Source organism: Spongiactinospora rosea, assembly GCF_003315795.1.
Taxonomy (GTDB): domain Bacteria; phylum Actinomycetota; class Actinomycetes; order Streptosporangiales; family Streptosporangiaceae; genus Spongiactinospora; species Spongiactinospora rosea.
Genome location: NZ_QMEY01000002.1, coordinates 1 through 57,671, shown reverse-complemented (window position 1 = coordinate 57,671; position 57,671 = coordinate 1). Strand labels below are relative to the sequence as shown.

At 66.2% G+C, this 57,671-nt stretch carries 46 protein-coding genes and 2 pseudogenes; 26 read left to right on the top strand and 22 right to left on the bottom strand.

Features of this window, described 5'->3' with window-relative positions; genetic code table 11:
• The first annotated feature begins 176 nt into the window (after positions 1-176).
• Positions 177-1,211 (top strand): SAVED domain-containing protein, encoded by a 1,035-nt coding sequence (locus tag DP939_RS05790; protein WP_199564976.1) that lies wholly within the window; start codon positions 177-179, stop codon positions 1,209-1,211.
• 18 nt (positions 1,212-1,229) lie between these two features.
• Here DP939_RS05790 and DP939_RS05785 read toward each other — a convergent pair whose 3' ends face one another.
• From DP939_RS05785 to DP939_RS05760, 6 genes and pseudogenes are all read right to left on the bottom strand, one after another.
• Positions 1,230-3,032 carry a ThiF family adenylyltransferase gene (locus DP939_RS05785; RefSeq protein ID WP_113979560.1) on the bottom strand — a complete coding sequence of 601 codons (1,803 nt, stop codon included), beginning with the start codon at positions 3,030-3,032 and terminating at the stop codon, positions 1,230-1,232.
• On the bottom strand, positions 3,029-4,039 hold the full coding sequence (locus DP939_RS05780; RefSeq protein ID WP_113979559.1) for an SMODS domain-containing nucleotidyltransferase: 1,011 nt from the start codon (positions 4,037-4,039) through the stop codon (positions 3,029-3,031). The genes DP939_RS05785 and DP939_RS05780 overlap by 4 nt, the downstream gene beginning before the upstream one ends.
• Before the next feature lie 42 nt (positions 4,040-4,081).
• Positions 4,082-5,428: a CBASS cGAMP-activated phospholipase gene (locus tag DP939_RS05775; protein WP_199564975.1), complete on the bottom strand. Its 1,347-nt coding sequence runs from the start codon at positions 5,426-5,428 to the stop codon at positions 4,082-4,084.
• A 107-nt stretch (positions 5,429-5,535) separates the two neighbouring features.
• Positions 5,536-5,982 (bottom strand): annotated as a pseudogene (locus DP939_RS49230) (serine/threonine-protein kinase); the annotation flags it as partial.
• 18 nt (positions 5,983-6,000) lie between these two features.
• Positions 6,001-6,654, bottom strand: a complete 654-nt coding sequence (locus DP939_RS05765; RefSeq protein WP_147267887.1) for a protein kinase family protein — start codon at positions 6,652-6,654, stop codon at positions 6,001-6,003.
• 76 nt (positions 6,655-6,730) lie between these two features.
• The gene (locus tag DP939_RS05760; protein ID WP_113979555.1) at positions 6,731-9,289 is read right to left on the bottom strand and encodes a HelD family protein; all 2,559 of its coding nucleotides are present in this window, start codon (positions 9,287-9,289) and stop codon (positions 6,731-6,733) included.
• Between the two features lie 337 nt (positions 9,290-9,626).
• On the opposite strand from DP939_RS05760, the gene DP939_RS05755 reads away from it, so the two are divergent.
• The 6 genes from DP939_RS05755 (at position 9,627) to DP939_RS05730 (ending at position 20,437) form a co-directional block, all read left to right on the top strand.
• Positions 9,627-12,071 (top strand): type I restriction-modification system subunit M, encoded by a 2,445-nt coding sequence (locus DP939_RS05755; protein WP_113979554.1) that lies wholly within the window; start codon positions 9,627-9,629, stop codon positions 12,069-12,071.
• Positions 12,064-13,203, top strand: coding sequence for a restriction endonuclease subunit S (locus DP939_RS05750; protein WP_113979553.1), 1,140 nt, complete (start codon positions 12,064-12,066; stop codon positions 13,201-13,203). The genes DP939_RS05755 and DP939_RS05750 overlap by 8 nt, the downstream gene beginning before the upstream one ends.
• A gap of 88 nt (positions 13,204-13,291) precedes the next feature.
• Complete coding sequence (locus DP939_RS05745) at positions 13,292-16,447, top strand: type I restriction endonuclease subunit R (protein WP_113979552.1); 3,156 nt, start codon at positions 13,292-13,294, stop codon at positions 16,445-16,447.
• Between the two features lie 7 nt (positions 16,448-16,454).
• A complete protein-coding gene (locus tag DP939_RS05740) occupies positions 16,455-17,171 on the top strand; it encodes a M48 family metallopeptidase (RefSeq protein ID WP_113979551.1) in 717 nt (238 codons plus the stop codon).
• Complete coding sequence (locus DP939_RS05735; protein WP_113979550.1) at positions 17,171-18,979, top strand: N-6 DNA methylase; 1,809 nt, start codon at positions 17,171-17,173, stop codon at positions 18,977-18,979. The genes DP939_RS05740 and DP939_RS05735 overlap by 1 nt, the downstream gene beginning before the upstream one ends.
• 15 nt (positions 18,980-18,994) lie before the next feature.
• On the top strand, positions 18,995-20,437 hold the full coding sequence (locus tag DP939_RS05730; RefSeq protein WP_113979549.1) for a serine/threonine-protein kinase: 1,443 nt from the start codon (positions 18,995-18,997) through the stop codon (positions 20,435-20,437).
• Positions 20,438-20,647: 210 nt separating this feature from the next.
• On the opposite strand, the gene DP939_RS46045 is transcribed toward DP939_RS05730, so the two are convergent.
• A complete protein-coding gene (locus DP939_RS46045) occupies positions 20,648-20,794 on the bottom strand; it encodes a hypothetical protein (RefSeq protein ID WP_158578476.1) in 147 nt (48 codons plus the stop codon).
• Between the two features lie 72 nt (positions 20,795-20,866).
• Here DP939_RS46045 and DP939_RS05725 point away from each other — a divergent pair, with 72 nt between their 5' ends.
• Positions 20,867-21,544: an LLM class flavin-dependent oxidoreductase gene (locus DP939_RS05725; protein WP_147267886.1), complete on the top strand. Its 678-nt coding sequence runs from the start codon at positions 20,867-20,869 to the stop codon at positions 21,542-21,544.
• Positions 21,545-21,708: 164 nt separating this feature from the next.
• Entirely contained in the window at positions 21,709-22,329 is a 621-nt protein-coding gene (locus DP939_RS05720) for a hypothetical protein (protein WP_199564974.1), read from the top strand.
• A gap of 109 nt (positions 22,330-22,438) precedes the next feature.
• On the opposite strand, the gene DP939_RS05715 is transcribed toward DP939_RS05720, so the two are convergent.
• From DP939_RS05715 to DP939_RS05705, 3 genes are all read right to left on the bottom strand, one after another.
• The gene (locus DP939_RS05715) at positions 22,439-23,227 is read right to left on the bottom strand and encodes a hypothetical protein (protein WP_147267885.1); all 789 of its coding nucleotides are present in this window, start codon (positions 23,225-23,227) and stop codon (positions 22,439-22,441) included.
• Between the two features lie 131 nt (positions 23,228-23,358).
• A complete protein-coding gene (locus DP939_RS05710; protein WP_113979546.1) occupies positions 23,359-23,817 on the bottom strand; it encodes an SAM-dependent methyltransferase in 459 nt (152 codons plus the stop codon).
• 9 nt (positions 23,818-23,826) lie between these two features.
• On the bottom strand, positions 23,827-25,011 hold the full coding sequence (locus tag DP939_RS05705) for a hypothetical protein (RefSeq protein ID WP_199564973.1): 1,185 nt from the start codon (positions 25,009-25,011) through the stop codon (positions 23,827-23,829).
• A 436-nt stretch (positions 25,012-25,447) separates the two neighbouring features.
• Here DP939_RS05705 and fxlM point away from each other — a divergent pair, with 436 nt between their 5' ends.
• The 7 genes from fxlM (at position 25,448) to DP939_RS05675 (ending at position 32,574) form a co-directional block, all read left to right on the top strand.
• Entirely contained in the window at positions 25,448-26,671 is a 1,224-nt protein-coding gene (fxlM, locus tag DP939_RS05700) for a methyltransferase, FxLD system (RefSeq protein WP_113980070.1), read from the top strand.
• A 38-nt stretch (positions 26,672-26,709) separates the two neighbouring features.
• Complete coding sequence (locus DP939_RS05695) at positions 26,710-26,889, top strand: FxLD family lanthipeptide (RefSeq protein WP_113979545.1); 180 nt, start codon at positions 26,710-26,712, stop codon at positions 26,887-26,889.
• 185 nt (positions 26,890-27,074) lie between these two features.
• Positions 27,075-29,810 (top strand): lantibiotic dehydratase, encoded by a 2,736-nt coding sequence (locus tag DP939_RS05690; protein ID WP_199564972.1) that lies wholly within the window; start codon positions 27,075-27,077, stop codon positions 29,808-29,810.
• The gene (locus DP939_RS05685) at positions 29,807-30,904 is read left to right on the top strand and encodes a lanthionine synthetase C family protein (RefSeq protein WP_113979544.1); all 1,098 of its coding nucleotides are present in this window, start codon (positions 29,807-29,809) and stop codon (positions 30,902-30,904) included. Before DP939_RS05690 ends, DP939_RS05685 begins: the two co-directional genes overlap by 4 nt.
• Complete coding sequence (locus DP939_RS05680) at positions 30,886-31,620, top strand: thiopeptide-type bacteriocin biosynthesis protein (RefSeq protein WP_199564971.1); 735 nt, start codon at positions 30,886-30,888, stop codon at positions 31,618-31,620. The genes DP939_RS05685 and DP939_RS05680 overlap by 19 nt, the downstream gene beginning before the upstream one ends.
• An 83-nt stretch (positions 31,621-31,703) precedes the next feature.
• On the top strand, positions 31,704-32,006 hold the full coding sequence (locus DP939_RS45340) for a hypothetical protein (RefSeq protein WP_147267884.1): 303 nt from the start codon (positions 31,704-31,706) through the stop codon (positions 32,004-32,006).
• Positions 32,007-32,160: 154 nt separating this feature from the next.
• Positions 32,161-32,574: an ATP-binding protein gene (locus tag DP939_RS05675; RefSeq protein WP_113979542.1), complete on the top strand. Its 414-nt coding sequence runs from the start codon at positions 32,161-32,163 to the stop codon at positions 32,572-32,574.
• Between the two features lie 76 nt (positions 32,575-32,650).
• Here DP939_RS05675 and DP939_RS05670 read toward each other — a convergent pair whose 3' ends face one another.
• Positions 32,651-34,483 (bottom strand): S9 family peptidase, encoded by a 1,833-nt coding sequence (locus DP939_RS05670; RefSeq protein ID WP_113979541.1) that lies wholly within the window; start codon positions 34,481-34,483, stop codon positions 32,651-32,653.
• Positions 34,484-34,499: 16 nt separating this feature from the next.
• Entirely contained in the window at positions 34,500-35,498 is a 999-nt protein-coding gene (locus DP939_RS05665; RefSeq protein ID WP_158578475.1) for a helix-turn-helix transcriptional regulator, read from the bottom strand.
• Between the two features lie 114 nt (positions 35,499-35,612).
• Between DP939_RS05665 and DP939_RS05660 the strand changes: the two genes are divergently transcribed.
• Complete coding sequence (locus tag DP939_RS05660; protein ID WP_158578474.1) at positions 35,613-36,605, top strand: AfsR/SARP family transcriptional regulator; 993 nt, start codon at positions 35,613-35,615, stop codon at positions 36,603-36,605.
• 180 nt (positions 36,606-36,785) lie between these two features.
• On the opposite strand, the gene DP939_RS46040 is transcribed toward DP939_RS05660, so the two are convergent.
• Entirely contained in the window at positions 36,786-36,953 is a 168-nt protein-coding gene (locus DP939_RS46040; RefSeq protein WP_158578473.1) for a hypothetical protein, read from the bottom strand.
• 21 nt (positions 36,954-36,974) lie between these two features.
• Here DP939_RS46040 and DP939_RS45335 point away from each other — a divergent pair, with 21 nt between their 5' ends.
• From DP939_RS45335 to DP939_RS45325, 3 genes are all read left to right on the top strand, one after another.
• Positions 36,975-37,193, top strand: a complete 219-nt coding sequence (locus tag DP939_RS45335) for a hypothetical protein (protein WP_147267883.1) — start codon at positions 36,975-36,977, stop codon at positions 37,191-37,193.
• A 597-nt stretch (positions 37,194-37,790) separates the two neighbouring features.
• Positions 37,791-38,684 carry a hypothetical protein gene (locus DP939_RS45330; RefSeq protein ID WP_147267882.1) on the top strand — a complete coding sequence of 298 codons (894 nt, stop codon included), beginning with the start codon at positions 37,791-37,793 and terminating at the stop codon, positions 38,682-38,684.
• 10 nt (positions 38,685-38,694) lie between these two features.
• On the top strand, positions 38,695-39,033 hold the full coding sequence (locus tag DP939_RS45325) for a ParB N-terminal domain-containing protein (protein ID WP_147267881.1): 339 nt from the start codon (positions 38,695-38,697) through the stop codon (positions 39,031-39,033).
• Here the strand turns inward: DP939_RS45325 and DP939_RS05645 are convergent.
• The 8 genes from DP939_RS05645 to DP939_RS05615 form a co-directional block, all read right to left on the bottom strand.
• Positions 38,937-39,614, bottom strand: a complete 678-nt coding sequence (locus tag DP939_RS05645; RefSeq protein WP_158578472.1) for a C40 family peptidase — start codon at positions 39,612-39,614, stop codon at positions 38,937-38,939. The genes DP939_RS45325 and DP939_RS05645 overlap by 97 nt on opposite strands.
• Positions 39,611-40,483: a replication-relaxation family protein gene (locus tag DP939_RS05640; protein WP_113979536.1), complete on the bottom strand. Its 873-nt coding sequence runs from the start codon at positions 40,481-40,483 to the stop codon at positions 39,611-39,613. Before DP939_RS05640 ends, DP939_RS05645 begins: the two co-directional genes overlap by 4 nt.
• Positions 40,480-42,723, bottom strand: coding sequence for a helicase HerA domain-containing protein (locus DP939_RS05635; RefSeq protein ID WP_113979535.1), 2,244 nt, complete (start codon positions 42,721-42,723; stop codon positions 40,480-40,482). Before DP939_RS05635 ends, DP939_RS05640 begins: the two co-directional genes overlap by 4 nt.
• Entirely contained in the window at positions 42,720-44,399 is a 1,680-nt protein-coding gene (locus DP939_RS05630; protein ID WP_113979534.1) for a VirB4 family type IV secretion system protein, read from the bottom strand. The genes DP939_RS05635 and DP939_RS05630 overlap by 4 nt, the downstream gene beginning before the upstream one ends.
• A complete protein-coding gene (locus DP939_RS05625; RefSeq protein ID WP_158578471.1) occupies positions 44,396-45,325 on the bottom strand; it encodes a PrgI family mobile element protein in 930 nt (309 codons plus the stop codon). Before DP939_RS05625 ends, DP939_RS05630 begins: the two co-directional genes overlap by 4 nt.
• The gene (locus tag DP939_RS46035) at positions 45,309-46,826 is read right to left on the bottom strand and encodes a hypothetical protein (RefSeq protein WP_158578470.1); all 1,518 of its coding nucleotides are present in this window, start codon (positions 46,824-46,826) and stop codon (positions 45,309-45,311) included. Before DP939_RS46035 ends, DP939_RS05625 begins: the two co-directional genes overlap by 17 nt.
• Before the next feature lies 1 nt (position 46,827).
• Complete coding sequence (locus tag DP939_RS05620; RefSeq protein WP_113979532.1) at positions 46,828-47,112, bottom strand: pilin; 285 nt, start codon at positions 47,110-47,112, stop codon at positions 46,828-46,830.
• Between the two features lie 268 nt (positions 47,113-47,380).
• Complete coding sequence (locus DP939_RS05615; protein WP_113979531.1) at positions 47,381-48,160, bottom strand: hypothetical protein; 780 nt, start codon at positions 48,158-48,160, stop codon at positions 47,381-47,383.
• 1,604 nt (positions 48,161-49,764) lie between these two features.
• On the opposite strand from DP939_RS05615, the gene DP939_RS05610 reads away from it, so the two are divergent.
• The 6 genes and pseudogenes from DP939_RS05610 to DP939_RS05590 all read left to right on the top strand — a co-directional run bounded on the left by DP939_RS05610 (position 49,765) and on the right by DP939_RS05590 (position 57,001).
• Positions 49,765-50,664 carry a DNA methyltransferase gene (locus DP939_RS05610; protein ID WP_147267880.1) on the top strand — a complete coding sequence of 300 codons (900 nt, stop codon included), beginning with the start codon at positions 49,765-49,767 and terminating at the stop codon, positions 50,662-50,664.
• Complete coding sequence (locus DP939_RS05605; protein ID WP_147267879.1) at positions 50,661-51,518, top strand: TRM11 family SAM-dependent methyltransferase; 858 nt, start codon at positions 50,661-50,663, stop codon at positions 51,516-51,518. The genes DP939_RS05610 and DP939_RS05605 overlap by 4 nt, the downstream gene beginning before the upstream one ends.
• 192 nt (positions 51,519-51,710) lie before the next feature.
• Positions 51,711-51,863, top strand: coding sequence for a hypothetical protein (locus tag DP939_RS46030; protein WP_158578468.1), 153 nt, complete (start codon positions 51,711-51,713; stop codon positions 51,861-51,863).
• Positions 51,860-53,026: pseudogene (locus tag DP939_RS47590) on the top strand (recombinase family protein); the annotation flags it as partial. The gene DP939_RS46030 and the pseudogene DP939_RS47590, both read left to right, overlap by 4 nt.
• A 557-nt stretch (positions 53,027-53,583) precedes the next feature.
• Positions 53,584-54,258, top strand: a complete 675-nt coding sequence (locus DP939_RS05595; RefSeq protein ID WP_113979527.1) for a DUF2637 domain-containing protein — start codon at positions 53,584-53,586, stop codon at positions 54,256-54,258.
• A gap of 1,705 nt (positions 54,259-55,963) precedes the next feature.
• Positions 55,964-57,001 (top strand): TerC/Alx family metal homeostasis membrane protein, encoded by a 1,038-nt coding sequence (locus DP939_RS05590; protein ID WP_113979526.1) that lies wholly within the window; start codon positions 55,964-55,966, stop codon positions 56,999-57,001.
• Positions 57,002-57,176: 175 nt separating this feature from the next.
• Here DP939_RS05590 and DP939_RS05585 read toward each other — a convergent pair.
• A partial coding sequence (locus tag DP939_RS05585; RefSeq protein WP_318656268.1) for a carbonic anhydrase occupies positions 57,177-57,671 on the bottom strand: 495 nt, incomplete at its 5' end.

Sequence of the window (57,671 nt, the reverse complement as noted above, 5' to 3'; positions counted from 1 at the left end):
TCTACCGCAAACACCAAGGGGGCAGGACGCTAAGATTTACTGTGGCAACCGATGAGCGCGACACGACCGTCAAGCGCGGCGCGATCAAGGAGTCCGTCCGAAATGCATTGTGGGCACGTACGGCTGGCCGGTGCACGACCTGTAACCGGCGCCTTCTCGGCGACTCTAGGACATACATGCACTCGGTTCTGCTGGCGGAACTCGCGCATAACATTGGAGCCACCCAAGGGCCTGACTCCCCCCGCAGCAAAGACAACGATGGCGTTCTCGACACTGAGTCCGAGGAGAATCTCCTCCTCCTTTGCCACGACTGTCACAAGATCATCGATCACCCTGATCACGTCGACTTCTTTCCGCCCGAGAAGCTCCGGCAGATCAAGGAGGCTTTCGAGCGGCGCATCGAGATGGTTACCGAGAACGGCGGATTGACGCGGACCGCCGCTCTCCGTGTCGGCAGTCAGATCCGCGGCTCGCTCGCGCTCGCTTCTCAGCGCGAGGTCGCGGAGACGCTCCTGGCCGTCAACTACCTCGGCCTCGTCGAGACACAACGCAGCGGCGACTTCACGTGCCGCATCCATGGTGCCGCAGCTGGGCGTGGCTTCTGGGACGCCGCCCAGCAGTCCATCGACGACACGCTAAGTCTTGTTCGTCAGGCCATTGACAGCGGCGATGTCGAGCACATCTCTGTCTTCGCCATCGCGCCGATCCCGCTACTCGTCTACCTAGGGTGGCGCCTAGATGACAAGACACCAACCCGAATTTTCCAGAAGCACCGCAACCAATTTATTGGTTGGTCCTGGATAGACCAGGGAGACCCCGTCGAGTTCGAGGTCACTGCCACCGACTCGCAGAAGGATGCCGAGGATGTTGTGCTCGTATGCGCAGTTACGAGTGAGGTAAATCCCGCGTTCCTGCCCGGCTATCTCGCCGGTGCGCCCCACGTTGAGATCCGACCGCTCAACGTCGACCCGGACCCCACGCTCATGTCGCACGAGCAATCGCTGGCCAACTTCGCTGCAGAATGGCGAGCAGCGTTGGCGATGGCTGAGTCGCGCTACCCGGCAGCACGACGGTGGCACTTCATCGTTTCTGCACCTGTCACGGTCGCCATAGAGGCAGGACGTGCAGTCATGCGGGACTCTCAGCCGCCCATCACGGTATACGAGCGCGGTTCCGATTCATACGAAGGCGTGCTCACGATCAACGGGTGATCGGGCCGTCCCAGTGCCTCACATAGTCTCATCAGCCGGCAGTGGTCCGGCAGGCGGCGACAGAGCAGGCACGAACGTTCTCAGCGGCCCAGCCTCACCGTGTGGGAGGGAGATCAGATGTGTGCCCGACACGGCCGTTCCAGCACCCAGATGGGCTCCGAGAATGCTGGTCAGGCTTCCGGCCACTCCGGCCATATCGGCGGCCGACCCATGAAACGTTGGTGTCGAGCACCCACGTGTCGGGATGATCTCGTCTCCGGATGTTGACGGCCTCCACAAGGCGTGAAATGCCTCGTATGTTCCGTCCTTGGCGATCTGCTTGCCTGCTTCTCGATCGATTGTCAGCGGACCGACTCGTAGCGGCGGCATCGAGACAGTCATGGCGCCCAGCGTCCCGGTCCGAGCGTCGGTAGCGACCTGTGCCAACACCGGCCGCTGTTCCAATGCGGCAGCGAGACCGTCAAGAACTCGGCTAATCGCGATACTGACCGTGGCATCAATGATTAAGTCGACCTCAGCGAGATCTCCTTCACCAGGCATCATTGCGTCGCTTGCGGTTACTTCGACGGTATCGCTGATGGCGCGTAGGCGTCGAGCAAGCGCTTCGACCTTCGTGCTGCCGACGTCGGCCTCCACGAAGTTCTGGCGCACCAGAAGTCCGCCCGAGATCACGCCGGGGTCGCACAGGATGACTCTCTTCGCTCCAGCGCGGACGACATACTCAGCGATCCACGAGCCAAGACCGCCGCAGCCCCAGACATGGACCGTCTTACCAGTGTAAGCAGTGACCGGTCGGGCTGAGTCGCGACGGATCGTGACTTCTCTGCGCTCATCGGAGACCTGCCACCACTCCAACGATGTGGTCGGATCGATCTCCGCTGGATCGACGCAAATCATAGAACTGCTCTTCCTATTGGACCTAATGAGCCCACGAAGGTGATCGGCCCCGCTGGCTGGGATGCTGGCGGCAATCAGGTGAGGAGAATCGCCAGTCGGATGAGGAACAGCGATGATGAGCCGTTGTGCCGTGCCGTCGGCCTTTCGGATAGCGCTCGCTCCGAGAACGGTCAGAACCGTCGCCGAGAGGCCAGTATCGATGCGACCACGCAAGTGCACTCCAGGCGTGAGCTTGCCATGGTAGGGGGCGTCGACCGTCCGGAGGAATGTTCGGAAGTTAGTCCCGGCGCCGAAGGGCAGGTCTGCGTCCAACACGACTATCGGGACATGATCAGCACGCTCAAGGACTGGTCGGCGATCGAGGAGCAAGTCGAACCGGTGTGGCGTCCGGGCCACAAGCCATCCATGGTGGGCACGCTTGCCGGATGGAAGAGGGCTTCGCACAACGACCGTGGGCGCTCCTGGAGTGGCGTGGAGCACACCGCCCACGGCGTGGTACAGCGCGGTCTGAGCGTCGAAACGCCCACTGGCCGCCTCGCCTAGCCAGTCGACGAGACGATCGATGAAGCTGCCGAAGCCGCCGATCGGATCCCACTCCCTCGACGGGTCGAGGTAGAGGCATAGCCGATGTCCCTGCAGGACGTGCGCATGATGTAGGAACCGAAGGTGATCAACCTCGATACGCGGTGGTGTCAGGTCGGATGCACCCACGGTTACGACGAATTCCTCCTGCTCACCGAGCGGCAGCCCGCCGAAGACGCGAGGCATGTCAGCGGTTCGGAGCCGCAGACGAAACCGCATCGACTGAGAACGGTCGAGCCGAAATTTCCCTATCATTTCGACGTCCCCAGGGAACGCGTTAGCGATGGCGCCTAGGTCGGCCAAGACCTGACGTTGCCAGTGACTGAGGATACGCTTGCTCAACCCGCTCGTCCGGACAGATTGACGGTCGCAGCGCCAGCCGCAGTAGCCCCAGTTCCCATCGAGCTATATTTCCCGCTGGATGAGGAAGGCTTCGGGGCCGTGAAACCAACGCCGAATAGTGCCTGCCACTTCTTCACGCTCTTGTCTGGGTCGGGTTCGTCATAGGCGGCTTTGATTTCGTCGGCATGGGTGTGGATGCGGTCGCGGAAATAGGAGTAGGTCTCTTGCGTCCAGCGGTGGTCGAACGACGTTCCGGAGCCGGATGGATCCATGATCACCGGCTTGGTCGGATTGGCCTGGAGCCACTCGTCGAGGTCGGAGACGATGTGCAGCAGCGCGGTCGGTAGGTCCGCGTAATAGCCGGCGTCAATGACCTTGCGCCACGCCTCCACTCGCTCGCCCAGCAGGGTCGTTAGGAGAATCGACTTCGTGCCGGTGAAAGAGTTCCGGTGGTCACGCAGAAACTTCATTATCCGGATGACCTCACGAAGACGTTTGCCTGCGATCTCGTCTTTTGTCTTCATCCAATTTGTAAAGCCGTCTGGGTCGGTACGCTCCCGCACGTTATCATCTCGGTTGATGATCCATTTGGATCCGTCGGCGCGGACCACGAACGGAACGATGTCGACGTGCATCGCGTTGTCCGCGTAGTTGAGGTAGACGCATCGACACTTTCGACCGTGCGGCATGTCCTTGTACGGCGAGGTCTTGTGGAGGACGTTGTAGATGGCGTCACCATACTTATTCAAGTCGGACGCCCAGTCGGGATTTTCGTCCATCTGTACCATGAAGTCGCCGTCGAATGCCTTCCCATTCTGTGGATTGATGATCGTCCTTTGAGGCCACGAACCTTGCGGTATCTTCTTCTTGAGCAGCGGACCGAGATACTCGTCGCCTTTTAGGCAGTCATAGACAGCGTCAACCCGGTCGCTCAGTAGCTCCAACTTGTACTTGGACAAGTTGACGGTGTTGTCCATAAAGTTCTTGAAGTAATCGGTGTGCTTCATGACATCTCCTGGCGATGTGATTGAGTCGGCGGAGTGGCGTGCTCAACTAGAGGATGGAGTGTACGGAATTGTGATATGGTTGGCGAACTTATCGGTGTAAACAGCGCTGAGAACATGGCTTTGAATACCGGCTAGTTGAGCTAGAAGGGCCTGTCGTGTAGGGGCCGGAATGAATGCATCATCCGGCACCTCAGCTTCGAAGCGGGTGAAATTGTGCTTGCCTACCAGGTGCATCGCGGACCCTTGCGCGCCGCGATTTGACGCCGTGATCAAAAACTGTGCGGTAGATCTTGCCAATGCCCCTCTGTCTATATCAAGATGCACAGGATGCTTCGTCCTCTGATCGACAACGCCAAGGTTAAGGACGCGGATGGCCTCCAATGGAATGCCGAGCATGCTGACAGCTTCGCCGATCGCAACCACCGACGGATTGCTCGCCCAAACTCCGCCGTCGACAAGCCTCTGTCCTCCCCACCCTGCCGCAGGGAAGAGCGTCGGTGCCGCTGTCGTAGCCATGGCGACGTCGACCATTGAGACCCCTCCATCGCGGCGAAGCCGCGGGTGATGCGGTGTCTTGAAGATGTGCACCTGGCCTCGCTGCACATTCCAGGTAGGAATGATCAGCCGCTTGGTGCTCTCCCCCAGCGAACGTGAGCCGAGAACTGCGCTGAGCGCCTTTCGCATGATGTCACCAGAGTGTGTCGGACTCCGCACGTGTGGGAAAAGGCGCCACCTGGCTCGGCGGGACTGCGGGAACAGAATATCGGTCAGGTCGGCATAGTGCTCAACTATCTCCGCCGGCCGCATTCCTGCCCCTAGCCCGAGAGCGATAACTCCGCCGGCGGACGCCCCGGCGATCAGGTCGAACGACTCCATGATGCTCAGGCGCAGGTCGGCCTCCAGCTGCGCGAGAACGTGAACAGCGAAGAGCGCCTTCGCACCGCTACCGTCGAGGGAAAGCACTTGGATGTCGCGGACCGCGACGTAGAGGCGCCAGCTGAGCAGGCCGGTGCGGGACACCACCGTGACCCGCACGTCGTGGGCGGTCAGCCAAGCGGCGAGGTCTGCGAAGTAGCCGTCGTCGGAGCCGATGACCACTCGCTCGAACCAGAGGTCGATACCGTCGTTGATGGCCGTCTCGGCGAGCACGCTGTCAGCGCCGTCCTGTCCGGAGCGGGTGAGGATCTGAGCACCGTCGATTACTCGCCCCACCTCGGCCAGCGATCGGGCGTTGACCCCGACGACGAACTGGCCCAGGGTGCCGACCGGCACCCGGCACAGGTAATCCGACATGCTGTCGGCGATCTCCGTTGCGGTGGGCGACGGCGATGCAGCCAGGTTCTCGATGTCCAGTAAGTGGATGGCTCGTCCTGCTCGCAGAGTATGCATCACAGCTCCCTTGCACCTCTCGTATAAGAAGAGTATAGCCTGTGAACTTAGTATGCAAGCATTTTTATAGTGACAACAGTCGGTGCAGTTGTGATGCTGATGGGCGTTCATGTGGGGCCTTGTGCATGGCCTGCTGGACGAGCTCGCGAAGAGGCGGGGGAACCATGCGGAGGTCCGGGGTCGGAGTTGATGATCTGGTTCTCGACGGCCCAGACGGATGGGCCGTCGAAGGCCGGGCGACCGGTCGCCGCGAAGTGCATTGTCGAGCCCCAGCTGAAGATGTCCGAGGCCGGACTTGCCTGGCGGCCTTCGACCTGCTCGGGCGACATGAAGGCCGGTGTGCCCTTGGCGCCCCCCGACGTGGTGAGCCGTCCGACGGCACGTGCGATCCCGAAGTCGATCACCCGCGGGCCGTCGGGAGCGAGCAGGACGTTGGCCGGCTTGAAGTCCCGGTGGACGATGCCCGCCTGGTGGATCCCATTGAGGGCAGCGGCTGTGGCGATGGCGAGCCGAACCAGGCTGTCAGGAGAACGCTGGCCCTCGCGACGGGTGAGCTGGTCGAGCGAGGGCCCCTAACCGTACTCGCTGACGATGTACGGCCTGCTGTTGTGGACGCCCACGTCGATCACCCGCGCGGTCGCGAATCCCGGCACCCGGCGAGCCGCGCTGGCCTCGGTAAGGAAGTCGTCCCGTTCAGTGAAGGATACTCGTGCATGCAACAGCTTGACGGCGACCTGCCCGCCGTCCGGAGAGCGAGCCAGGTAGACCTCGCCTTGGCCCCCTTGGCCGATCTTGGCGAGGAGTGCGTACGGCCCCACCCACGCCTGCGCCGGCCCTGATGACCCGCTCGGCGTCACCGGTCCGGGCCAGGTTCTCGGAACAGTCGCTGCAGGCGGGATCTTCTGTGGCAGGACTCGCTTGGCCAGGACGAAGAGGTGCGCCGCACCGCCGAGATAGGTGCCCATCCAGATCATCAACGTGAGGGTCCAGCGAGCATCCTCCTTCGGTACGTTCTCAAGGGCCCACGAGGCCGCGAACACCGCTCCCTCGACCGCGAGATACGCCGCCGCGAAGATCCATAGCGTTGTGTTGCAGAGCCGGTAGGCGGCATATCCGATCATGAACGGGATGGGTAACCCACCGCAGCAGCAGACCGGTATCAGTGCCCAGGCCAGGCTCTGACGCAGGCTCGTCTGGAGGGCGGCCCCATCGGGCCCGACAGTCATGAACCGCATGATATGTAGGCATTCCGTGCCAGCATCCGCTTCGCGAGGAGCCGTCATCATGGCCGGGCGGTTTCCGTCACTGCCCCAGAGCAGCCTCCACAGACGGACCGGCCCAGCCCGTCTCGGTCTTCCAGATGACCGAGACTTCGAAGAGCGTCTTGATGATGTCGACCGCCCACAGGTCCTGCGGCTCCTTCGGCAGGACGAGGAAGAGGCGGTCGATCTCCTTGTATTTGCCGCTGGCCCATTCGGCTTCTAGGAGCTTGGGCGCCACGGCACGGAGCTCGGCATAGGTGTCGACGTTCTGCGCTGAGATCACGTAGAATCCGAGCCCGCGCTCGTCCTCGCAGATGATGTCGGCGTACTCAGTATCCAGCAGGGGTTCGCGTTCGTTGCCGTACAACTCGGCTGCGAGCATGTGCTTGAGCCGGGCGTGTGCTGGTTGCTTCCGGCTCGCCGCCGCCTGCTCCTTGAGGAAGGCTCGAAACTCGTCCCCGTCGGCGAACCGCTCATTCTGGGACAAAGGGACAGCGTCGGTCTTCTTGATCTCGGTCACAGGCACCTTGACAGGCCCGCCTAGTTCGGCGGGCAGAGGGGACGAATGGAGCACCGTCAGGGACTGCGTGCACCGGGTCAGAGCGACGTAAAGCTGCCGAAGCCCCGTCGAACTCTGTTCGGCGAACAGATGCGGTTCTACCACCACGACGTGGTCGAACTCCAGACCCTTCGCCATGTGCGCGGGCATGACGGTGATCTGCTGCCCGATTCCCGGCAACGCTGACTCCTGGAAGGCGGCGATCCGCTGGACGAGTTCGGCATGGAATTCGTCCTGCGCCGGAGTCAGGACCGCGACGGAACGCGCCTGGTCGCCGTCCTTGATGGCCAGCCGCTGGGCCCTCGTGACCGTCTCGGTGAGGATGCGCTGTCGGGAGACCGGAACGATCTCCAAGGTGCCCGGCGACGAGGGTCGCACCGACTCCGGGATCACCGTGGAGGGCGAGATCTTCGTTCCCAGCATCGCGGCGAAGTTCATGACGTCGGCCGGCACCCGGTAGCCGATGCCGAGCTCGGCGATGTGCCAGCCTTCAGTGCCGGACAGGATGTCGGCCAGGCGCTCCCAGACGTCATACTGGCGAATCCCCGTGCTCTGCGCCAAGTCGCCGAGTACCGTCATCGAACCGGACGGACACCAGCGGGCCAGCGACTTGGCCTGCATGGGCGTCAGGTCCTGGGCTTCGTCGATGACCAGGTGGTGGTAGCGCCGTTCGTCCTCTCCGGTCAGAAGCCATCGGAGCTCCCCCAGGCAGACGAGGTCCTCGGCCGACCAGGGTTCGTCCGCGACCCGTCTGGCCTGCGGACGGACAAGGGCGGCCTGCTCGTCGAGGGTGAGCACGCCGAAAGCCGCAGCTGCGAGGCCGTCCTTGTCGGCGAGCAGTTGCCGATAGATCTGCTCGGCGCTGGACGACGGCCAGACGCGACTGATGAGCGTGGAAACGGCCGCGACCTTCTCCAACTGGCTACGGAGCCGGTCGTCGGTCTTCTTGACCCGAGTCGCTTCCGCGTACTGGGTCAGCAGCCAGTCGATGACGGTGTCGATGAAGCGGCGGCGGCGCACCTGGTAAGAGCCCCTCGCCGCACGAGCCGCCGAGGCCAGCCGGACGAGCTCGGCTTTGACGATCTCCAGCCGCGCACCACGGAAGTTGAAGCCCTCCTCGGCGGCGAGATCCTCGCGAATGAGGTTTTCGACCGCGTTGTGCAGCACCCTGGCCATCCGGTCATCCGACTTGACCAGGCGGGCGGCGACCGGATCGGTTCCCCGGACGTCGCCTAGCCAGAGCTCGGTGATGTCAACGGTCGCCACACCGCGGCTGCCCATCCGGGGCAGGACGTCACGAACGTACTGAAGGAACGCCTTGTGGGGGCCGACGACGAGCAGCTGGTCAGGGGTGAAGTGCTCATTGTCCAGCAACCAGGTGACGCGGTGCAGCCCGACCGCGGTCTTGCCGGTGCCCGGACCACCCTGGATGACGAGCACACCTTTTCGTTCGTCGGCCACCAGCCGGAGCTGGTCGCGCTGGATCGTTTCGACGATGTCGCGCATGACGCCGTCGCGAGCAAGATCCAGGTCGGCCAGAAGGAACAGGTCGGGCTCGTCGTCGACGACCGGAGCCGGAACGGTTTCACCCTTGGCGTTGATCACCTGGATCTCGGTGTCGCTGTAGTCGAGAACCTTGGGGCCGTCGCAGCGGAGCTGACGCTGTCGCCGTACACCCGCGGGATCTTCGGGAGTGGCCAGGCGCCAGGCGGTCGCCGTCTTGTTCGTCCACTTCACCAGCGCCAGCTCGCCCTGGGGGTCTCGTACGGTGGTGCGACCGATGTACCGGGTGAGCCTGTCGTCGGGGTCGTCAAGGAGATCGATCCGGGCGATCACGAGGGGATGACGGCCAAGATCCTCACGGCGTCCGTACTCCTTCGGCAGGTCCGGATGAGAGGACAGTCCCGCGTCCGGGCAATCCCCGAGGCTGCTCGCCCGGACGCTTTCGATTCGCTTCCGCTCCTGGTCGATGCAGTCGTAGATGTGATCCACGGCTAGCTGTTCCTCAGCGATCACCGCATTCCGATCGGCCGTGCTCATGGGGCCTCCGGGGGGGGGGGGGGAAGCAGTCGATGCCGGGGTGTTGGGAGCGGTCTAACGACGGCATGTCGAATCGATCTATCAGTCTTTGTGGCCCATGTCACTAGGCGGGCAACTGTGGCAGTCTGGAACGCCCTCCGCGAGGCAGCAGTAGCTTACTGTGATCCGAGTACACAGCCATAATGTAGGTGTTGACGGAAACGATACGTGTCTCTAGAGTCTGGTCCACAAGGACTGTTCACATCTGAAGCCCGGACGAACTGCGCGGACCCACGGTCACTGGGAGACTGGCCCCGGCACCCCTGACGCAGACCGACCGACCCAGAGAGGCCACCACGTGGCGAAGTTGACGTTGCCGCAGCTTGAGCGGCACCTGTTCGGCGCGGCCGATATTCTCCGCGGCAAGATGGACGCTTCGGAGTTCAAGGAGTACATCTTCGGGATGCTCTTCCTGAAGCGGGCCTCCGACCAGTTCGAGGTGGTCCGTAGCGAGGTCGTCGAGAAGCGGATGGCCGAAGGCAAGAGCCGCGAAGAAGCCGAGCGGATGGCCGAGGCGCGCGGCTTCTACCGCGGTGACAAGTTCTACGTGCCTCCGGAAGCCCGTTGGAGCCACATCAAGAACGAATCGCGTAAGAAGAACGTCGGAGACATGCTCAACAAGGCGCTTGGCGCCTTGGAGGAAGAGAACGTCGCAGCTCTCGAAGGCGTCCTGGAGCACATCGACTTCACCCGCAAGGTCGGCCAGTCCACGATCCCTGACAAGCGGCTGCAGCAGCTCGTCGACCACTTCTCCCGAGTACGGCTCCGCAACGAGGACTTCGAGTTCCCTGACCTGCTCGGCGCGGCCTATGAATACCTGATCGCCCAGTTCGCCGATTCCGCAGGCAAAAAGGGTGGCGAGTTCTACACGCCGCGTGGCGTCGTTCGCATGATGGTCCGCCTGGTCAAGCCTAGGCCGGGCATGGCCGTCTACGACCCGTGCGCTGGCTCGGGCGGCATGCTCATCCACGCCAAGGAGTACATCGACGAGCACGGCCTGGACTCGCGCGACCTGACCCTGGCCGGGCAGGAGTACAACGGCGGCACCTGGGCGGTGTCGAAGATGAACATGATCCTTCACGGCGTCCTCAACGCCCAGCTGGAGAACGACGACACGCTCGCCGAGCCCAGGCATCTCGTCGGGGGCGAGCTGATGCGCTTCGACCGCGTGCTCACCAATCCGCCCTTCTCCCTGAACTACTCCTCGGCCGACATGAAGCACAAGGAACGCTTCAAGTACGGCTACGCGCCCGAGACCGGGAAGAAGGCGGACCTCATGTTCGCCCAGCACGTCCTGGCGGTGCTGACCCCCGACGGCATCGGGGCCACGGTCATGCCACACGGCGTGCTGTTCCGCGGCGGCAAGGAGAAGGACATCCGCGAGGGCATCATCAAGGACGACCGTCTGGAAGCGGTCATCGGCCTGGCCCCCAACCTCTTCTACGGCACCGGCATCCCCGCCTGCGTCCTCGTCCTGCGCGGTACCGATCCGCGATCGGCCGAGCGACGCGGCAAGGTGCTCTTCATCAACGCCGACCGCGAGTTCACCGCTGGCCGCGCCCAGAACTACCTGGACCCGCAGCACGCCGAGAAGATCGTCGCGGCGTACGAGGCATATGAGGACATCCCCGGGTTCGCCCGGGTCGTAGACGTCGAAGAGCTCCGCGAGAACGACTTCAACCTCAACATCCGCCGCTACGTCGACAACACGCCGCCGCCCGAGCCGCAGGACGTCCGCGCTCACCTGCACGGCGGCGTGCCCAGGTCCGAGGTCGAGGCCAAGGCGGGGCTGTTCCGGGCGTTCGGCATCGACCCGGCGACGCTCTTCGCCGAGCGCGACGCCGACTACTTCGACTTCCTTCCCGAGGGCTGGCAGGCCACCGCCGCACGGCTACCCGCCCTAGCCGAACCTGCGGTGGCCCGGCTACGCGAGGCATTCGACGAGTGGTGGAGCCGCCACAGCAAGCGCCTGGTCGAACTGCCCAGCACGCGCAAGGTGATGGAGGTACGCGCCGAGCTGCTCGACTCCTTCGTGATCGAGCTGCTCCCCCTGGACATGCTCGACCGGTTCGAGCTGGCCGGCGTCGTGGCGGCCTGGTGGGGGGAGGCTCAGTACGACATCAAGACACTCGGCCTGAACGGATTCGAAGGGGTGGTGGATGGCTGGCTCACCACCATCGAATCGGCCTTCGCGCTGGACGAGGAGGACGTCGAGTACTGGGACAAGCAGAAGATCGCCGCCGAGAAACGCAAGGCCCGCGACCACCGCGTCGTTCCGGCGCTCATCCCCGACTACTTGGCTGAGCTCGACGAAGCCGAAGCGGCTTATGCTGAGCTGAGCGTCCAGCTCAAGGCCGCGACCGCCAAACCATCCGAAGAGGATGAGGAGGCGGACGAGCCCGCCGAAGACCAGCTTTCCGAAGCCGAGCTCAAAGCACTTAAATCTCGCACGGCCGTTGCCAGGAAGAAGGTCGCCGCGCTGGAGGACCACTTCATACCTCGCCTCCACATGGCCGTCGGCGCACTGGACGACTTTTCCCGCCACAACCTGGTCCTCGACGTACTCCGGATTCAGCTCTCGTCCCGCTTGGACTCCCGTACGGCCACTGCCCGCAGACTGTTCGAGAACGCGTTCCGCACGTGGGCGGACAAGTATGAGGTCACCCTCCGTGACCTAGAGACACAGCGTGAGGCGGCTGCTGCGCGTCTCGACACCTACCTAGAGGAGTTGGGCTATGCGTAAATTGCCGGACGGCTGGGCGCTTCATCGTCTATTGGACGTTGTCACGCTTCCCAAGGGCCAAGTAGACCCGCGACGCCATCCCTACTCGGACCAGCCCTTGATTGCCCCAGACCACATCGAGAGCCGGACTGGCCGGCTTCTCGAGGTGAGGACCGCTGCAGAGCAGGGAGCTATCAGCGGCAAGTATGCGATTGCACCGGGTGATGTTATCTACAGCAAAATCCGGCCTGCCCTACGAAAGGCGACGCTGGCCAAGTTCGACGGTATGTGCTCCGCCGACATGTACCCATTTCGGCCGACTGGCGCAATTGACTCAAGATACTTGCTTGCGGTGGTGCTTAGTGAGACCTTTTCGGCTTTCGCAGAAGCGGTATCCGGGCGCAGTGGAATCCCAAAGATTAATCGATCTGAGCTTCGTGATTATGTTCTTCCGCTACCTCCCATCGAGGAGCAGCAGCGGATCGCGGAGTTCCTCGCCGCCCTCGACGCGCTTATTCAACGTACCGAAGCTATTCTGGCAAAACAGCAGTCGGTTCAATCAGGCACTATCGCATGCCTTATGGTCGGCGACGCCCAGCCAAACTGGCAGCGCTCCACGTGCAGAGAAGCTTTCAAGCTGACGAGCGGAATGCCGTACCCATCCGCCATGTCAACTAGCGGCACTGTGCCCATCTATGGAGCAAGCGGGCTGTCGGGGCGCGGCCATCGTGAGCTAACCGCTGGGCCAACCTTTAGCATCGGTCGGGTGGGTGAAGGGGGTGTTGGTGTTGTTCATTACATTCCAGGCCCAGCATGGATCACTGATAATGCCCTATGGGCTAAATGGGTAGACCCTCGATGGGACGCAGAATTCATATCGTCATACCTCTCGTGGCTCAACTTGCGTCGGCTGCGCAGCCAGACAGGACAGCCCCTTGTAACGCAGGCGGTCATTGCACCGCTGGCGCTACCAATGCCCCCCATGGAAGATCAATTGAAGATTGTTGTAATTGTTCGCCAACTGAACACATCCATGCAACAGGTCGCTATGGAGAGGCAGAAGCTCCTCACGCTCAGGCAGGGACTCGTGGAGGACCTCCTGACTGGCCGCGTCCGAGGTGATGCGGCGGGCGCCGTGCTGGAGTGTCTTTAATCTCTCCTGCATGGTGACCCCATTGTAGTGCTGGGATGATTTGTCTGGAAACAGCGACAATAGAGAAGTTAGCGAGGGGAGTCGGCCGGTGACCGACTACGAATACCAGCTCGTCGAGAAGCCACTGATCGAGCAGCTCAAAAGTATGGGCTGGACGCACAGGGCGGGAGCCGAGCATGAGGCGCTGATTCCGCTCTATCCGAGGATGTCGGAGCGAGACAGCTTCGACGAGACGATCCTCGAAGACAAGCTGCGTGACGCCATCGAGCGTATCAACGGAACCTGGCTCGACGAGCACAAGGTGAGCCAGGCGGTAAACGCCATCACCCGGATCCCCACGACCAACCTGCTGGAAGCCAACAAGCAGGTAACCGACCTGTTGATCAGCGGAATACCTATCGAAGACCCGGCGACCGGAAAATCCCGGACCGTACACTACATCGACTGGGAGAACCGTCCGGGCAACAACGAGTTCACCGCGATCAGCCAGTTCCGGGTGGACATCCCGGGTACCGCCGGTCGCAAGTGGATCGTCCCCGACATCGTCCTCTTCGTGAACGGCGTCCCCCTGGCCGTCATCGAGTGCAAGAAGACCACCGCGAGCAATCTGAACAAGGCCGTCGGCGAGCTCCGCGACTACCGCGACAGCCGTACCGGACTCTTCCGGCCCGTCCAGCTGACGGTCGCGACAAGCGGTGAGGACGCCAGGCTTGGCACGTTGACCGCCGAGCTCGAACACTACGTGCCGTGGCGAGACCCGTACCCCATGACAATGAAGCAGCTCGCCGCCCGGCTGGGCAAGTCGGAAGAGCAGCTGAGGAGGCAAGAGGTCCTGGTCGCCGGCGTACTGCAACCGGACAATCTGCTCAACATCATCCACAACTTCGTCACGTTCATGACCACCGACGAGGGCGTCAACATCAAGGTCGCACCCCGCTACCAGCAGTTCCGGGCGGTCGAGCGGGCGGTCGAGCGACTACAGACGGGCAAGCCGGGGCAGCGTGGCGGCATCGTCTGGCACACCCAGGGATCGGGCAAGAGCCTCACCATGACCTTCCTGGTGCGGCGGTTACGGTCGCTGGACGGGCTGGCACACTACAAGGTCGTGGCGGTCACCGACCGTACCCAGCTACAGGACCAGCTCACCGAGACGATGGCGCTGAGCAACGAGAAGGTCGACGTCGCCAAGAGCACGGCACGGGCCAGGACTCTGCTCGGCCGCAAGGGCCCCGGGCTGGTTTTCGTGATGATCCAGAAGAACCAGAACGGTCAGCCCAAGGACCGCATGGAACTGGGTGAGATCAACACCGACGAGTCGATCGTCGTACTGATCGACGAGGTGCACCGCTCGCATACCGCCGCCCTCGGCGCCAACCTCCGCCAGGCCATGCCGAACGCCGCCCGGATCGGTTTCACCGGCACCCCGATCATGAAGAAGCGGGGACAGCGGAAGACCAGCGTGGAACTGTTCGGCCCGTTCATAGACACCTACCGCCTCCGCGAAGCGGAGGAGGACGGCGTGATCGTACCGATCCTCTACGAGGGCATCAAAGTCAAGGGCGCGCTCCAGAACGGCCAGGACATGGACGAACTCTTCGAGGAGGAGTTCGAGGAGCTGACCGACGAGGAACGCCAGCAGCTGCAGGCCCGCTGGGCCACCAAAGGCAACGTGTCGGCGGCACGGAAGCTGGTCGACGTCAAGGCCAAGCACATGCTCCGGCACTACGTGGACAAGGTGCTGCCCGAAGGCTTCAAGGCGCAGGTGGTCGCCCACGATCGGGAGACGACCGTACGCTACCGCGAAGCGCTCATGGAGGCCCGCGACGAGCTGGTCCGCGACATCGAGAACCTTCCGCCGCACCTGCTCACCCGGAACATCGAGGAGCTGAGGCCGCGTCAGGCGCAGCTCGTGAAGGCCCACAAGCAGCTGGACCTGCTGAAGCGAATGGACTTCGTACCGGTGATCTCCAAGGGGGACGCCGAACACGAGGACCGCTACGCCGAGTGGACCGATGAGGCCAAGCAGAAGACCCGGATCGAGGGCTTCACCCGACCCTTCGGCGAGAACGACATCGCGTTCGTCATCGTCAAGTCGATGCTGCTCACCGGATTCGACGCGCCGATCGAGCAGGTGATGTACCTCGATCGCAGGCTGGAGATGCACGACCTGCTGCAGGCCGTGGCGCGGGTGAACCGTACGGCCGGCAACAAGCCTTTTGGGTACGTCGTGGACTACCGTGGTGTGGCCCAGAACCTGGTGGAGGCGCTGCGCGTCTACGCCGACGAGGAATTCGAGACCGATGAGAGCGAGGACGTCTCAGGCGCACTGCGCGACCTGAAGACGGAGATCGGGAAGCTGGAGCCGCGCCGGCAGCGGCTTCGGATGATGTTCCGCGACTACACCGACATCGAAGGCTGCGTGCAGGAGCTGTCGGATCCGCAACTGCGTGACCGGTTCGGAGTGGAGCTGGCCCGCTTCTCGCGGACGGTCAACACTGTACTGCCCGACCCGGCGGCCACGCCGTACTTGGCCGACGCCAAGCACTTCGCGGTCATCAGGCTCACCGCGAACCGGCGCTACCGGATCGACGGCGGGGAGTTCGACCCCGGCGCGTACGGACAGAAGATCAAGCTGCTCATCGACGAGCACATCACCTCGCTCGGCATCGAGCAGCAACTGCCGCCCATCGCGCTGACGGCGACGAACTTCGCCGAGAAGGTCGAGGCGATGACCGGCGGCTCACGGGCCAAGGCGTCGGAGATGGAGAACGCCATCCGGCATCACATCACCGTCAACGCCGGCCAGGATCCGGCCCGCTACCAGCTGCTGAGCGAGCGACTGGAACAGATCCTGACCGAGCTCAAGGACGACTGGGACGCCCAGCTGCTGGCGTTCAAGGACCTGATGGCCGACGTGGTGGAGGACCGGCGGGACAACCCCCACGAGTTCAGCCCCGCCGAATTCGCTCTTTACGGCGTCCTGCTTCAGGAACTGGCCACCTCCGACGCGGACCTGGACGACCAGCGGTTCGTCAAGGCCACCCGGAAGATCATCCGGCTGGCCAGCCAGACCATCCACCGGCACGGCTTCTGGGACAAGCGTCCCGACGTCGCCGACTTCCGCGACGAGATCTTCGAGATCCTCGTGACCGCTGACCTCGGCGATGTCCATCAGCTGGAGAAGGTGGCGGACAAGGCCCGGGACGCCGTCAAGAACAACCGCGCGACGATCCCCAAAGTCTGACCCTGGCATGCTGGTGACCGTGAGTGAAATACCGGGAGTCCTGCGAGTCGGCGACCTGGAGGTCGCCGTCTCGGTGAGCGATCGGCGCAAGAGCGTGCGCCTGACCGTCGAACGGGACGCCTCGATTACCGCGGTCGTCCCACCCCAACTGTCGAAGTCCGAGCTGACCAAGGTGGTGCAGGACAAGAGACCCTGGCTGTACGGCAAGCTCGCCGAGAAACGAGAGCTGGGCGACGCTCCACCCGCCAAAGAGTTCGTCACCGGCGAGGGATTCCGCTATCTGGGCCGTTCCTATCGTCTGCGACTGGTGGACGCCGGCGAGGTGCGACTCATCCGGGGGCGTCTGGAGCTGCCCAGAGGAGGCGGCGCCAAGGAACTTGTCGGCTGGTATCGCCGCGTCGGTCACCCCTGGCTGTCGCAACGGGTGCGTCCCTGGGCGACGCGGCTCGGTGTCGAGGTGAGCGGATTGCGCGTCCGACCGCTCGGTTACAGATGGGGATCATGTTCGCGCGACGGGCACGTCAACATTAACTGGGCCACCATGCAACTGCCTCCAACTCTGATCGACTACGTGCTTGTTCACGAGCTTGCGCATATTCAGAGGCCTGATCACGGGTCCGAGTTCTGGAGCGCCGTAGAGCGGGCGCTGCCAGGGCATCAGGATTATCGCGAGCGGCTCCGCCGTGCCGGAAATGAGCTTTGGTTGCCGGAGAAGGGGCTCTGATGCAAGACGACGTCCTGGTCAATGCCGTTGACATCGCGCGGATGGCCGACGTCGGCCGGGCCGCGGTGAGTAACTGGCGCAAGCGGTTCGACGACTTTCCCCAACCTGTGGGTGGCACAGCCACAAGTCCTGCCTTCTCGCTGAATGAGGTGGAACAGTGGCTCCGTAATCATGATCGTTATGTCGAAGTGTCGCCGCTGGAACGGTTCTGGCAGCGATTGCGCAGCAGTGCTGACGACTTGCGTCTAGGCGAGGTAGTGGCCGAGGTCGGTGCGGTTCTGCTGGGGGAGAGCGCGGACCTTGATGATGCCCTGGCCAGGGAGGCTCGCGAAATCGGACAGGCGGAGGGTGCGATCGCCGCTTTCGACGGGATCTGCGAACGCTACGTCGATCTCCATTCCCGTCGTCTGCTGGCCACTCCACCAGCGGTGGCAAGGCTGATGACCACGATCGGTGGTACGGAGGGCGGCACGGTACTCGACCCGGCCTGTGGAATCGGCACGATATTGCTGGGAGCCCATGGCAGCCAGGTAGCGGGCCAGGAGCTGAATGAGAATGCCGCAAGACTAACCAGCGTCCGGCTCCGACTTCATAGCTATGAGGCGCAGGTCGAAGCCGGTGACTCGCTACGCGCCGATGCCTTTGCCGGCGTTCAGTTCGACGCCGTGGTGTGCAATCCGCCGTTCAACGAGCGCGGCTGGGGATACGAGGAGCTGACCAGCGATCCACGTTGGGAATTCGGGCTGCCGCCGCGCGGCGAGTCCGAACTCGCCTGGATGCAACACTGCCTGGCGCATGTGAAGCCAGGCGGGCTCGTCGTGATCATGATGCCGAGTGTGGCTGCCAATCGCCGTCCCGGCCGGCGAATCCGAGGAAATCTGCTGAGAGCTGGAACCTTGCGAGCCATCATCAGCCTCTTTCCCGGCGCCGCTCCCGCGTCCAGCGGCCCACCCGACCTGTGGGTGCTCCGCAAACTTGTCGAGGGGGATGAGCCGCCGTCGGACGTGTTGATGGTCAACGCGGGCGAGGACCTGACTCTGGCCGAGACGGCATGGCGGGCCTACTGCGAGAAGGCAGAGTTGCCGGAGAACAGTCGGGTGGTGCGCATCATCGATCTTCTCGATGAAGAGGTCGATCTGACGACGAGCCATCGAGTAGTGATGCAGGAGCCCACTTCCGGATATCCCGCGATGAGTGACCGCCTGTCATCAGTGGTGAAGGAACTCAGGCTTCCTCGGATCGCGGCGAAACCCCGCCGAGATCTCGTCATGACCAACCTTGGTGAGCTGGCTCGGGCAGGAGTCGTCACCATCATGCAGGGCCCGCTCAAACTTCCGGAGGGCGGTGACCTTCCCCTGCTCACGGCGAAGGACCTCTTGCTCAACCGAGAGCCCAGCGGCCGTACTCAGGACACTCCAGGTCTTGTCCGTGTTCAGAAGGGCGACGTGATCGCCTCCTTGCTCCTTTCCAGTGGCGCATTGCCACGGGTGGTGACCAAAGCAGGCGCTGTACTCGGAGCACAGCTTCTCCTTTTCCGAACCGATCCGGAGCGCCTCGATCCCTATTTTCTGGCCGGTTGTCTACGCGCCGAGGGTTCTACAGCGAGCCGTCACAGCTCGGCCGTCAGGAGAGACCCACGGCGGGCGTCGCTACCCAGACTTCCGATCGAGGAACAGCGCCGGTACGGAGAGTCGTTCGCTCAACTTCTCGCACTTGAGGACACAGTAAGAGCGTTGCGGGAGATCAGCGATAATCTTGTCGTCGCCGGGATCGACGGGCTTCTCGACGGTAGCCTGACCCCGGAGTAACCCCCGGGAGGCCTGGTGTCCCACTTTCTCGGCCGCTATCGGCTCGACCCGCTCAGGCTCGGCCACGGCGGAATGGGCGAGGTGTGGGGCGCCGATGACATCGTGCTCGACCGACGAGTGGCGATCAAGTTCGTCCTTCTCCCCGATGAGGAGCTGCACCAGAGGTTCACCCGGGAGGCCAAGGCGCTGTCCCGCCTCGCTCACCCGGGTGTTCCTGCTCTCTACGACTTCGGAACGGTCGACGGCCGCCACTACATGGTCATGCAGTTCATCGACGGGAATGGTCTCCATGACGTCATCGCTGAGCACGCACCGCTCTCCATCGGCTGGGTGGCGTCCATCGGCGCCCAGATAGCGACGGTCCTGGAGGCTGCTCATGAGCAAGGCATCCTGCACCGGGACCTGAAACCGTCCAATCTCATGCTTTGCCGAGACGGGTTGATTCGGGTCCTCGACTTCGGCCTGGCGTTCATCCATGACGCGGACATGACGATGCTCACCCAGACCGGACAGCAGCTCGGGACTGCCGCGTACATGTCTCCCGAGCAGGTCGAGGGCAAGCGGAGTACGAAGCACGCCGACATCTACTCCTTGGGATGCGTGCTCTACGAGGCGGCCACCGGCCACCGACTGTTCACCGGGCCCAATGACTACAGTGTGAAGACCCAGCACGTCACCACGTCGCCGGTGCCAGCCGGACGGCACCGGGCTGACATTCCACGGGGGCTGGACGAGCTGCTGATGGCCATGGTGGAGAAGGACCCGGCGGACAGGCCCGGCAGCGTTCGCGAAGTGTACGAGCGGCTCATGCCCTACCTCTCCGGTACCGCGCCGCTGGGCGACATGACCGATGCCCTCCCAAGCCCCTTGACGCTCTACGCCCGCGCCCTGAGCCGTACCACCATGACTGGCCCCGCTCTGCCAGCGACAGAATCCCGAGCCGTCCGAGACGATTTCAGCCACGGCGACGCTCGTCGTGCTCGCCGCAACGCTCAAACTCTGATCAGGGAGTCGCGGTACACCGAAGCCACCTCGATGCTGGAGGAGGCCCTCGCCCGTACGCCCTACGCGCCCGGACTGCGGGAACAACTGGCCGAGGCCTACATGGGCGCGGGTGACTACCGACGAGCAGCGCAGGGATTCAGCGAGTTGGCGGCGTCGAGCGAGCCGGGTCAGGCGTTCCACTACCGGCTCCAGGAGGCCACATGTCACGCTCAGCTAGGCGATGTTGACCTGGCACTGCACCTCTTGACGGCGCTGGTGGCCGATGTTCCAGAAGAAGATGACCCGCAAGCTCTGGAGCTTAGGCGCCAGATTGGCGAGCTGGAGCTAAGCTCCGGCTTCTTGGAACGGGCTCGGCGCACCCTCACCGCACTACTATCTGATCTTGAGCGAATCTATGGCACTGAGCATGCAGCGACGGAGCGCGTGCGGCAGTTGCTCACAGCAACACGATGATCTGTAGATCGGCTCAGCTGCTAAATATATGGGCCTGGCACACGGCATCGTCATCGCCACCGACGGGGTCGCCACCCTTGGCCCCACGGCGCCAATCTGTGGTGATCACCGGTTCCCCTGCACCTTGACGGTGCTATACGTCTTGACCTGTGAACACGCGCAAGGACGCGTCCAGCCCGTAGTACCTCATCGCGATCGCGCCCCTGTCCGCTACGGGTCTCGTTCGGCCTGCTGTTGTACGGCGGCTGCCTGACCCCATGCCTCCTGCTCGGCGACGTTGGGCTCGACGACAGCAGCGTCGGCCTGTTCGCGGGTCTGCCGGTTCTGCTCTACGGCTTCATCTTGGGCACTGCTCACCCGCTCGTCGGTGTCGCGCGGCGCGATCGCGGCGCACCGGGACTGTCGGTGCCGGGTGCTTGGGGTGGGGGCATGCGTTACGGCATCGACGTCGCGATCCTCGGTGACCTCGCGGAGCCGGCACATCTAGTCACCCTCGCCAGGGAGGCCGAGGCCGCTGGGTGGGACGCCGTGCTGGTGTGGGACCACTTGGCCTTCACCTGGGGCATGGCATCGGTCGACCCGTGGGTGACGTTAGCCGCAGCGGCGCAGGTGACCTCGCGCATCATGCTGGGCACGGTGGTGACGGCCGTGACCCGGCACCGCCCGGAACGGCTGGCGCAGACGGTGGCGACGCTCGACAGGCTGAGTGGGGGCCGCGCGATCCTGGGCGCCGGGCTGGGCGGCGTGAGGCAGGAGTTCACCGCCTTTGGCTCAACGCGTCCCGGTGGGGTGGTGCTCGACGAGGCACTCGACGTGATGGTCTCGCTGTGGTCCGGCGAGGAGGTGCACCATCGTTGCGCTCATTACACCGTTGACGGGGTCCGCCTCGCGCCGCTGCCCCTCCAGCGGCCCCGGGTGCCGGTGTGGATCGGAGGCACGGCTCCGGGCGCCCTTCGGCGGGCCGCCCGCTGGGACGGCTGGATCGTCGTCGGCGACGACCAGGAGGGCCGCATGACGCTCTCGCCCGACTCCTGGCCGCTCAGGTCAGCGAGCTGCGCTGGCACCGGGCTGCTGCGGGCGACCTCGATGTGGCGGTCATCGGGGTGAGCGAGCCCGGCTCGTCGGTCCGGGAGTACGCCGACGCGGGCGCCACGTGGTGGCTGGAGCACCTCCACAGCTACCGGAGGTCGATGGAAAGACTGGTGCGGCGCGTCAAGGCGGGTCCGCCCGTGTGAAGCACCTGCGATGCGCGTCTGACTCGGGACAGCTCGATGCACAAGATCGTCGACTACGGCGACCCGTGCATGGAGATGCTCTCGATCTCTTTCCGGCTCCTGGAAAAGGTTATCGCTGAGTCCTCGTGGAGCGCCGACGTCGACCTCTCAGACGTGGTCCTGGTCGGGGTGAAGCACAGCACGGCAATCGCGGTTGACATCTCGCTGACCGGAGATGGCGCGCTGAAGGGGATCAGCGCAGCAGGCACCGGCATCAAGAAGGAGCCGAAGTACGTCGCGCTCCAGGTCGTCATCGACAAGATGAACGACCTCTTTGGTGCCGAGTCCTTCGCCGACTCCCAGATCCGGGAGTTCGTGCAGGGGCTCGTGCAGCGACTGCTCACCGACCCGGCCCTGGTCCAGCAGACAAGGGTGAACTCGAAGAAGCAGTTCATGGAGTCGCAGGACTTCCAGTCCGCCGTCACCGAGGCTGTCGCCGACAATCAGCAGGCGCACAACTCCATGGCGGACTACTTCTTCACCGACGGGCCTGCGATCAAGGGGATCGTCGTGGCACTCGCCGACGCGTTCTACGAGGCCGCGATCCACAGGGGGCAGGCCGACCTTGCTCAGGATCCTGCGGCATTCAGCGCGGGCGGCTCCGCGCGCCCGGCGTAGTTGTACGGCGAGGGGTGTGCGATCTACCAGCCCAACCTTTCGCCCCGACTGGTGCCCTTGGCCCAGTGGCTGTGGATCGGTTGGACGGAGCTCTTCGGACGGCGCGATCCTATCCTTCCCGAAGGGCGCGGTTGATGGTTCTGGTGAGGTTGCCGCGGTCGGTGTAGAGGTTTCTGGCGAGGTCTGCCATGGTGATCGGCAGGCCCGGGCCTACTAGACCTCCGGAAGGATGGGCGGCGGCGAGGAAGTGCTGGCGGGCGGTCATTGCGCGGTGTTGGGCGGCTTCCTTACGGAGCCAGGGGAGGGCGAGTGAGTCGAGAATCTCGGCCTTGTCCTGTAGATCGGCCTTCTTGAAGGTTTCGACTCGCTCGGAGAGATCGGCGATCAATTGGTCGATCGCGTCGGCGAAGGCTTCTCCGGCATCGGCGATCTTCTCGGGGGCCAGGTCTGCAACAGGGTAGAGCGCCGCTTCCGCCGCGTTTCCTAGAGGCGAATCGATGCGCACGATCACGCTGCCGCCGAAGACTTCAGGGAGGCGGACGACGGCGTCGGGGCCCCAGCCGGCGATCGCTTCGATGCTGCTGTCTTTGAGCGCTGCCAGGACGATGGTGCGCTGGAGGTCGAGGAAGGCGGCTTCGGCGTCTCGGTAGCCTGCGAGGTAGGAGGTGGGGGCGCCGGATGCCTCTTGGCCGTAGGTCTCCTCGGTGATCTGGACTATGTATCCTCCGTCCAGAGTGCCTCCTTGGATCCGGGCACTGGAGGTGGTCAGTATGACCCCTCGTGGCCGGGGAATGGCCATGGTGATCTCCGGTGGGCCGAATCTGATGTCGCCGAGTTCCGAGCGACTGGTTGTGGTGCCTCGTATCTTGAGCGCCTCCGTGAGGATCTCGTACTTCATCACTGCCCCCGTGTGTGTCAGACTGACACGCCCAGCTTAGCTGCTGTCTGGAGGTGGGGACCAGCGATACCGGGGAGTATTGAAGCTTCTTGTAGTCAGACGACGTGCCCCTGTTCAGATGCAGGGGTGCCTCATGCCCAGTAGTCCCTCAGCATCTCCGTGGGCCAGGCGGGTTGGTGGATCTCGCCCTGGGGGCCCATCTCCTGGAAGTAGGGGGCCAGGTCGTAGATGGGGGTGCCGTGGATGGCGTCGAGGTGGGTGACGTGGAGGTCCAAGCCGTCGACTTTGATAAGGCGGGGGAAGGACTGGGCGAGTTGGTTGGGGCGGCGGTGGTTGCGGTGGGCGAAGGTGCCGGTGGCTGGCCAGGCGGGGTTGTTGCGGGGGCTGCGGGCGTGGAGGGCTACGTCGTCGGGGGATGCCTGGTGGAAGTGCCAGACGACGATGAGGTGGGAGAACTCCTCTAGGCCCTGGACGACCTCGGGGGGGAAGTCGGAGTTGAGGCGGATGATGGCGGATTCGGTCCAGTGGTCGTCGGTGGGCGTGGTACGGCCGCCGATGACGGTTCCGATGGGGGTGATTTCAAGGGGCATAGGGGGTCCTTAGCGGGTGTGGGCGAGGTAGTGGGCGGCGCGGGTGTCGAGGTCGGTGACAAGGGGGATTTTGCGGTGGCGATAGGGGGATAGGACGTTGCGCATGTCGGTGATGGTTTGGCGGGCTCGGGCGGAATGGACGCCGTTTTCGATGGTGTCCAGGGCGGTGGTCCACACGGTGCAGGCTTCCTCGAGGTTGGCTTGGGTGAGGTGGGCGGCGCCGAGGTAGCCGAGGGTGACGGCGTGGGTGCGGCGGAAGGTGGTGCCTCGGGTGCGGATGCTGTGTTGGTAGTGGCGTAGGGCGCCGGGGGTGTCGCCGAGGGCGGTGAGGGTGCGGGCAGTCTCGTGGGCCAGGGACGCTTCGCCGAAGAAGAAGGTGCGGTGCGGTTCTGGAGTGCCTGCGTCTGCTGAGGTGAGGTCGTCTTCGGCTTGGAGGAGGGTGCGGGCGGCGGCCTGGTTGTGGCCATTGGTGGCGAGGGCACGGGCGTGGACGACGCCGGTGAGGGCGCGTTCGCGTGGGGTGGCGTTGGCGTAGCGGGGGCCGTCGATGGAGGCGGTGGACAGGTCGAGGGCCTGTTTGGGCGCGCCGAGGTCGAGGGCCTGGTGGGCCATGGCGCGCAGGATGTGGGCGGTGAGGGGTGGGTCGTCGGCGCGGGCGGCGAGTTTGACGGCCAGGACGAAGTAGCGCTGGGCGAGGGCGTGTTCGCTGTTGTCGAAGGCCATCCAGCCGGCGAGGTAGGCGAGTTCTCCGGCGGCGCTGAACATGTCGCGCTGGACGGACTCGGTGGAGAAGGAGCCCTGGAGGAGGGCGGCCACGTCGGTTTTGAGGTACTGGACGACGGCCTTTCGGCCGTGGCCGCCGCCGCGTTGTTGGTCGACGCGGGAGAAGGCGGCGGTGAGGTCGCGGACGGTTTCGATGTCGGCGGGGCCGATGCGGTGGCGGGGGCGGGTCTCGGCGGGCTGAGGGGCGGCCATAGTGTCCCACCATTGCTGGCCGGGGAGGGTGAGGGCGGCGGTGGAGTAGACGGCGTTGGTCAGGAGGTGTCTGCGGCCGAGGTCCAAATCGGTTCCCCCCAGCTCGGCGAGCTCGGTCAGCGGGTCGGTCTGCCAGCCTGGGGCGTTGTGCTCCTGGGCATTGGCGGCGGTGAACCCGAGCTCGCGTGGGGTGACCAGGCGCTGCAAGCGTCGGGACAACGCCTGACACAAGATTATCGGGGCTTCGCCGGAGGGTTTTGTGCCACCTACCCACATGCTGATATGGGAACGGCCGATGTTGGTGTGATTGTGGAGGTTGTTCTCCTGGGCGATGCGATTGTAGGCGTTTGCCGCTTGTGCCCGTGACCAGCCTGCCTCGCGCAGAATCGCATCGAGCAGTTCGTTTCGTGTGCGCGTCATGATGCACCTCCCGGAGTTGGTCGGCATTGACCACTTTGGTCGTCTTCGGTACGGCGACGACTGCTCCGCAGCTCTGTTCGGCCAGCGTGGGCCACGTTTCTGAGCATGTTGAGGGTAAGGCACGAGGGTTCTCGGCCGGGAATCTTTGATCGCTTTGACCAGCCTCACTCTTTGAAGTCGATACCGCGGGGGCGGCTCTCGGGTTTTGTTGTTTCCGGTGAGATTCGAGGAGGGGATGATGGCGGTGGACGGCGGCGATCAGGCTGGCGAGCTCAGGGCTCGGCTCGCGGATGAGCTCATCGCGCGGGGGTACATCAGGTCGACGCGTGTTGAGGCGGCCTTCCGGGCGGTGCCGCGGCATGCGTTCGTTCCGGCTGATACTCCGCTGGACGTCACCTACCACGTCGATCGGTCGGTGGTGACGAAGCGGGATGAGAACGGTGTGGCCGTCTCCTCGGTCAGCGCGGCGTACATCCAGGTGGCGATGATCGAGCAGGCTGAGTTGAGGCCGGGTTCGAGGGTGCTGGAGATCGGGTCTGGGGGCTATAACGCCGCGTTGCTGGCCGAGGTCGTGGGGCCGGGCGGGCGGGTGGTCAGTGTGGACATCGATCCGGAGGTGACCGACCGGGCCGCTGGTTTGCTGGAGGCGGCCGGGTACGGCGGGCGGGTCACGGTGATCACGGCTGACGCGCAGGGTGAAGTGTTCGGGCGTGAGTCGTTCGACGCGATCATCGTCACGGCCGGGGCTTGGGATCTGGCTCCGGCGTGGCTGCGCGGGCTGGCGGTGGGCGGCAGGCTCGTCGTGCCGTTGCGGATGAATGGGGTCAGCCGTTCTATTGGGTTTCGGTGGGAGATGGGGCGGTTGGTCGGTACGTCGGCGGTGGTGGGCGGGTTCGTTCCGATGCAGGGGGCGGGGGAACACCTCGACCGGGAGTTCCGGCTGCCTGATGGGCGGGGTGGTGCCGTCACGCTGCGGTTCGACGACGGGGCTCCGGATGATCCGGCGCTGTTGGACGGGGTTTTGGCGAGTGAGCGGGGCGAGGCGTGGTCCGGCGTCACGGTGGGGCATGGGGAGTCGTTCGCGGATTTGTATTTGTGGTTCGCGGGCTTCTTGCCGGGGTTCTGCAAGCTGGCGGCTGATGAGGGGACGGAACTGGCTCAGGAACGTAAGAGCTGGTTTCCCTTCGGGGTGGTGCGTGGCGACTCCTTCGCCTATCTGTCGGTACGGCCGGCGTTGGAAGGCAGGGGAGTGGAGTTCGGCGCGCGGGCCTATGGAGCTCATGGCGGGGAGGCCGCGACGGCGATGGTCGAGCAGATCCAGGCGTGGGACGAGCGAGGCAGGACGGAGCCCGGCTTTGAGTACTGGCCGACCGGCAGCGCGCTGGCCCGCTTTCCGGACGATGTGGCGGTCCTTCACAAGACCCACGGTCTTGTCGCGATTACCTGGCCCGCCTGCTGAAGGCGGGTCCACACCCAACTGGTTAGGAGTGTGATCCGATGTCTCCATCGCTGATCCTCGAAGGTGCCGACGTGGTGGCAGAGGAGGAGTTCGAGCTGGACATGCGCGTCGTGGAGTCCGCTACGCCGCTCGTGGCCATGATGTGCGATTCCAGCGACGGCTGCGGTAGCACGTGCAGCACCAGCGCTTGCAGCACCAACTCCAACGACCCAGCCTGAGCCGACTTCATCGTCGGCGCCCGGAGGTTGCTGGGCGCCGACGACGGTCTGGAAGGGCGAGACGTGCGATACCGGCATTGCGGTCTGGTGATGGTGCGGGCGAGTACCGCCCCAAGCGATCTGGAACTGCCTTCGGACCTGTCGGACGGGAGGGCGTGGCTGGCGAAGGTATGGGCTCGGGGGAGGTGCGTGAGGCCGTGTGCATGGCCAGTCCTGATCTTGGTGCGCGTGTTGATGAACTGCTTGGTACGGAGCGCGATCTGGGGCGGGCCGTCTTGTCGGTCGTCTCGTACGTGATGCGGTGGAAGCGGCGGGCCACTCCGTTCGGGCTTTTCGCCGGGGTGACGACGGCCGCCATTGGACCTGCGGTGGCGGAGATCGGGGATCGGCATCGGGCGTTCGCGCGGGTGGACGCGGAATGGCTCACGAGCGTGATCGACGAGCTTGAACGTCACCCTGGCTTGCGACCTGGCCTGATGGTGGTCGCGGACAACACGGGGATCGTTCGTGATGGGCGGTTAATCGTGGCGGGCCGGGCGGAGGTCGGGGCTCGGGTTCCGGGGCCCTTGCGTGAGGTTTCTGTGCGTCACACCCGGCCTGTGCGGTTGGCGTTGGCCGTCGCCGCTTCGCCGATCCGGTTCGATGAGCTCGTTGAGGTACTGGCCGCGTACTTCCCGGCGGACAAGGTCAATTCCTTGTTGGGCACACTCGTGGACCAGCGCATCCTGATCACCGGTCTGCGCGCGCCCATGACGGTCGCTGATCCACTGCCTTTTCTGATCGACGCTCTGCGTGCCGCTGGCGGTGAACGGTTACCGGACGTCGCCGGGTCGCTCCGTCGTCTGGAAAGCATTCGGGGTCGCCTCACGCAGGTGAGCGGCGTCCGGCTGGCGACTGACGTGCGGCTCGACGCGACGATCGCGGTACCCGAGGTGGTGCTGGAGGAGGCGGCGCGGGCCGCCACTGTTCTACTTCGGCTGTCCACTGAGCCTTTCGGTCGTACGGCATGGCTGGATTATCACGCTCGGTTCCTCGGCCGGTACGGTCACGGTGCTCTGGTACCGGTACGCGAGCTGGTCGCCGACTCCGGGCTCGGCTACCCCGATGGTTATCTGGGCGCGCCCCGCGCCCGGCCGATGTGGCGCACACTGACCGAGCGAGACGCCGCCCTGCTGGCGCTGGTCCAGGAGGCGACCATGGCGGGGGATCAGGAGATCGCGCTCACCGAGCGGCAGCTTGAGGCGTTGACCGTGGGCGACCACGCCACGGTGGTCCCGCCGGAGCGTGTGGAACTTGGTGTGGCTCTGCATGCTCGGTCCACCGATGCGATCGACCGGGGTGACTTCGAGCTTTGGATCAGCGCTGCGCCACGGAGTCACACCAGCATGGCCGGACGGTTCGCCTACTTGCTTGACCTGCCCACGTATGGGGCTGAGGAGCAGGGCGACGTGGTGGCGGTCCAACTGTCCTTTCCCCCTCGCAGGCCGCACAACGAGAACGTCGTACGCGTTCCGCCGCTCGTCCCTCAGGTCGTGCATCTGGGGGAGCATCCTGGCGGCGGCGCGATCAGCGTTGATGATCTGGCGGTCACGGCGGATGCCTCTCAGATGTACCTCGTGCAGCGCTCGACCGGGCGGCGGGTGACGCCCCGGATCGCGCATGCGTTGGACACTGTCGTCCAAAGCCCGCCGTTGGCGCGGTTTCTGGCCGAGGTCGCCGAGGCCCGGAGTGCGGTGTTCGGGCCATTCAACTATGGGGCCGGGCGGGCGCTTCCGTACGTTCCGCGAATACGTTACGGGCGGGTCGTTTTGGCCCCCGCTCGGTGGATTCTTACCGCTGCTGATCTTGGCGACTTTCAGGCTTGGCGGGAGCGTTGGCGTGTACCGGCGCGGGTGGTGCTGTGCCAGGGGGAGTTACGCCTTCCGCTTGATCTCGATCAGCGGGTGGATCGGGCCGTTCTTCGTACGCGGCTGGAGCGGGCCGGGCGGATCGAGTTGCACGAGGACGGCCCGCCGGACGGCCAGGGCTGGATCGGGCGACCGGCCGAGCTACTGATCCCCATGACCACGATCGAGCCACCCCCACGCAAGCTGCCGGTGACCTCGATGCCGGGCGCGGTTCTCCGGCCGGGTGGGGCCGCTGTGGTGCGGGCTCATCTGATCGGCAATCCCGCGCGGTTCGATGAGATCCTGGCCGGGCACCTGCAGGGCTTTGTTGATGAACTCGCCGGCCTGGTCACCTGCTGGTGGGTGCGGCGACACCGCGACATGATCCGGCTCGACGCGGACCAGTATCTCGCCGTGTTCTTACGGCTGGCCGACCCTGGGGAGTACGGCTTGGCCGCGGCCCGACTGGCCGCGTTCGCGGAACGCCTGGCGGCGCGCGGCCTGCCCGGACAGCTCACTTTGGCCACATACTACGAACACCCTGGCCGGTACGGGGAAGGCGCGGCGCTGCCCGCCGCCGAGCAGGTGTTCGCCGCTGACACGGCCGCCGCGATCGCGCAGATCAGGTTGGCCGAGACGGCTCGGCTCCCAGGTCAGGCGTTGGCCGCTGCCTCGATGGCGCACTTGGCGGCGGCGTTCGCCCCTGATGCCGAGTCCGGATATCGGGCGCTCCTTCGGTGCCTGGAGCAGCAGACGGGACCGCTCGACCGCTCTCTACGCGATCATGCGCTCCGCTTGGGCGATCCTTCCGAGGTCCGTGAGGCCGTTGTGGACGCGTGGCGAGCCCGCGAACAAGCGCTGGGCGATTATCACCGCGTTCTCGCCGAACAGCGTGACCCTGCCACCGGTCTGCGTACCCTGCTGCACGAACACCACGTACGCGCCCTCGGCGTCGATCCGGCCTTCGAGAAGGTGACGGGCCGCCTCGCCCGAGCGGTCGCGTTACGCCGCCTGGCCTTGGCCGGGGTCCTTTGAAGCCGAGGGAGCAGGCCGGCCAGTCGCTCGCGACGGGCGCGGCCGGGACCGCGCTGCTGCACATCGAGCGCGCCCTCGCCGGGACCGCCGACTGGGCGACTGCGGACGTGTGGGTTCGGCGGGCATCTGAGGTGATCGACACGGCCGACCACGCCGGTTTGTTCTATGGCGTACCGGCCGTCGCCTTTGTCCTGCACGCCGGGGGTATTCGGTACCGTTCGGTGGCGGCCAAGCTGGACGAGTACGTACTCCGGCTGGCTCACCGTCGCCTGGCCGCCGCGACCGCGCGGATGGACCGGGGCGAGGGGGCGACATTCCGTGAGTACGACCTCCTCTATGGGCTGACCGGGATCGGCGCGCTACTGCTGCGCCGAATGCCCAGCAACGACATGCTGGCCGATATCTTCCGATACTTGATCCGGTTGACTCAGCCCCGCCGGGACATGCCCGGTTGGTGGGTCGAGCACGACCCTGACCCGATCCTGCCCACCCCAGGCGGGCACGCCAACCTTGGGATTGCGCACGGTGCCGCAGGGCTCTTGGCCCTTCTCGCGCTCGCGGCGCGCGATGGTCATGTCGTTGGCGGGCAACGCGAGGCGATCGAGCGCCTGGCGGATTGGTTCGATCGGTGGCGTCAGCCCTCGCCGCACGGATCTTGGTGGCCACAGTGGGTCACCCGCGATGAATTGCGTACCGGCCGGACCGTACAGCCTGGTCCCGGGCGGCCGTCGTGGTGCTACGGCGCTGTTGGAATCGCCCGTGCCTGTCAGCTCGCCGCCATCGCCACCGACGACTTGGCGCGGCGGCGCGCGGCCGAGGAGGCCATGGTGGGGTGTCTGGACGCCCGGCAACTCCGCAGACTCAGCGAGCCGGGTTTATGTCATGGCCTGGCGGGTGTTTATCAGACCGCCTACCGCGCTTCACAGGATGCGCTTAGCCCGGAGATCGCGGCCCGGCTTCCCATGTTGGTCGCCGAGCACGCCAGCGGGGACGAGTTCCTGAGCGGTGAAGCCGGAGTACGGCTGGCCATGGAGACCGCCCACCGCGGTACGCCTCCACTTTCGGGATGGGACGCATGCCTGCTGATCAGCTGACCGACGGCGAGTGGTACCAGCTCGCGGTCGAGTTCCCCGATGGAGACAGCGCCGTACGGCTTGGGCTGCGATTGGAGCTTTTGCGTTCCGAAGGGGCGCTGAAAGACTGGTGGTTCATGCGAAAGCCGCCCGGCTGGCGGCTACGGTTACGCGGCGCGGATATCGCGGCTGTGCACCGGGCTTTTGAGGAGCTGATGGTCGCGCGCTGGTGGCCGACCATTTACGAGCCGGAGACGTTCGCCTTCGGTGGCTCCGACGGTATGGGCATCGTGCATGAACTGTTCTGTGCGGACAGCCATGGCGTACTCGATTACCTCCGTCAGGAGGACCCCGGAATCGGCCGCCGAGAGCTGTCCCTCCTGTTGATCAACGCACTCCTCCAGGCCGCCGGGCTGGACTGGTTCGAGCGCGGCGACGTGTTCGCGCGGGTGGCCGCGATCCGTCCCTCCGCATACGACTCGCGCGTGGACAAGTTGGCGGCGGACATTCGCTCCTTCTTGCTCGTCTCCGTCCAGCCGCCTGCTCCCTGGTTCGCCGCCTTTGAGACTGCGGGTCGCCTCCTGGGTGAGGCCGCGGCGGCAGGCCGCCTTGAACGTGGACTGCGCGCCATTCTCACGCATGTACTGATCTTCCACTGGAATCGATTCGGCCTGTCGGCCACGACCCAAGGCATCCTCGCCCACGCGGCGAAAGCCGCCATCCTGCCCCGGGACTGAGCCTGGCCCCCTTTGACCACGTTGACCACATAGAGTCACCGAATCCCTCCCCTGTGCGCGCGGCGGCGCGGTTCGCTGGTCTCATGCGCGACACCGACCGTGAGTTCCTTCTCCGCGAACTGGCAGAGGAGCTCAGCCGGTATCACGAGGTCACCGCCACCAGGCTGGTGAACAAGGGAATCTGGCTGCGCGCCACATATCGCCGGTCGAGCATCCTCGTTTCCGTCGATCACGCTGGTCGAATCGGCTGGGTCTACCGCTGGGGCAACCAGCGGGACAGAAGCGGCCCCACCACGGAACTCCTCGCGGTCGCCGCGCAGATCGTGGCGTTACTCAAGAGCCGGTCGCCCAGGCGTACGCCGGCGTCTGGATCTCGAACGCCTTGACCTTTGGTGTGAAGTCGGGCCCCCATTGGGCCGTCGCGCCGACCGGTTGCGACAGCCAACGATCACAGGAGCAATACCGTCAATGATCGGAACAACGAAACGGCAACGACGACAGGCATGGATGCGATCGCCCGAGCGAATGGCGTGGCGGTGTGTGTTCCCCGGCGAAAGCGATCAGGTCGGACGAGCGCGGCACATCGTCGAGGCGTTGTTCGCCGGGACCGGCCGCGAAGACGACGCCGGGCTCATCGTTTCGGAGCTTGCGACCAACGCGCTGGTCCACACCCGCTCCGGTAAGGCGGGTGGCTGGTTCGGGGTGGAGGTCCGTCTGCCGTACGACGGCCCGGCCTACCTCGGCGTGTACGACCTCGGCGGGTCGGGCTGCCCTTGGTTCGGACGTCACCAGGCCGACGACGAGCCAGGGATGGGCGGCCGAGGGCTCGCGATCGTCAGGGAACTCGCCATGGACGTCTCCCGGATCGGTAACCCGGCCACCGGATACACGGTGTGGGTCTACCTGGATCTCACAGCGAAGGACGCCGGGCTTGCGGGCGTCGCCACGGGATAGCGTGATGTCGGCCTGCTGCTATCAGGCTGACCGCTGACTGAGGTGCCCACTCGGAGACCGGGTGGGCACCTCTGCGTTAGCCGACCTGGAGAGGTTCGGAGTGGTCGGCGGTCGCGGCGATCAGGTGGGTGCGCAGGAACGCGCTGATGGCCTCGTACGCGGCCAGCTCGTTGGCGCGGTTGGTGAAGCCGTGGCCCTCGTCGGGGTAGATGTCATAGCGGACTTCGACGCCGCGTTCGCGCAGGCGAGCGACGATCTGGTCGGATTCGCTCTGCGGTACGCGAGGATCTTTGGCCCCCTGGATGACGAACAGCGGGGCGGCGATGCCGTCGGCGTAGGTGACGGGGCTGCGTTCCAGGAGCTGTTCGGCGCGGGTGTCGGGGTCGCCGAGGACGGTGGCGACGAACGGCTTCCAGGTGGGTGGTGAGTTCTTCGCCAGCGTGAGCAGGTTGCTCGGGCCGCAGATGGACACGCCTGCGGCCCAGGAGTACGGCAGACGGGCCAGGCAGGACAGGGCCGCGAAACCGCCGTAGGAGGCGCCCATGGCGGCCAGGCGGGTCGTATCGGCCCAGCTCAGGGTGTGCAGGTACTGGATGGCGTGGTCGAGGTCGTCGAGGTCGATGCCGCCCCAGTCGCGGTAGATGAGCTTCTGGTGGGCGGTGCCGTAACCGGTGGACCCGGCGATGTTGGGGGCCAGGATGGCGATGCCCTGGTGGAGTAGGTGCTGGTACAGGCCGGAACGGGCGTATATGGGTCGTTCCTGGGATTCTGGGCCGCCGTGGACGGACAGCAGCACCGGGTGCGGGCCGGGGCCGTCTGGGCGGTAGAGCAGGGCGTGGACATCGCGGCCGTCGCGTGCCGGGTAGGTGATCAGTTCGGGGGCGACGGGCTCGATGACACGTAGGGCGGGGGGCCGGGTGTCGGTGAGGTACCGGAACTCCTGGCGTCGCAGGTCAACGACCGCGAGTTCGGCCGGCCTCGCGGCGGAGTCGATCAGGATGACAGCGTGGGAGGCGTTCCGCGCCAGGGACAGGCTGGCGATGACGCCGGGCGGGATGTCCGGCAGCGGGAGCGGGGAGCCGTCGCGGTCGGCGCCCAGGCGAGAGCGGCCGGTCTCGTTGACCGACCAGAGGCGTACTCCTGCGGCGGCGTCGAGGGCCTCGACGTCCCAGTCCGGGCAGGCGATCGGGTGCAGAGTGCCGGTCGCGAGGTCGTAGAAGGCGGCGGCGGTGAACTCGCTCCAGTGGTCGGTGAGCAGGTGGAAGCCGCTGGAGTCGGCCGCCCACACGCCGGGGTCGAAAACGCCTTCCCCGAGGTTGGCCGTGACACAGATCGGGTCGGCGACCAGGGCGTTCAGGTCGGTGAGGTAGGCGGCGATGTCGGTGTTGGAACGGAAACCCGTGGACAGCAGCCAGCGCCCGTCTGGAGAGATGCTGATCGCCTCGAACGCCTCGTCGTCGGGAGGCGTGTAACGGCGATGGTCGCCGGTCGCCAGGTCACGGACGATGAGGTCCTGGGCGGCGGGGTCGCGGTCGTTGGCGGTGTACGCAAGAAGACGGCCGGTCGGGTCGAACGGTGATCCGGCGAGGACCCGCTGGCAGTCCGGGCCGGGGTCGATCTCGGTCAGGCCGCTGCCGTCCAGGGCGACGAGGTAGAGGCGGAACTGTTCGTCACCGTTTTCGTCGGCAGTGAATACCAGTTTGTCGCCGGAGGGGGTCCAGGCGATCTGCCGTACCGTCCGGTCGTCGAAGCCCGCCAATCGGCGCGGTTCCCCGCCGGTGACCGGGATGACCCACAGGTCGTAGCGCCCGGAGGCGTGGCTGGAGTAGGCGACCAATGCGCCATCCGGGGACAGTGCGATGGTGGGCAGGAATCGCTGCCGGGGGACGAATTCCAGGTATCCGGGCATGAGGGCCTTTCGGTTCTCAGTTGATCCAGCCGCGGCGTACGGCTGCGGCTCCGGCGGCGAAACGGGTCTCGACGCCCAGGGCGTCGCGAATGGCGGTCCAGTGTCTGCGCATGGTGTTGACGCTGATGTCCATCTGCCGGGCGATGGCCTCGTCGGGCAAACCTTGGGTGAGCAGCCGCAATACCTGCGATTGCGCGAGGGTGAGCGGCCCCGCCGCTTTCGCGCTGCCGTACGGGATCGCTCGCTCCCACAGCAGCTCGAAGTACTCGCGCAGCGCGCCGACGATGACGGGCGAGCGTACGAGCAGTGCCCCGCTCATTCCGGTGGGGGTGAGCGGGAGGAGCGCGACCGCCTCGTCCGCGAGCTTCATTTTCATGCCGATGCGAGGCAGGAGGCGGGCCTGTTCGCCTGCTTCCACCGCGGCCTCGATCGTCTTCGCGCCGATGGGATGTTCCGCGCAGCGGGTCTCGTAGATCGCGCGGCACTGGACTTGGCCCTCGAAGACGGGGAGTGGGGCGAAGCCGGTGGAGTCCTCGACGGGCGCTTCGAGGACGTAGTTGTCCAGCGTTAGCCAGTCGTGCCGGGCGGCGTTGATGAGCGCGTAGGACAGGCGGCTGATCTCGTCTCGGTCGGTGACGATCTGGACGAGGCGGTCCATGGCCGCGGTGGAGTTGGCGGCCGGTGTCTGGTGCCAGTCGCTCAGCCGGCGGTGACCGGCCAGCAATCGTTCTTGATCGCTGACGAGGCGGCGGGAGAGTTCGGCCAGGACGCCTTGCAAGGCGAGTTCTGGGGGTGCAGGTACGAGGCGCGGCGGGGCCATGGGGCCGTCCGGCCGGAGGTGCGCCATTCCGCGGGCGGTGAGTTCTGCTGGTTGGTCGTTGCCTCCGAGCAGGGACGCGGCGTCGCCTTCGGGGCAGCCGTCTTGAGCGAGGAGCTTGGAGTAGGACGCGAAGATCTCGTCCGGAACGACGCCTTCCAGCAGGCGACGCGCATTGAGCTGATCTTGTCCGTCCACTGACACCCCCTGGTCAGAGGGTAGTGGATCGCGTACTGGGTGTGATGGTTGCTGGGTGGTTCCACGCGATGGTGAGTTCTCACCACGGGGGCATTGGGCCCCGGATGTCCATTGGTGGAGGGCGTTCTCGCGGGGTTGGCCGCTTTGCCGCTGGTCAGTAGCCGTCGTGCGGAGTTTCAGGGCCGCTGCTTCGGCACCGCGCACGGTCTGATCAGTGCGAACGCTCAACCAAGGGAGGCGATCATGCTCATCGGAGCGTCGCTTGTGACACGGAGTCTGATCGGTCTGGCGACGGCCTTCGGTCCATTCAACGGGCGCAGGCGTACGGCGGTCCAGCCGCCGGTACTTCCACAGGCCACTCAGCGGGACCCCAAGCGAGGCACGATCCGCCTCGTCGGTCAGTGCGCCATCGAGGGACGCGGCCGTACGGCGGGCGGCTGGGGCACTGACACCTGGGTGCTTCTTGGGTTGCTCGCTGAACATCGGACATGCCTGCTGAGCAAAACCGTCGCCGCCGACAAACTCTGGCCCGATGCGGACGTCCCCGGCGATCGGTTCGCCGGTCTCCTCAAGGCGACCCGTGCCAAGATGTGCGACGCCCTGGGCCTACCAGGCAACTATGGACGAGTCGTCATCCAGTTCAAAGGCGGCACCGGCTACCGAATTAACCCAGACCTTTATACCTGCGACGTCTGGCAGATCCGTGACCTCCTCGCCGCGGCGGCGCTGGCCACCGGCCCGGAGAAGATCGCCGGATTGAACGCTGCCGTGGAACTGTACGTCGGCCCCTATCTCCCCGGCGTCCCGCATGACTGGGCGCGACACACGGCGGGCGCCCTGAACCGTGGCATCGTCCAAGCCCTCGCCCAGCTCGCCGATCTTGCGGAGCGCCCCGAGCAGGAAGCCGGCCACCTCGAACGGGCCACAGGACTCGACCCGGTCGCCGAGCACCTGTACCGCAGGCGGATGGAGGTCTACAGGCGGCTCGGCAGGCCACAGGCCATCCATTACTGCTATGAGGAACTGCACGAACAGCTCCGTGCCCGAGGAAGAAGACCGTCCTCGAAAACAGAGCAGTTCTATCGCGGCATGACCGACTCCGAATGAGGAGGCATGCCACTGTCGGCGACTTGACGGGAGCCCACGAGTCGAGCCCCGATATGCGACGTGCGCGTGCGCGCACGATACAACGCATGGATTCAAAGGGGGTACGTTATCGTGAACGTCCAATACGGCGTTCGGGCTCCGTGGATCGGCGGGGACACATCCGCGCTCAACTGGCGCAGATCATTCCATGGCCGAGTCGACGAGATCGGCGGGGCGCGTGACTTCGTCGGGTTCCTTCTCGCCAATACTCGCTTCGCGGAGCAGGCCGAGTTCGCTGTCTCGGAATTCGCTGGAAACGCGCTGCGGCACACCATCTCGGGTCAGCGTGGCGGCTGGTTCTGCGTCCATGTCGGGATGGGGGCCAACGGCATGGCGATCAGCGACCACGGTGGTCCGAGGGCGACCGTCTGCGTCGCGGTCCGCGACCTCGGCGGCTCCGGGATACCCGCCATCGAGGTACGCGAGGATCACGAAAGCCGAGGAGGGTTGGCGGCCATCGCCGAGTTCGCCGTGACCCTCGGCTGCGACGGAAGTCCGCAACGCGGCCACCTCGTCTGGGCGGAGCTCGGTCTGCCCGAGGCCGCGTAGACGCTGGGGGAGAAGGTGGGACCAACCGGCTGCTATCCGGCTGGTCCCACCCTCAGCGTAGGGGCGGTTCGTCGCGAGAAAGACTGACTTCTCGGGGGCGTGAGTCCTTCGTTGCGGGAACTTTGCGCGACTGCGCTCCGGGCCTGCCGACCGGTGTGCCGTTCGGCCTACTGTTCGGCCCGCCGTTTTGCCCGGCCCCCCTGTGCTGGGGCGTACGCGCAGGTCGGGCGGTCGCCGGGGCTACCGGTGGGCCGCCCGACTCGCCTTACCAGACGAGAATCCGGCAGGAGCGAGCGGGCCCGAACCTCATCGCTCCATTCCCCTCAAAGCTATTCACGATGATTAAGAGCCTGCCTTTCAAAGGCTGGTGGCCGGCTGTGTGGAGTATTTACCGCTCATCCTGTATGGGAGAGGCAGGTCTGACCGGACGAGTCGGCCAAGGATTCATTGCCTGTCTTGGGGATCGGAGATCCATTATTTGTGCCGCGCTTCACCGTATTGGTTTGCGTCGCGTTCGGAATCGAGAAATGGTCGTCATGTACGGAAGAACGGCCCCGCTTAATGCGGGCCGCCAATCGAACCGAAGGGAAATCGAAAATGTCGAACGACCAGACGGTCGAGAACATCGCCGCCCCGGCTGAATTCCGCCCGGAAGGCGCGGCGGCCAAGGTGTGGGAGGCCCTTATTGCCAACCCCGGCGTACCCATCACAACGATCGTCGAGGCGGCTGGTGTGTCGCGCCCGACCGCTACCAAGGCGCTCACCGCGTTCGCCGAAGCGGGGCGGGCCGTCCGTACCCATGGCGGCCGTAGTGACCAGGGCCGCCCCCTCCCCGACACATGGGCCCCGGTCAGCCCCGACGCCCCGGCTCAGCCGGACGAGCCCCCCACGACACCTGACGCTGAGACAACGCCGGACGTACCCCCCGCCAACGCCCCGGCAATGTCCCTTCAGGACGCGATGCGCATTCTGGAGCAGGAGGCCGACCGCCGCGCGACCGCCGAAGCCGAATTGGCACGTGCCCAAGCCGAAGAGGACGCCCGTCGTCAGCAGGCCGCTCAGACCCTTGCCAAGGCCCGCATGGTCGAAGACGCCCGCCAGGCCCTGACCGACCTTCTCACCGCCGTCACGACCACCTACGCGGCACTACTGGCCGACGACGAGGCGGCGTTCGCCACCGGCCTGGAGTCCATCTACGGGGGCACGGCGGACGTGCGCAAGGCCGCGCGGGTCGGCCAGCCCAAGGTCACCGGTACCACCACCGCATGGGGGTCGAACCGCAACACCCCTCGTCCGCTACGCCCGCACGTCCTGGAGCACCTGACCAAGCACCCGGACCTCGCGTTCACCGCCAACGAGATCGCGAAGGTCCTCAACCGTTCGTCCGGTGCCGTCGCCAACGCGCTGGACACCCTCGCGCGAAACGGCGAGGCCGAACTCGTCAGCGAACGCCCCAGCCGCTTCCGCGTCGCCAAGCCCCAGGACGCCTGAGAGGAGCACGATGGACGACGAGGTGTTCACCCTTCTGGGGTGGGCATGGGATGTAGCCCTGGCCAGCCGACTGGCCCGACGCCACCCAATACGCCCGGCTGCTATCCGGACGTTGACCGGCGTCATGGGCCTCATCCGGGTCGACCCTGACCACGCGGCCACCGTCGATATCGCCAAGCCCCTTCTGATCGTGCCCCTGCCGTACGCACCACCACCCGGCAACCGCCTGGTGATCGACGGCTGGCACCGCATTCACCGCGCTCTCGATCTTGGCCTGGAGGAACTTCCCGCGATCTTCCTCGACCTGACCGACGAACGCGCCTGCCGCCTACGCGGCGGGGACGTCTGACAACACCGCTCACGGGGCGGGTCGGCTACGGCTGGCCCGCCCTCGTTGTGTGCGGGGCGGGCGTAGCCGGTCAGGTCAGGGCGGGTGGTGTACCGGCTGATGCGGACGGGGAGGCCGGTGGCGGGGGCCTCGATCATGCGGTCGGCGTCGAGGACGAGGCCGACGTGGCCGGGGTCGTCGGGGCTGCCGCCGGAACCCTGGAAGAACACGAGGTCGCCCGGGGCCTGCTGACCCGGTGGGATGTGCGGGAGGGCGTGCCATTGGTCGGCGGCGATACGGGGAAGGGTGACTCCGGCCTGGTACCAGGCGTAGCGGGTGAGGCCGGAACAGTCGAAGCCGATCGTGTTCGCGCCCCGGCCGATTCCGCGGGTGGGGCCGTCGAGTCCGCCTCCTCCCCATGAGTAGGGCGTGCCGAGCCAGCGGGAGGCTGCGGCTATGACCGTTGAGGCGTTTCCTGTTGCTGGGGCTGTGCAGGCGGTGTCGGGGGCGCAGGCGTCGCCCGGGAGTACGGCTGTGACGCTGGCGATGATGACGGCGGTCAGGACGAGCGCGCCGGTCGCGGTCGCGGTGATGCCGATCATGCGGTGGGGTCCCACGCGTCGCGTAGGGCGATCAGGCGGCGGCGGGGTCCCGATGATCCGGCGGGTAGCCATGCGGGGCCAGCGGGGCCGTCAGGCGCCGTTGCGGGGGTGTGTCCGGCGGTGGCCACCGGGACGGCCGGGCTGATCATCAGTTTGCGCAGGTTGGCTTCGCGGGTGGGGTTGGGCAGCCAGAACAGTACGGGGGTCGTGATGCCCGTGGCTTCGGCGAGGGCGGCGTAGCCGTCGAGTTTGGCCACGACTCGGGACAGTGACTCGGTGCCGGTGTCGTGTTCGAGGAAGAAGTCGAGGGTGTACTCGTTCTCGGTCCAGCGGCCGTAGGCGTCGGGGCGGGCGAGGTCGCCCCACAGGGCGGCGCAGCGGCGTTCGGGCCACCATGCGGTGACGGCGGAACCTTCCGTACGGCGGGCTGTGGCGTGGAGCTGCGTGAAGAACTCGTTGACGCCGACCTGGTGGGTCAGGCGGGAGGAGAGTGCGATCGCGGCGGCGGAGTCGGGGCGGTAGCGGAGTTCGGCCGGGGTGATGCCGCGTTGGGCGGCGAGGTGGTGGGCGCCGGCCGGGCCGAGATACCAATGCCAAGGACGGCTTCCGGTGGGGGCCCAGGGGCGGAAGCGGTCGAGGGCGCGGAGTTCGTGGAGGGCGAGGAGACGGTGGCGGGCGCGGTGGACGCTGGGGAAGAAGATCGCGCTGAGTTGGTCGGTGGTGAGCACGCGGTGTTCCCAGACGGCGTCGAGGATTTCGGTGTCTCGTGGGGTGAGGCGTTCGGCGAGGTCGGCGATGAGGGCCTGGGCGAGGCGGTGGCGTGGGCGCCGGGAGGGGATCAGGCGGCGGGGTGTGGTGGTTCGGGTCATCGGGTGCTCTCCTCGTGGGCTCGGCGTGGGTCGGTCGAGAGGTGGAGCTTGGGTTTGGTCGCTGTCTCGCGGGTGTGGGCGGTACGGGAGGCGGCTCGGACGGCTTGCTGACGGCCGGGGACGGGCGCGGGGAGCGGGCGGGTGCGGAAGGTGAAGGCGGGGGATTGGCTGCCTTTGGCGGTCATGACGCGCCCGGCGGCCTGGTACGCGCCGAGGTGGGACAGGTCGTGCGATGTCAGGACCGGGCCGACGTGGCGGGCGAGGTCGTGGGCGTCTTCGGGCGAGGCGGCGAAGTAGATCTTGTTGCGGGCGTCGGCGGAGACGGCCTCGCGGAGGTCCTTGGGGAGCTGGGAAAGGTGCTGGTGGGCGAGGGTGAGCGAGAAGCGGTAGGCGCGGGCCTCGGCCAGTAGGTCGCTGATCGAAACGGGCATGTTGAGGAAGTTGTGGGCCTCGTCGATGTAGGCGGCGGCGTCGCGGCGTTCGTGTTCGGGCAGGCGGACGCGTGGGGTGATGGCCTGCCAGGTGTGGGCGAGGAGGAGAGAGCCGAAGAGACGGGCGGCGTCCTCGCCGAGTACGCCCTTGGGGAGGCGGGCCAGGACCAGGCCGCCGGTGTCCAGGGTGCGGGCCAGGTCGAAGGTCGATGGGCCGCCGGACAGGGCGTCGCGGACGAAGGGGCGGAGGAGTACGGCTCGCAGTTTGTTCATGACGGGGCTGATCACGGTGGCGCGGGCGGCGGGGGACAGTTCGTCGTAGGCGGACCAGAAGCCGCGCAGCAGCTCGTCGTCGAGGCGGCCGGTGATCCGGGCGCGGAACGCGGTGTCGGTGAGCAGTTTGGGGACGTCAGCGAGGGTGGCCCTGTGGCCTTGGGCGCGGACCATGGTGAGGCAGGCCGAACGCATGAGGTCGTCCAGGCGCGGGCCCCAGGACGAGGCGAAACAGCGGTGGAAGATCGTGACGATCGAGTCGACGGCGAATGCTGGGTCGGGTCCGGCGAGGACGTTGAAGCAGGGCGGGTTGCCGGGTTCGGCTGGGTCGAACAGGACTGTTCGGGTGATGGCGCGTTCGGGGAGACGGTCGAGGACGTCGTCGATGAGGTCGCCTTTGGGGTCGATGACGAGGACGCCTCGGCCGGTGTGGGCGTCGGAGAGGATGAGGTTGGCCAGGAAGGTGGACTTGCCGACGCCGGTCTGACCGAGTACGTGCAGGTGGTGGCGGGCGGCGGGCACGGTGACGCCGACCGGGCGGGGGTGGCCGGTTTCGGCGTCGCCCAGGATGCGGACGTCCGGGCCTTGGGCGGGGACGTCGGGCGATGGTGGGACGGGGCGGGCTCCGGCGCGGGTGATGCCGGGGGCGGCCGGGTCGTAGGGGAGGTGGGCGATGGCGGCGAGTTCGCTGACGCTCAGGAGGTAGCCGGTGGTCATGCGGCGGCTGACCGTGTAGCTGCGTCGGCGGCGTAGGTATTGGTGGCCGGAGGCGTACAGGGCGAATGTTGCGGCGATCTCGTGGGCGCGTCCGCGTGTGCGGGCTTGGGCGTCTTCTCGGTCGCTGGTGACGGCGTAGGAGATTTGTACGGCGAAGCGGGGCTGGTTGGCTTTGGCGAGGATGGCGCGGATCTCTTCGGCGCGTTCGGGGAACATCCGCGCCAGGTCGGTCGGTCGGGTGCGGCTCGGGCTACCTGGTGTGATCAGGTCGAACAGGTCCCCGCGGAGGGTGCTGGATGTGCCGTTGCGGAGGGCTGAGGCGGCGCGGTGGGCGGCGGACAGGCGGCGTCCGGTGATCGGGCGGGCGGTGATTTGGACGGCGGCGTGTTCGCCTGGGCGCAGTCCTGACAGTGCGCCGAGCAGGGCGCGTAGCGGGTCGCCGCTGTGCGTGGCGGTGAGCGGGTAGTGGTCGGGGCGGGCCAGGACCATGCGTCCGCGTGATGTGGTGGCCGCGCGTGGTATGGGCGGTACGGCGGGGCGGGTGGTCACGGTCGCGCCGGGCCACGCCGACCGGATGGCCTTTTCGACCAGTCCGGGTGGGACGGGGCCCGGTACCCAGACCTGGACGCGGACTTGTGCGGAATCGGCTACGTACTCCCAGGACAGATGTGGCTGTCCGTACAGGGCGCGCTTCCAGCGTGGGGCGAGCAGGCCCATGATCTGGGACCACCAGGCGACGGCGCTGCCGGGCTCGACGTGCGGAGGGACGGCGATCTCGACCAGGCGGGCGTTGCGCCGCCGCCATTTGAGCAGGTTCATGGGAGTTCGGCTGGGTCGGTGGTGGCGAGGGCGTGTTCGGACGTGTCGGCGACGGCGTAGAAGGCGGCGCGGTCTCCGGTACCGCCGCAGACCAGGCCCTCGCCTTGGCCGGCCGAGAGGAGGAAGAGACGTTCGCCTTCGGTGAGGTTGAAGGCTTCGGCGATCTCGTCGATGGCCTGCGGGGCTTGGCGGAGCAGGATCTGGGTGGCGGCGTTGGCTACGACGGCCTTTCCGAGGTCGGAGCCGAGGAGGTCGGCGGCGTCCTGGGTGACGACGGCGAGCCCGGTCCAGTGTTTACGGGCGGACTTCGCGAGGCGATAGAGGAATCTGGCTCCTTCGTGCTCGCGCATGAGCGTCCATGCCTCGTCCACGACGACCAGGCGGCGGCGCCGGTCGGCCGGGTTGGACACGCGACGCCAGATCGCGTCCAGCGCGAGGAGCATGCCGACCGGGCGGGTCTCCTCGGGCAGGTCCCGCAGGGAGAACACGATCAGGTGGCCGTCCGGGCGGGTGGTGGTGGGGCCGGAGAACAGGCTTCGGTAGGAGCCGGAGATGTACGGGGCGAGCCGTACCGCCAGCTCGGACGCATCCGTAGCCTCCAGCATCGTCGCCAGATCGGCCAGCAGCGGCGCGGGACGCTTCCAGGTGCGCCGGTCGGAGGTGATGCCGGCTGCCGCGTAGGTGGCGATCACGGCCTTGTCGAGGACGGCTTTGGTCGCGGCGGTGAGCGGTTCGCCGAGCATGGTGGCGACGAGGGTTTGCAGGAACATCGCGCGGCGGTCGAGGGCGTCGTCTTCGGCGTCCTCGGGCAGGTCGAAGGGGTTGAAGCACACGCCGGGCGTGCCGAGGCCGAGGAGGGTTCCGCCGACGGCGTTGGCCAGGCGACGGTACTCGTCTTCGGGATCGACGACGCACACCTGGACCTGGTGGAAGAGGAGCCGTAGTACTTCGAGTTTGGTGAGGTAGGACTTGCCTGCTCCGGATCGGGCGATGGTCACGGAGTTGTGGTTGTCGTGGGCGAAGCGGTCCCACAGCACGATGCCGGAGGAGTAGGCGTTCAGGCCGAGGAGTACCGGTGTGTCGCCGAGCCTGGGGCGCAGGTCGGGGGAGGCGAACGGGAAGGCGGCGGCGAGTGCGGAGGTGTCGAAGGTCCGGCGGGTTTTGAGTGTGTCGGTGGCGAGGGGGAGGGTGGCCGTCCAGCCTTGCAGAGCGCGGAAGGTCGTTGGCTGGGCGTCGAGCAGGAGCGATGCGGCGAGTGTTTTGACGTGCTGGACTTCGGCTTCGAGTTGGCCGGGGTCGGTGGCGTGGACGGTGAGGTAGAGGCCGACGCGGAACAGGCGGCCGTGGCCTCGGGCGAGGGAGGCGGCGAGCTCTGCGGCGTCGTCGGCGGCTGCTTCGGTGGCGAAGTCCGCGGTACGGGCCGAGTCCAGGCGGGCGAGCTGGCGGCGTAGGCGTTGGGCGGCGATCAGCGGGGGGACGGGCTCGATGTGCAGAGACACGTCGAGATGGCCGGGGTAGCCGGTCAGTGGTTCGAGCCAGCCTGCGCCGACCTCGCGCGGGTATCCGGCGATGGCGAATGAGGCGCATGTCCCGTCGGGGAACTCGATCGAGCGTGCGTTGACCTTGAGTGAGGAGGGGCCGGGCAGGGTGTTGTCGGCGTGTCGGGTGAACTTCATGAGGCGTCTTCTCCACAGGTGATCAGCTCATCGGGGCGGGCGGTTCCGGCTTGGCTTGGTGACAGGGAACGCACCAGCAGGTCGCGGGCCTCGTCGGCGTCCATGACCTCGGCGTGGACGCCGAGGGCGCACAGGGAACGGGCGGTTTCGTCCGCGCGGCGGGCCGTGATCGCCGCTGAGCTGTCGCGGCGGGCGGTGTCGTGGTGACGGACGACGACGAGGACGTCGCGGGTCAGTAGTTCCCGGGTGGTGGCCAGGTCGGTGAGGAACGCGGCGTGCTGGCGTGCCGCCTGTTCCAGCGCGGGATCGGGCAGGTGGGCGGCGGTGGCGGTGATCCGTTCGGCGTGGTCGGACAGGTTGACCGGGCGGGCCTGGAGAAGGATCTGCACGGGTGCGTCGAGGGAGTTGAGCCATCCGGCGAAGACGCCGACCAATGCTGCTTGCTCCTCGGCGGTTCGCAGGCCGAAGGGCACGGTTCCGGCGCGGACGATGGCGGCGGTGCCGCCTTGGGCCAGTTCCATGACGCCGTCTTCGCGGATCGCCCGGACGGGGAGCCGTAGTGCCCCTGGCAGTCGGCCTTTGGCTCGGCACCAGGCCGGCGGTTCGGGGACTCCTTCCTCGGTCGTGATGAGTTTGCGGTTGCTTCGCAGGTGAGCGAGGGCGTGCAGGCAGAGGCGGTCGAGGCCGAGTCCGTCGCGCTGGCCGAGTGCCAGGGCGGATCCGGCGGCGATCAGCGGCAGGATCATGGCGGCGAGTACCGGGACGGGCAGGCGGTGACCGGCCATGAGGTACACCCAGGCGGCCAGGATTCCGGTTCCGGCGAAGATCGCGGCCTGCCGGACGGTGAGGTTCGCGATCACCTTGTCGGGCATTTCCACGTCGGCCGGGATTCTCGCGACCAGGCGTTCCTTACTTGCGTGGCGCACGACGTTCTGCCTTTCTACGCGGGCGGGGCGCTTGGAGCCGTACCGTGACCGGCGGCGGGCCGCTCGTTGGGTGACGTGGCGCTGATGGGCGCGGGACCGGCTGGGGTGCGCGGCGTACCGGCGGCCGGGTGTGATGCCCTGGCTGGTCGCCATGGGGCGGTTGATCGGGACGTCTTACCCGGGTGTTTCCGTCGCGGTCGTCGCCCGGGGTGGCCGTCTTGGACGGGGTTCCGGATGGATGGCGGGGGCGGCGTGGTACTCCGGCGTGCGGGCCACCCGCAGCCGGACCCGAACCACTACTTGGTGGGCCTGCGCTGGGCGGGCCACCCGGAGGAGGCCCACCAGGCCGGTTTCCTCCACCACTGTTCGGCGGGGGCGGTGGTGGTGGTCCGGTACGAGGTTCGGCGGCGCGTTTGCCGAGCAGCATGCCGAGCCCGCGATAGATGATCAGGGATGACACCAGACGGGTGAGCATCCGGGGCTTGCCCGCTTGCCAGATGGTCCGTGCGACCCAGCCGGGGATCTTGAGCAGGACGAACAGCAGGCACACGGCCATGAGGAGATCCATCAGGTCGGCCGTGGTCGGGATCCAGAACGCGGCGGCGTTCGGGGCGGGGTTGTCGGAGAACAGCAGGTGCAGGGCGGTGACCAGTACGAGTGACTGGCAGACCTGGATGGCCAGCAGGCCCGTGATCGCCCGCCACCACAGCCGGGCCAGTCCGTCGGTCATCGGCAGCGCGTGGAAGATCAACGCAAGGGGTGCGGCGGCGATCAGGACCATGGTGAGCGCGAGCCGTACGACGTAGGTGAACACCACCCCGACCGCCAAGATGACCACGGCCAGTGCCACGATCGCGAAGAACACGCCTTCGGTGGCGATCCCGGCCAGGATCGTCCCGCCCATGACCTTGAACACCGACTCGGGATCGAGGCGGCCCGCCCCGTCGGCGAGGAACGCCTGGCTCAGACCGTTGGCCAGGCTGATCGCGTGGCCGATCGCGGTCAGGCTGAGGTTTGCGGCCAGGAACGTCCATACCAGCCGGGGCAGCAGTTCCCGTGGCGAGGTCTGGCCGGGCAGTGTCTGTCCGGTCATGAGCAGTACGCCCGCGGCGGTCACCAGCAGGACGAAGGAGGTGTTGGCGATCGTCCGCGACACGTCCCACAGTTGCTTGACCCGTGCCATCTCGGGGGCGGTCAGCTCCGGTGTGGCCAGCACACTCGTCCCGAGCATGTCGAACACCGGCTTGGCCGCCGACTTCACCAGATGCGCGAACCACCCATCGACGGCCTCGCGGGCCTTGCACGCCACGTCGAACAACCCGCACTCCTGCCCGGGCGGCACGCTCGATGGTGCCGGGGCCGGGCTGGGCGAAGGCACCGGTGTCGGAGTCGGCGTCGGAGTGGTGGCGTGCGCGTGCCCGCCGATCAGGATCGAGGCGATCGCGACGCCGATCGCCAGAAGGATAAGCAGCCTGGCCGTTTTCCGATGGGTGGCTGCCATGTCAGGAGCCCACGATCTGCTTCAGCAGTTGCACCAGGACAGGCGCGAGTACCGCGACGCCGTACCCGATCGCGCCGTACCGCAGCGTCTTCTTGGCGGCCTCGACCTCGCTCGGGTCGCCGCCGGCCAGGATGTAGCGGACGCCTCCGATGGTGAAGAACAGGGTGGCCAGCCCGACCAACAGCCCGACGACCACGTTGCGCAGGTTGGTGATGACCTGCGCGAGCGAGGGCGCGGCCAGGGCGGTCACCGCCTCGGCGATCCCGGGTACGGTCAATGCGACCACCGCGCACCCGCCGGTCCATACCAGCGACGCGAGGACCCGCCGGGTCCAGCTCGCTCGTGCCGGAACACGGAGTACAGGCCGAGATGACTTCATGGAACGGCCCCCAAATCGAGAAGTCATGAACGGCCGTGATCACGGGCCCGGAGCGGTCCGGGATGGGTGTCCTCCTTCGATGGACGAGTGAGGATGGGCTCGATGGGAACGGGCGACCACCCCCGGAACTCCACCCCTGGCCCGTGACCACGGCTGACATGGATGAACCACCAGATCAGCCCTGGTGATTGGAGCCCGCCCCGTCGTAGGTGACCGAGACTTGACCCTCCTCGATCGCTCTGGCCAGGCGCGTTTCGGCGGCACGCCGCCGCTTGTACAGCCGGTCCGCCGGAATCCCGGATCTTTCGGCGTAGGCCCGTAGCGTCTGGCCTTCCAGGCGGGTCGCGTTGATCAGCTTCGCCTCATCACAGGAGATGACCCGGCACCGAACGGCCTCGGCAAGCACGAGAAACGGCTCCGCAAGCGTGGCCGTCGGCTGCGGTATCTGGTCGCACACCTCGACGGCGGCGAGCTCACGCGCCCGGGCTCGCAGCGCGCCCTTCCTCGCCCACATCAGCAGCCGGGGCAGGATGTTCGGCCGGTCGAGATCGATCCGTCCGAGTTGCGCGACGAACTCCGTCACCATCTCCGAAACGATGTCGTCGGCCGCATGGGCCGGGCAGCCGTGTATGGTCCGGCCTGCCAGGTTCTTCAACCCTGGCATCGCCACCCCGACGCAGCCGATCACCCACGCCGGGCCGTCCGATCGCGCCTGCCATACGAGGTGCGCCCAGGCCGCGTCCTTGAACGCGTCGCCAGCCTGTGGGGAGAGCAGCAGCGCTTTCAGCTCCCCGAGATCGATCCGACGTTGTGGCGCTCCGTGCCCGATGGCATGGCCGTCCACCGACAGCGGGCTCGGCCCTGTGATCAGTAGCCGGAACGCCCGCTCCGCCGCGCTGAGGGCGTTGGCGTTGAAGTACGTCGAGGGTGCGTGGTCATGCAGATCGAGGACCATGATGTCTCCCCGTGGGTCGATCGGGATCGGTTGATCCAGGTCTCAACCAGCGGTTGGGGAGAACACGGAGCGCTGGAGGAGGATGCGCAGACACTGTGAAGGTGCCGTCGCTGTCCTATCGGCTGCCTGACCAGCGGTGATAGATAGACTCTGTGGGGCCGCCCCAAGATGGCGTAAAGTGCGCCAAGCTTTTGGTGACCTGCTCGCAAGCACTCCCTTCAAGCGAGCAGCTATAGATTGTGTCAACCATTGCGGTGCGTGTGATCGTCTACGAGACGGGATAGAGCACCACTCGTTTTGTCGCATCGGCGGTCGTGACGACCGTGCCTCACATAGACCGAGTGCGGCTAAACCGGTGAACGTTGAGCCGAGAGCCAAGCCTTATCGATGCGTAGGAACTGTGGGTCGGAAGGTGTGACATCGATCACATCGAGCGTCCGTGGTGGATCGTGATCGCTTCATGTTTCGCCTGGTTGGAGCCGTGTGAACTTACAGCAAAATGGCGTAGTTAGCTAACCAATGCTTTCGCGATCTTGGTCGGCAACGAAGCTTAAGGACTTCCTTTACTGTAGTGGCCAAGCGTCTTCTCGATCGTGTCGGTCGGCTCCGCGCGGGCATCGACCGGCACAAGAGCCGTCGGTGATCCCAGTCGAAGAAGGGATCAAGATGGAGAAGAAGCGGCCGTGGTACCGGCGCTGGGAGCCGCCTAAACCGCAGGACATCGCGGTGATCGTGATCCGCGTGGTGCTGATCATGGTGGAGGTGATCCTCAGAGTCGGTCGTTGAGCCTGGAGGGTGCAACCTCCTGGCTCAACGCCAACCACGTTGGGCGGTGTCGTGCGACAGATCTGGATGGCCACCGGACATGCGCGGCACCGCCCTAGACTTCAAGGCGGACGTCAGCTGCTTAGTTAGCACCTGACTACCTCCTCGACTGTATAGTTTTGCACGCATCGGCCATGGGGTGAGCCGTATCGCACCTTGCGCGGTGCTACGCCAGCGCCAGGTTGTTGTAACTGCGCACTCGTTTTCACATGGAAGTGACGACGTGATGGGCTGGCCGCGGCCAGACTCAAAGGATGAGCTCGGTTGGCAACCAGTATGCCTTCGTTATCCAAACGAGGGACAAGAACCACGATGTCTGGACATGGGTTAGCCACTACGGACACGTAGACGATGTGCTGGTCGGGCGTGGCGTAGAGGACAACGCATCAGGGAGCCCACGAGCTTTCGGTCGTGCAACCTTTAACGCCTACTTGGATGGCTTGGTTGCCACAGCTCCGGGAGTCGTGGAGTACTACCTGTTCGAAGACGATTACGACACCGAGTGGCGAATCCTGGTATGGGATGTGCCTGCCACGAACTACAGCCAGTTCAGCACCGTGCCTCCGCCTGATGCCTCCGCACGTCTGGGGTACCCGCTAGCTATGGCCGCCGATGGAGTGCAACCTCACTCAGTAAGCACATGGCCCGCTACCGTAGTGCGCAGGCGTCTTCACGCTAAGCATCGGGCCACAGGTCAGCACGGTGGGACCGCAGGGAAAACTGGACCAGAGCCCTAAGAACGGGTTTCCACTCAGCGCTGATCAACTGGTGTTTCAGTGATGGGACTGGGCGACCGTCACGGGTCACCATTGATGAGCAGAAGCGAAGGACTGCGGCCGAAGGATGCGCGGGCTAACGAGTATCGGCTGTTGCCGCTTTCGGTGTGGTTGTGTTCTGAAACGACGCCTGTAGGAGCGGCAAAAGATCGTCCGCACGCTGGTGAAGCCGCCGGGGCGGTGTGCGGGCGGCATCGGCAGGCGGTCGGGCGGGAGCTGGCGCGGCATCTGATCGGGGCCTGTAGTCGTCCGGGTGGGGTCGTGGTGGACGTGTTCGCCACGAGTGAGACGGTGCTGGTCGCGGCGGCGGAGGCGGGGCGGCTCGGGGTGGGGTGCGTGCCCCGGCCGGCGGTGGCGCAGTATCTCGCCACCCGGTTGCGGGAGCAGGTTTCGGCGGGTCGGCGGGCGGCGGTGCGGCTGCGTCCGCACGGGGCGGATCGGCTCCGGGAAGCGCTGGACGGCTTGGAGGGGCGGGTGGAGCTGTTGATCGCGGCGCTTCCGCCCTACCCGGGGCCTGCGCGGGGTTTCACCGGTGTCCTGTGTCCGTCGTGCCGGGCGGAACCGGCGCTCGGGGTGGCGCAGCTCGGCCGGTTTCTGGAGAACGCGCGGCAGGTTCTGGCCCCGAGCGGGCATCTGGCGGTGATCACCTCGGCCCGGTATGAGCGGGGCCGGGTGGTGGATCTGGCGCCGGAGATCATCCGGCATGCTGGGCGGGCAGGGCTGGCGTATGTGCAGCATGTGATCGCGCTGCGTGCGCCGATCGACGGGGACAGCCTGGTGGTGCAGGCCGACCCGCGTGGGCTGGCGCAGATTCGCCGTGCCCGGTCGGGTGGGTTGCCGCCGGTGGTGTCGGTGCATGCGGATGTGTGCCTGTTCACCCCTGCTGCGGGAGCCGCCTGGTGACGGCGGGGGTGGTGCCGTCGGTGTTGGCGACCGGTCAGGTTCCGTCGCGGGTGCAGCGGCGGGGCCGGTATCTGCCGGAGTCGATGCGGCATCCGGGCAAGATGCTCCCGTCGATCGCCTCGACGGTGATCTCGCTGTTCTCCGAGCCGGGTGGGCTGGTGGTCGATCCGATGTGCGGGATCGGGACCACGCTGGTGGAGGCGGTTCATCTCGGGCGGGACGCGGCGGGGATGGAGTACGAGGCCGACTTCGCCGGCTTGGCCGCCGCCAATGTTCAGCATGCCCGCTCGCAGGGAGCGGCGGGGTCCGCTCGGGTGGCGTGTGGGGATGCGCGGAACATCGCGAGCGTGTTCGCGGGCCTGCGTGGCAGTGCCGCGCTGGTGCTGACCTCCCCGCCGTATGGGGCGCGGACCCATGGGCACATCCGCTCGGGCACGCGAGATGGCGATGGCGGGCCGGTGGAGAAGTGGAACCACCGGTACTCCACCGACAAGGGCAACCTCGCTCACCAACCGCTGCCGGAACTCGTGGGGGCGTTCGGGGAGATCCTTGCCGGGTGCTGTGAGTTGCTGCGGCCGGATGGGGTCGTAGCGGTCACCATCCGCCCGATCCGCATCGATGGGTACCTCGTCGATCTCCCCGGTCAGGTCATCACGGCAGCGGAGAAGGCCGGCCTTGTGCTGGTGCATCGGCTGGTGGCGTTGTTGTGCGGGGTGCGTGATGGCGGGCTGGTGACGCGGGCGTCGTTCTTTCAGATGCTGGAGGCGCGCAGGCATCAGGAGAAGGGGTCGCCGGTGTGCGTCACCGCCCACGAGGACCTGCTGATCTTCCACAGGCGGGTTCCTCATGGGTGAATCACTTCTCGTTATCCACAGGCTGTGCGCAATCGCCTATGTCTGGGCGTGGGCGAGGTTCGGTGTCCAGACCGTCGTTGACATCGGGCATCGAGGCGAGCGGTCATGGGGGTTCACCGGGGGTGGCCCGGCCCATGGCGGCCGGGGCGTTCGCCGGTGGGCGCGGGGGCCCATTGCGAACGGGATCGGGTCGTGAGCGGCGCAGGCCGCAGGCTGCGGTTGGTGGTGCCGGGGGAGGAGGTACGACTCACTCCTGGTGCCGCCGCCGTGGTGCTGCGGATGCTGCTCAAGGCCGCCACCCGCGCCAGGCAACCGGATGCGACGGTGAAGGAGCAGGAGAAATGATCAGGTTCGGCTTCTATGGGCGGGTCTCAACTGAGGACAACCAGGACCCGGAGGCGTCGCGGGCGTGGCAGTTGCGCCGGGCGCGGGCGTTGATCGAACCGCGGGGTGGGGAGATCGTCGCGGAGTTCTTCGATGTGGACAAGTCCCGCTCGATTCCGTGGCAGTTGCGTCCGCATGCGGCGGCGCTGATCGAGGAGTTGAAGAATCCGGGCCGGGGGTTCGATGCGGTGGTGATCGGGGAGCCGCAGCGGGCGTTCTACGGCAACCAGTACAGCCTGACGTTTCCGTTGTTCGAGCATTTCGGGGTGCCGTTGTGGGTGCCGGAGGTGGGCGGGCCGATCGATCCGGCCAACGAGGCCCACGACATGATCATGAGTGTGTTCGGTGGGTTGTCCAAGGGGGAGCGGAACCGGATCAAGATCCGGGTGCGGGCGGCGATGGGTGCGATCACCGCGACCGAGGGCCGGTTCCTGGGAGGGCGTCCACCGTATGGGTACACGCTGGTGGATGCGGGGCCGCATCCGCATCCGGGTAAGGCGGCCGACGGGCGCAGGTTGCGGCGGCTGGTGGCCGATCCGGTGACCTCCCGGGTGGTGCGCTGGATCTTCACCGAGTTCCTCAAGGGGCGGGGGTATCTGGATCTGGCGGAGGATCTGACCCGCCAGGGCATTTTGTCGCCGTCGGCGAGTGATCTGGGGCGGAACAAGCATCGTGATCAGCGGGCGTGGTCGAAGTTCGCGGTGCGGGTGATTCTCACCAACCCGCGCTACACCGGTCATCAGGTGTGGAACAAGCAGCGCAAAGACGAGGTCCTGCTGGATGTGGGCAACGTCGCGCTCGGTACCACCACGAAGCAGCGGTGGAACACCAGGGACGAGTGGATCTGGTCCGACCGGCCCGTCCATGATGCGATCATCAGCGTCGAGGAGTACCAGCGGGTCCAGGAGGTGCTGGCCAAGCGCGCGCACGGCAGTTACAGCCAGCGCCCGCATCCGACCCGCCGCCCCTACGCCTTCCGCGGGGTGTTGTTCTGCGGGTATTGCGAGCGGCGGATGCAGGGCAACTGGAACAACGACCAGGCCTACTACCGATGCCGCTTCCCGGCCCAGTACGCGCGGGTCAATGATCTCGGCCATCCGAAGGTGGTGTATCTGCGGGAGGCGGAGATCGCAGATGAGGTGGACGGCTGGCTGGGGACCGCGTTCGGGCCGACCGCGCTGGAGCGCACGATCGCGGTGATGGCCGAGCAGACCGTCGATCCCGGCGAGGCCGTGCTGCATGCGGTGCGGAAGCGGCTGGCGGATTGCGACCGTAAACTCGGCCGCTACCGGGCCGCGCTGGATGCGGGCGGCGATCCGGTGGAGGTCTCCTCGTGGATCAATGAGACGAAGAGCGAACGCGCCCGGCTGGAAGGTGAGCTGAAGGCCGTTCCTGCCGCGCAGCGGATCACCAGCGAAGAGATCAGGGCGATGATGGAAGAGGTCGGCGATCTCGTGCGGCTGATCGCGGACGCCGATCCGGACGACAAGGCCGAGCTCTACACCAAGCTGGGGTTGAGGCTGATCTACTACCCGGAAAAGAAGTATGTGGAGGCTCGGGTCGAACCGGAACCCCCACATGTGCAAGCGGTGTGTGTCCGAGGCCAGACACACTCGATACGTACATGCCGTTTGCGATGTCCGCGACGCTCGTTCTCCCTGGCCGGGAGGGCTGAGCGGGCATGGAGTCAAGAGATCAGGCGGTACGTCGTATTCAGTGTACGACGATCGGGGGCGTTGCGGTATTGGCGGGGATCGCAGCGGTGGTCTCCTTCCGTCACATGCACGAATTGTGTCTGCGTCATGGCGAGGATCATCTGGCGGCGGTGCTCATCCCGCTCGCTGTGGACGGCACCATCGTGGTCGCCTCCATGTCCATCCTGCTGGCCAACCGCTACGGCTCGCGCGGCGGAGCGCTGGCGTGGACGTTGCTGATCGTGGGCAGTCTGGCCAGTCTGGGGGCGAACGTCGCGGTCGCCGAGCCGAGCATGATCGGCCGCATCATCGCCGCGTGGCCGTCTGCGGCGTTGATCGGCAGTTACGAGCTTTTGATGGCGCAGATCCGCCGGGTCTCACCCGGGGAGGTCGGTGGCGAAGAAGTGACGGAGACCACCAGTGAAGAGGGGGCCGATCCGGGGGAGGAGTGCAGGGAGGCTGGAGCACCCTCGCTGGAGGCGGGCGGGCAAGCCGACCGCGAAGTCGTGGATCTGCATAGGGTGGCGTGGCGGTGGGCTCAGGAGAATCGTCTTCCTGATGGGGCGTTGCCGTCGGGAAGGGTGATCGCGGCGCGGTTCTCGCGTAGTGCTCGGTGGGGGCGTTGGATCAAGAGCGCTGGCCTGGGGGGCGAGCTGGGGTAAAGGGCAGGCCAGGAGATAGGCCGCCGGCACCAGGGGCGTTCTGGCGGTTCTTGAAGCCGTTGCGATGACGGCCGTCCCGGGAGGGGGCCGTTATCGAACTGAGGAGGCTGCCTTTGCTGAGCAACTGATCAGCGGTCGGGTGCTTCATCTCCGCTCTTCTCAAGGAGCTCCCCTGGGGCCGACGGCGCGCCCTGCATCAGCATGCTGAGCGGACCACGGGCGAGGCGTGGTCGGTGCGTCGAGCACGAGCAGGCCGGCAGGTACACGATGAGCTTGCGCGCTGCGGGGGCGGTGCCGCGAAGTCATCAGGCAAATGACCAAGGCGGTCACCGCGTGCCCGCGGCCGATCATGGCACCGCGTGCTCGCCGCGACCCGTTGACCGTTCCGGCCAGGGTGAGGGTCAGCCTCAAGGAGGAACACTTCCTGCCTCTGCAACTTCATCAGCAGCAGTCGTTCCTGATAGCACCAGTATCACTGGTAGAACTGCATCCAAGGCCCCTGGCCTGGCAGAAGTGATTGTGGTGATCAACCCGTCTACCAGGGGTTCTCTATGCCATCAGGTCAACGCTGCACCCGCGATCATCCTGTGACCGGCAGGCCTCACTTCGAGGATGAAAAGGTTCTGCGTCCGAACGAACACGGCCTGTCGCTATTCCCATTTTCGTACATCACATTCTTGTGACCTGACGTGGACGGAGACGAATTGAAGTAGATCATCTAGCCTGCTACAAGCGGCAGCTCCGCGCGTTGCTGGAAGCCCACCGGCCGGGCACGACCGCCCCGGCCGCCGCCAACCGGATCATCGCCACGCAGGTTGACACCTAGGTCGGCCAGGTCTACTCCGTCGTGCAGGCCATCAAGCAGGTCTTGCACGACCACCCGTACACCAAACCGTTCCGGGCACTGCCTCAGGTCGGTATCGTCAACCTCGCCTAGATCATAGGTGAGGTCTGCCTGATGCTGGAACGCGGCCTGACCGCTGAGCAACTCACCGCCGAGGCCAGCACGGCCCCGTCACCCAGACTGGCGGCAAGGTCCACGCAGTCGGATTCCGGCACGCCGCCAACCCCGCGGCGACCCGGTCGAGCGCAGGGCGCGCTCCTGGCTCTGCCGCCGATTTCGATGAGAACGCCCCAGACACCCTCGTGAGCAACACCACACGCCCACCTGTAGGGCCGGTTGGCCTGATGCGGAACTGGCGCGTGGGGGGTGAGGTGCGGCTCAGCGCCGGGTGCGGGGGCCTGGCGGGCCGGGCCACAAGACGGCCATCGCCACGATGGCGGACAGCACCAGCAGTACGTCGAAGAGCCAATCCAGGAGGAACACGCGGCCATCCCTTCGTCTCATCAAGGCATGCGCCCATGTGGACGAAGGTCTTCCCGCACCCTCCCGTCGCGGGCGGGAGGGCCACCCCGCCGGGTCCGCCTGCGGTGCGGGCCGTGATGACGATCAGGGTGTCGGGCGGCGGGTACTCCCCTCCGCTTTCTCCCACTATCGGTGTGCAGATGGCTCAGGTCAATGGAACCACGTCGTTGCCATGAGGAGATGGAGTGATGTCCGGGATTGTTCTACTCTGGGCCTGGCGAGGGGAGTACTTCCCAAGCGCCGATCCGGTCAGTACGGGCGTGCTGCGCGCCCCCGGACGGCCGCCCGCACCCCGGGTGAAGGAGACCTCGAACGGCCCAGCGCGTTCGAGGAGGTCTCATGTCCCCGGGGACGATTCCGGCTGCGTCCGGGCAGGCCGGTATCGCGTCGATGGCGTTGTGGTCGATCACCGTGGCCGCCCTGGTCCTGTTGCTGGCCATCGACATCGTGCTCACCCGGCGCCCGCACGAGGTGGGCATGCGCGAGGCGGTGCGGTGGTCGGTGTTCTACCTGGCGCTGCCGGTCGCCTTCGGCGCCTATCTGTGGGGCGTCTTCGGCAGTACGACGGCGGTGGAGTTCTTCACCGGGTACGTGGTGGAAAAGTCGCTGTCGGTGGACAACCTGTTCGTGTTCATGCTGCTACTGGCGGCCTTCGCGGTGCCGTCGGAGCTGGTCCAGCGGGTGCTGCTGTACGGGATCGTCGGGGCGCTGGTGCTGCGGGCGGTCTTCATCGCGCTGGGGGCGGCCGCGCTGCAGAGCGGGACGTGGGCGTTCCTGCTGTTCGGGGCGATCCTCATCGTGACCGCCGGCAAGGTCTTGGCCGAGGCGCGCAAGGGGAAAGGGCCCACGGTCGACATCGACGCCATGCGCAGTGTCCGGCTGCTGCGCCGTTTCGTCCCGGTGACCGGCGACTACCGTGGCTTTCGGCTGGTGGTCCGGGAGCAGGGCCGCCTGGCCATCACTCCGCTGGCATTGGCCACGGTGGCGGTGTTCGCCACCGACATCGCCTTCGCCGTCGATTCGGTGCCGGCCGTGTACGGAGTGACGGAAGACCCCTTCCTGGTCTTCGTCACCAACGCCTTCGCGCTGCTGGGCCTTCGGGCGCTGTACTTCGTGCTGCAGGGCGCGTTGATGCGGCTTCGGCATCTTAACCACGGACTGGCGATCATTTTGGCGTTCATCGGGGTCAAGCTGGTCCTGCACTGGGCCCACGGCATCTGGGCCCAGGTGCCGGAGATCCCCACACTGGCCTCGCTCGGTGTGATCGTCGCGGTTCTGCTCACCGTCACCCTCACCAGCCTCCGCGCGGGCCGGGCCGGCCGCCATGCCGCACCGGCGGCCGAGGACGCCGCGAACAGGCCGGTGCCCGGCTCGTGAGCCGTTCCGCCTACAGCGGTATGTACAAGGTGGGAGACCGCCACATGCCCGGAGACATCGAGTCCGGTGTGACTCCTTCACCTCGGCTCCGGCCGGGGCGTCTGGTCCCAGGGGCACGACGATACTCGTGGCCAACGGCCTGCGAGGATGGCATGTGCGGCCGATCTCAGCGTGGTCAGCGGGGCTCTGGCTCAGCGGCCAGCGTCGTGGCCGTTGCCGGGGAACCGGGCGCCCCCGGTCGGACCACCTCCACCCGTGCCGAGCCGATGTCGAAGTAGAGCCCCATCAGCTTCAGCGTGCCCGCCTGGACCTGCTCGTCGACCGCCGGGTAGGTCCGCAGGTTCGCCAGTTGCTGCCGGATGTTCAACCGGCAGAGCCGGTCCAGCCTCGTGCCCGGGTCATCCCCGTCGGCACCGTCGTCCAGCAGGGCCAGGCTGGAATCGCCGTGCCGGAGCCAGCGGCCCAGGTGCCGCAGGTGGGCCGTGGTGGCGGGGCCGTCGAGCAGGGCCGCCATCGCGCCACAACCGGAATGCCCGCAGACCGTGATGGTGTGAACGTTCAAGATGCCGGTGGCGAACTCGACGGCGGAGGCGATCGAGTCGTCACATGGATCAGAGCCGGCGCGCGGTACCAGATTGCCGACGTTGCGGACGGTGAACAGGTCTCCCGG

Excerpts from the sequence above, each read along its gene's own strand:
- DP939_RS05790 (WP_199564976.1), top strand. The coding sequence starts at position 177 with ATGCACTCGGTTCTGCTGGCGGAACTCGCGCATAACATTGGAGCCACC.
- DP939_RS05780 (WP_113979559.1), bottom strand. The coding sequence starts at position 4,039 with ATGAAGCACACCGATTACTTCAAGAACTTTATGGACAACACCGTCAAC.
- DP939_RS05775 (WP_199564975.1), bottom strand. The coding sequence starts at position 5,428 with ATGCATACTCTGCGAGCAGGACGAGCCATCCACTTACTGGACATCGAG.
- DP939_RS05765 (WP_147267887.1), bottom strand. The coding sequence starts at position 6,654 with ATGACTGTCGGGCCCGATGGGGCCGCCCTCCAGACGAGCCTGCGTCAG.
- DP939_RS05760 (WP_113979555.1), bottom strand. The coding sequence starts at position 9,289 with ATGAGCACGGCCGATCGGAATGCGGTGATCGCTGAGGAACAGCTAGCC.
- DP939_RS05750 (WP_113979553.1), top strand. The coding sequence starts at position 12,064 with ATGCGTAAATTGCCGGACGGCTGGGCGCTTCATCGTCTATTGGACGTT.
- DP939_RS05740 (WP_113979551.1), top strand. The coding sequence starts at position 16,455 with ATGCTGGTGACCGTGAGTGAAATACCGGGAGTCCTGCGAGTCGGCGAC.
- DP939_RS05735 (WP_113979550.1), top strand. The coding sequence starts at position 17,171 with ATGCAAGACGACGTCCTGGTCAATGCCGTTGACATCGCGCGGATGGCC.
- DP939_RS05725 (WP_147267886.1), top strand. The coding sequence starts at position 20,867 with ATGCGTTACGGCATCGACGTCGCGATCCTCGGTGACCTCGCGGAGCCG.
- DP939_RS05720 (WP_199564974.1), top strand. The coding sequence starts at position 21,709 with ATGCACAAGATCGTCGACTACGGCGACCCGTGCATGGAGATGCTCTCG.
- DP939_RS05715 (WP_147267885.1), bottom strand. The coding sequence starts at position 23,227 with ATGAAGTACGAGATCCTCACGGAGGCGCTCAAGATACGAGGCACCACA.
- DP939_RS05710 (WP_113979546.1), bottom strand. The coding sequence starts at position 23,817 with ATGCCCCTTGAAATCACCCCCATCGGAACCGTCATCGGCGGCCGTACC.
- fxlM (WP_113980070.1), top strand. The coding sequence starts at position 25,448 with ATGATGGCGGTGGACGGCGGCGATCAGGCTGGCGAGCTCAGGGCTCGG.
- DP939_RS05695 (WP_113979545.1), top strand. The coding sequence starts at position 26,710 with ATGTCTCCATCGCTGATCCTCGAAGGTGCCGACGTGGTGGCAGAGGAG.
- DP939_RS05680 (WP_199564971.1), top strand. The coding sequence starts at position 30,886 with ATGCCTGCTGATCAGCTGACCGACGGCGAGTGGTACCAGCTCGCGGTC.
- DP939_RS45340 (WP_147267884.1), top strand. The coding sequence starts at position 31,704 with ATGCGCGACACCGACCGTGAGTTCCTTCTCCGCGAACTGGCAGAGGAG.
- DP939_RS05670 (WP_113979541.1), bottom strand. The coding sequence starts at position 34,483 with ATGCCCGGATACCTGGAATTCGTCCCCCGGCAGCGATTCCTGCCCACC.
- DP939_RS46040 (WP_158578473.1), bottom strand. The coding sequence starts at position 36,953 with ATGGACGCAGAACCAGCCGCCACGCTGACCCGAGATGGTGTGCCGCAG.
- DP939_RS45335 (WP_147267883.1), top strand. The coding sequence starts at position 36,975 with ATGGCGATCAGCGACCACGGTGGTCCGAGGGCGACCGTCTGCGTCGCG.
- DP939_RS45330 (WP_147267882.1), top strand. The coding sequence starts at position 37,791 with ATGTCGAACGACCAGACGGTCGAGAACATCGCCGCCCCGGCTGAATTC.
- DP939_RS45325 (WP_147267881.1), top strand. The coding sequence starts at position 38,695 with ATGGACGACGAGGTGTTCACCCTTCTGGGGTGGGCATGGGATGTAGCC.
- DP939_RS05645 (WP_158578472.1), bottom strand. The coding sequence starts at position 39,614 with ATGATCGGCATCACCGCGACCGCGACCGGCGCGCTCGTCCTGACCGCC.
- DP939_RS05640 (WP_113979536.1), bottom strand. The coding sequence starts at position 40,483 with ATGACCCGAACCACCACACCCCGCCGCCTGATCCCCTCCCGGCGCCCA.
- DP939_RS05635 (WP_113979535.1), bottom strand. The coding sequence starts at position 42,723 with ATGAACCTGCTCAAATGGCGGCGGCGCAACGCCCGCCTGGTCGAGATC.
- DP939_RS05630 (WP_113979534.1), bottom strand. The coding sequence starts at position 44,399 with ATGAAGTTCACCCGACACGCCGACAACACCCTGCCCGGCCCCTCCTCA.
- DP939_RS46035 (WP_158578470.1), bottom strand. The coding sequence starts at position 46,826 with ATGGCAGCCACCCATCGGAAAACGGCCAGGCTGCTTATCCTTCTGGCG.
- DP939_RS05615 (WP_113979531.1), bottom strand. The coding sequence starts at position 48,160 with ATGGTCCTCGATCTGCATGACCACGCACCCTCGACGTACTTCAACGCC.
- DP939_RS05610 (WP_147267880.1), top strand. The coding sequence starts at position 49,765 with ATGGGACTGGGCGACCGTCACGGGTCACCATTGATGAGCAGAAGCGAA.
- DP939_RS05595 (WP_113979527.1), top strand. The coding sequence starts at position 53,584 with ATGGAGTCAAGAGATCAGGCGGTACGTCGTATTCAGTGTACGACGATC.
- DP939_RS05590 (WP_113979526.1), top strand. The coding sequence starts at position 55,964 with ATGTCCCCGGGGACGATTCCGGCTGCGTCCGGGCAGGCCGGTATCGCG.